At 68.0% G+C, this 40386-nt stretch carries 40 protein-coding genes and 4 pseudogenes; 23 read left to right on the top strand and 21 right to left on the bottom strand.

Annotated elements, in window-relative coordinates:
* Positions 1-173 precede the first annotated feature (173 nt).
* Positions 174-578 carry an Rv3235 family protein gene (locus FXN61_RS18420; protein ID WP_167975292.1) on the bottom strand — a complete coding sequence of 135 codons (405 nt, stop codon included), beginning with the start codon at positions 576-578 and terminating at the stop codon, positions 174-176.
* 67 nt (positions 579-645) lie between these two features.
* Here FXN61_RS18420 and FXN61_RS18415 point away from each other — a divergent pair, with 67 nt between their 5' ends.
* Positions 646-1056 (top strand): HAD-IA family hydrolase, encoded by a 411-nt coding sequence (locus FXN61_RS18415; RefSeq protein ID WP_312877828.1) that lies wholly within the window; start codon positions 646-648, stop codon positions 1054-1056.
* A gap of 84 nt (positions 1057-1140) precedes the next feature.
* Positions 1141-1446 carry a hypothetical protein gene (locus tag FXN61_RS18410; RefSeq protein ID WP_167975290.1) on the top strand — a complete coding sequence of 102 codons (306 nt, stop codon included), beginning with the start codon at positions 1141-1143 and terminating at the stop codon, positions 1444-1446.
* On the opposite strand, the gene FXN61_RS18405 is transcribed toward FXN61_RS18410, so the two are convergent.
* Positions 1428-2186 carry a TrmH family RNA methyltransferase gene (locus FXN61_RS18405; RefSeq protein WP_167975289.1) on the bottom strand — a complete coding sequence of 253 codons (759 nt, stop codon included), beginning with the start codon at positions 2184-2186 and terminating at the stop codon, positions 1428-1430. The genes FXN61_RS18410 and FXN61_RS18405 overlap by 19 nt on opposite strands.
* Before the next feature lie 105 nt (positions 2187-2291).
* Between FXN61_RS18405 and FXN61_RS18400 the strand changes: the two genes are divergently transcribed.
* The 3 genes and pseudogenes from FXN61_RS18400 (at position 2292) to FXN61_RS18390 (ending at position 4849) form a co-directional block, all read left to right on the top strand.
* A complete protein-coding gene (locus tag FXN61_RS18400; RefSeq protein WP_167975288.1) occupies positions 2292-2957 on the top strand; it encodes a phosphotransferase in 666 nt (221 codons plus the stop codon).
* A 10-nt stretch (positions 2958-2967) separates the two neighbouring features.
* A pseudogene (locus tag FXN61_RS18395) lies at positions 2968-4361 on the top strand (WS/DGAT/MGAT family O-acyltransferase).
* On the top strand, positions 4358-4849 hold the full coding sequence (locus FXN61_RS18390; RefSeq protein WP_167975287.1) for a DUF6912 family protein: 492 nt from the start codon (positions 4358-4360) through the stop codon (positions 4847-4849). The pseudogene FXN61_RS18395 and the gene FXN61_RS18390 overlap by 4 nt, the downstream one beginning before the upstream one ends.
* A 590-nt stretch (positions 4850-5439) precedes the next feature.
* Here FXN61_RS18390 and FXN61_RS54365 read toward each other — a convergent pair.
* The gene (locus FXN61_RS54365) at positions 5440-5826 is read right to left on the bottom strand and encodes a VOC family protein (RefSeq protein ID WP_167975286.1); all 387 of its coding nucleotides are present in this window, start codon (positions 5824-5826) and stop codon (positions 5440-5442) included.
* Positions 5827-5862: 36 nt separating this feature from the next.
* Here FXN61_RS54365 and pruA point away from each other — a divergent pair, with 36 nt between their 5' ends.
* Complete coding sequence (pruA, locus tag FXN61_RS18380; RefSeq protein ID WP_167975285.1) at positions 5863-7491, top strand: L-glutamate gamma-semialdehyde dehydrogenase; 1629 nt, start codon at positions 5863-5865, stop codon at positions 7489-7491.
* Here the strand turns inward: pruA and FXN61_RS18375 are convergent.
* From FXN61_RS18375 to aroA, 5 genes and pseudogenes are all read right to left on the bottom strand, one after another.
* Entirely contained in the window at positions 7488-8213 is a 726-nt protein-coding gene (locus tag FXN61_RS18375) for an NAD-dependent epimerase/dehydratase family protein (RefSeq protein WP_167975284.1), read from the bottom strand. The two genes, pruA and FXN61_RS18375, sit on opposite strands and share 4 nt — an antisense overlap.
* Positions 8214-8235: 22 nt before the next feature.
* Positions 8236-8760, bottom strand: a complete 525-nt coding sequence (locus FXN61_RS18370; protein WP_167975283.1) for a DUF3558 domain-containing protein — start codon at positions 8758-8760, stop codon at positions 8236-8238.
* Positions 8757-9242 carry a hypothetical protein gene (locus FXN61_RS18365; protein ID WP_167975282.1) on the bottom strand — a complete coding sequence of 162 codons (486 nt, stop codon included), beginning with the start codon at positions 9240-9242 and terminating at the stop codon, positions 8757-8759. Before FXN61_RS18365 ends, FXN61_RS18370 begins: the two co-directional genes overlap by 4 nt.
* Before the next feature lie 28 nt (positions 9243-9270).
* Positions 9271-10267, bottom strand: a pseudogene (gene rsgA / locus FXN61_RS18360) (ribosome small subunit-dependent GTPase A).
* A pseudogene (gene aroA / locus FXN61_RS18355) lies at positions 10264-11534 on the bottom strand (3-phosphoshikimate 1-carboxyvinyltransferase). The pseudogenes rsgA and aroA overlap by 4 nt, the downstream one beginning before the upstream one ends.
* An 85-nt stretch (positions 11535-11619) precedes the next feature.
* Between aroA and FXN61_RS18350 the strand changes: the two are divergent.
* Positions 11620-12354 carry an SOS response-associated peptidase gene (locus FXN61_RS18350; protein ID WP_167975281.1) on the top strand — a complete coding sequence of 245 codons (735 nt, stop codon included), beginning with the start codon at positions 11620-11622 and terminating at the stop codon, positions 12352-12354.
* A pseudogene (locus FXN61_RS18345) lies at positions 12351-12961 on the top strand (alpha/beta hydrolase family protein). Before FXN61_RS18350 ends, FXN61_RS18345 begins: the two are co-directional and overlap by 4 nt.
* Here the strand turns inward: FXN61_RS18345 and FXN61_RS18340 are convergent.
* Positions 12958-13815, bottom strand: coding sequence for a DUF7916 family protein (locus FXN61_RS18340; RefSeq protein WP_167975280.1), 858 nt, complete (start codon positions 13813-13815; stop codon positions 12958-12960). The pseudogene FXN61_RS18345 and the gene FXN61_RS18340 sit on opposite strands and share 4 nt — an antisense overlap.
* A gap of 64 nt (positions 13816-13879) precedes the next feature.
* Between FXN61_RS18340 and FXN61_RS18335 the strand changes: the two genes are divergently transcribed.
* Entirely contained in the window at positions 13880-14425 is a 546-nt protein-coding gene (locus tag FXN61_RS18335) for a DinB family protein (protein ID WP_167975279.1), read from the top strand.
* A gap of 132 nt (positions 14426-14557) precedes the next feature.
* Positions 14558-15067: a hypothetical protein gene (locus tag FXN61_RS18330; protein WP_167975278.1), complete on the top strand. Its 510-nt coding sequence runs from the start codon at positions 14558-14560 to the stop codon at positions 15065-15067.
* Here the strand turns inward: FXN61_RS18330 and ybaK are convergent.
* Complete coding sequence (gene ybaK / locus FXN61_RS18325; protein ID WP_167975277.1) at positions 15064-15540, bottom strand: Cys-tRNA(Pro) deacylase; 477 nt, start codon at positions 15538-15540, stop codon at positions 15064-15066. The genes FXN61_RS18330 and ybaK overlap by 4 nt on opposite strands.
* 50 nt (positions 15541-15590) lie before the next feature.
* Here ybaK and FXN61_RS18320 point away from each other — a divergent pair, with 50 nt between their 5' ends.
* Positions 15591-16256, top strand: coding sequence for a sigma-70 family RNA polymerase sigma factor (locus tag FXN61_RS18320; protein WP_246291709.1), 666 nt, complete (start codon positions 15591-15593; stop codon positions 16254-16256).
* The gene (gene rsrA, locus FXN61_RS18315; RefSeq protein ID WP_167975276.1) at positions 16253-16513 is read left to right on the top strand and encodes a mycothiol system anti-sigma-R factor; all 261 of its coding nucleotides are present in this window, start codon (positions 16253-16255) and stop codon (positions 16511-16513) included. Before FXN61_RS18320 ends, rsrA begins: the two co-directional genes overlap by 4 nt.
* Positions 16514-16568: 55 nt before the next feature.
* Here the strand turns inward: rsrA and FXN61_RS56395 are convergent, their stop codons facing one another.
* Entirely contained in the window at positions 16569-16643 is a 75-nt protein-coding gene (locus FXN61_RS56395; RefSeq protein WP_096498094.1) for a 50S ribosomal protein bL37, read from the bottom strand.
* Positions 16644-16696: 53 nt separating this feature from the next.
* Here FXN61_RS56395 and FXN61_RS18310 point away from each other — a divergent pair, with 53 nt between their 5' ends.
* Complete coding sequence (locus tag FXN61_RS18310; protein WP_167975296.1) at positions 16697-18175, top strand: PAS domain-containing sensor histidine kinase; 1479 nt, start codon at positions 16697-16699, stop codon at positions 18173-18175.
* 154 nt (positions 18176-18329) lie between these two features.
* Here the strand turns inward: FXN61_RS18310 and FXN61_RS18305 are convergent, their stop codons facing one another.
* Together FXN61_RS18305 and FXN61_RS18300 are read right to left on the bottom strand one after the other, a co-directional pair.
* On the bottom strand, positions 18330-18584 hold the full coding sequence (locus FXN61_RS18305; protein ID WP_015104912.1) for a WhiB family transcriptional regulator: 255 nt from the start codon (positions 18582-18584) through the stop codon (positions 18330-18332).
* A gap of 244 nt (positions 18585-18828) precedes the next feature.
* Complete coding sequence (locus tag FXN61_RS18300) at positions 18829-19764, bottom strand: diacylglycerol/lipid kinase family protein (protein WP_167975275.1); 936 nt, start codon at positions 19762-19764, stop codon at positions 18829-18831.
* A 251-nt stretch (positions 19765-20015) separates the two neighbouring features.
* Between FXN61_RS18300 and FXN61_RS18295 the strand changes: the two genes are divergently transcribed.
* The 3 genes from FXN61_RS18295 to FXN61_RS18285 all read left to right on the top strand — a co-directional run bounded on the left by FXN61_RS18295 (position 20016) and on the right by FXN61_RS18285 (position 22204).
* Entirely contained in the window at positions 20016-20450 is a 435-nt protein-coding gene (locus tag FXN61_RS18295) for a hypothetical protein (RefSeq protein WP_312877827.1), read from the top strand.
* A gap of 82 nt (positions 20451-20532) precedes the next feature.
* A complete protein-coding gene (locus FXN61_RS18290; RefSeq protein WP_167975273.1) occupies positions 20533-21246 on the top strand; it encodes a S1 family peptidase in 714 nt (237 codons plus the stop codon).
* Between the two features lie 112 nt (positions 21247-21358).
* Complete coding sequence (locus FXN61_RS18285; protein WP_312877826.1) at positions 21359-22204, top strand: SAM-dependent methyltransferase; 846 nt, start codon at positions 21359-21361, stop codon at positions 22202-22204.
* Here FXN61_RS18285 and FXN61_RS18280 read toward each other — a convergent pair.
* From FXN61_RS18280 to FXN61_RS18265, 4 genes are all read right to left on the bottom strand, one after another.
* Complete coding sequence (locus FXN61_RS18280; RefSeq protein ID WP_167975272.1) at positions 22201-23673, bottom strand: glycoside hydrolase family 28 protein; 1473 nt, start codon at positions 23671-23673, stop codon at positions 22201-22203. The two genes, FXN61_RS18285 and FXN61_RS18280, sit on opposite strands and share 4 nt — an antisense overlap.
* A gap of 150 nt (positions 23674-23823) precedes the next feature.
* Entirely contained in the window at positions 23824-24240 is a 417-nt protein-coding gene (locus FXN61_RS18275) for a DUF5684 domain-containing protein (RefSeq protein WP_167975271.1), read from the bottom strand.
* 129 nt (positions 24241-24369) lie between these two features.
* Entirely contained in the window at positions 24370-24843 is a 474-nt protein-coding gene (locus tag FXN61_RS18270; RefSeq protein WP_167975270.1) for a GNAT family N-acetyltransferase, read from the bottom strand.
* Entirely contained in the window at positions 24843-25439 is a 597-nt protein-coding gene (locus FXN61_RS18265; RefSeq protein ID WP_167975269.1) for a histidine phosphatase family protein, read from the bottom strand. Before FXN61_RS18265 ends, FXN61_RS18270 begins: the two co-directional genes overlap by 1 nt.
* Positions 25440-25507: 68 nt before the next feature.
* Here FXN61_RS18265 and FXN61_RS52270 point away from each other — a divergent pair, with 68 nt between their 5' ends.
* Positions 25508-25669 (top strand): hypothetical protein, encoded by a 162-nt coding sequence (locus FXN61_RS52270; protein ID WP_167975268.1) that lies wholly within the window; start codon positions 25508-25510, stop codon positions 25667-25669.
* A gap of 165 nt (positions 25670-25834) precedes the next feature.
* Positions 25835-28492 carry an alpha/beta hydrolase family protein gene (locus tag FXN61_RS18255; protein WP_167975267.1) on the top strand — a complete coding sequence of 886 codons (2658 nt, stop codon included), beginning with the start codon at positions 25835-25837 and terminating at the stop codon, positions 28490-28492.
* A 31-nt stretch (positions 28493-28523) separates the two neighbouring features.
* On the opposite strand, the gene fxsT is transcribed toward FXN61_RS18255, so the two are convergent.
* Both fxsT and sodN read right to left on the bottom strand, forming a co-directional pair.
* Complete coding sequence (gene fxsT, locus FXN61_RS55445; protein ID WP_167975266.1) at positions 28524-30926, bottom strand: FxSxx-COOH system tetratricopeptide repeat protein; 2403 nt, start codon at positions 30924-30926, stop codon at positions 28524-28526.
* A gap of 131 nt (positions 30927-31057) precedes the next feature.
* Complete coding sequence (gene sodN / locus FXN61_RS18245) at positions 31058-31465, bottom strand: superoxide dismutase, Ni (RefSeq protein ID WP_030476597.1); 408 nt, start codon at positions 31463-31465, stop codon at positions 31058-31060.
* Between the two features lie 93 nt (positions 31466-31558).
* Between sodN and FXN61_RS18240 the strand changes: the two genes are divergently transcribed.
* Positions 31559-31840 (top strand): S24 family peptidase, encoded by a 282-nt coding sequence (locus FXN61_RS18240; protein ID WP_312877829.1) that lies wholly within the window; start codon positions 31559-31561, stop codon positions 31838-31840.
* On the opposite strand, the gene FXN61_RS18235 is transcribed toward FXN61_RS18240, so the two are convergent.
* Entirely contained in the window at positions 31830-32429 is a 600-nt protein-coding gene (locus FXN61_RS18235; protein ID WP_167975265.1) for a dTDP-4-dehydrorhamnose 3,5-epimerase family protein, read from the bottom strand. The two genes, FXN61_RS18240 and FXN61_RS18235, sit on opposite strands and share 11 nt — an antisense overlap.
* Before the next feature lie 335 nt (positions 32430-32764).
* On the opposite strand from FXN61_RS18235, the gene FXN61_RS18230 reads away from it, so the two are divergent.
* Together FXN61_RS18230 and FXN61_RS18225 are read left to right on the top strand one after the other, a co-directional pair.
* Positions 32765-33961 (top strand): NAD(P)-dependent malic enzyme, encoded by a 1197-nt coding sequence (locus FXN61_RS18230; RefSeq protein WP_376770672.1) that lies wholly within the window; start codon positions 32765-32767, stop codon positions 33959-33961.
* Positions 33962-34251: 290 nt separating this feature from the next.
* The gene (locus FXN61_RS18225; RefSeq protein WP_312877825.1) at positions 34252-37350 is read left to right on the top strand and encodes a bifunctional diguanylate cyclase/phosphodiesterase; all 3099 of its coding nucleotides are present in this window, start codon (positions 34252-34254) and stop codon (positions 37348-37350) included.
* Here the strand turns inward: FXN61_RS18225 and FXN61_RS18220 are convergent.
* Positions 37312-38862 (bottom strand): bis-aminopropyl spermidine synthase family protein, encoded by a 1551-nt coding sequence (locus FXN61_RS18220; RefSeq protein WP_167975263.1) that lies wholly within the window; start codon positions 38860-38862, stop codon positions 37312-37314. The genes FXN61_RS18225 and FXN61_RS18220 overlap by 39 nt on opposite strands.
* Positions 38863-38993: 131 nt before the next feature.
* On the opposite strand from FXN61_RS18220, the gene FXN61_RS18215 reads away from it, so the two are divergent.
* Together FXN61_RS18215 and FXN61_RS18210 are read left to right on the top strand one after the other, a co-directional pair.
* Positions 38994-40076: an ABC transporter ATP-binding protein gene (locus FXN61_RS18215; protein WP_167975262.1), complete on the top strand. Its 1083-nt coding sequence runs from the start codon at positions 38994-38996 to the stop codon at positions 40074-40076.
* On the top strand, positions 40073-40386 hold a 314-nt coding region (locus tag FXN61_RS18210; RefSeq protein WP_512698749.1), incomplete at its 3' end, for an ABC transporter permease family protein. The genes FXN61_RS18215 and FXN61_RS18210, both read left to right, overlap by 4 nt.

Raw genomic sequence — 40386 nt, 5'->3', positions numbered from 1 at the left:
ACCAGCACGGCGAGTCCAACGGCGCCGGCCAGCAGCAGGGCGGCACCCGCAAGGAGCGCCGCGAGGCGGCCCGCCAGGCAGCGAAGAACCAGCGCAAGAGCCGCTGACCCGACCGCACCACCGACGTGGGCCGCGTTCCTTCCTGGAACGCGGCCCACGTGGCGTTTCGGGGCTCACTCCAGCACCGTGAACGCGGTGAACCACCACCGCCCGTTCCGGTGCTCGGCGCGAGCGGCCACCGCCAGCACCCGCTCGTCCCTGCGCACGGTCACCGAAATCTCTGCCACGAACCGTGACGGATGACAAACCCGAGGCACTCGCAACATCCGGGTGGTCCGTGACCGGACCAGCGAACCCAGCCGTGCGGCCAGCCCTGGCACGGCGACGTGCCGCAACAGCCGCCCGGCCCGCCGCCCGTCCAGGACCTCCAGCACGACCGCGACCAACCGGGCGGCGTCGAGAGCAGGCGGCGGTGGTTCCGGCACCGGCACCCAGACAGGCCGTGGCCGGGGCCGTGGAATCACCACCACCCCGGCAGGCGGCTCGTAGGCGGGCAGACGACGAACAACTGGGGGCATGCCGAACAAGGCGCGTCGGCGGGCCGATCAGGACACGTGGCACTCGAAAGTGGGTACCGTCCACAAGGTGCTCAAGGCCCTGGTGCTCGACTACGGCGGCGTCCTGACCGATCCCGGCGAGGACAACGCCGCGGAACCGCCGTTGCTCACCGCCCTCAGAAGGGCCAGGAAACACGGCGTGAAGACCGCCCTGCTGTCCAACGCGGACGGGTGGTGGCAGCCGCCGGCCGCTTGGCAGGGGCTGTTCGACGCCACGGTCATCTCCGGCGAGGTCGGGCTCGCGAAGCCGGAGACCGAGATCTACCTGCTCACCGCCGCCAAGCTGAACCTCCAGCCGCAGGAGTGCGTTTTCGTCGACGACCTCGCGGTCAACGTCAGAGGCGCGGCGGAAGCGGGCATGGTCGGCGTCCACCATCGGTCGACACGGTCCACCCTCGAGGAGCTGGAAATCCTGCTAGCGATCGCGCTCCGCGATTGAGATTTCACTCCGCAGCGTAATTGCCCGCTATTCGGCTGCCCACTACTGTCGATTAAGAACGCAGTCGAATACATAGGGGAGAAAATGCGAAGAATTGTCGCTTGTGTTGCAGTCGCCATTGCAGCCACGGCAATTGCATCACCCGCGCAGGCGCAGGAGCGCGGTTGCTACGACGAGTACCTGCGAGACGGGCGCACGGTCGAGGTCTTCTGCGACGAGGGCAGGCCGGGGCGCTTCCGTGCCGTCGCCCACTGTTCGAACGGCCTGGGATTCTGGGACCAGTACGGCAGCATCGGCCGGGTCAGGGGCGACTCGTCGGTCGCTGTCTGCACGTCACTGCTGGGGTACCCCCGCGTCGACGGCTATCACGTTCACTGGCTGTCGAGCTGAGCCCTGCGCACGAGCTCGAAGCAGAGCACGGCCGCCGCTGAAGCAACGTTGAGCGATTCCACACCCGCCGCCATCGGAATCGAGAGCCACGACGTGATGTGCGGACGCACGTCGTCGGTGATTCCGGACGTTTCGCTGCCCAGCACGAAAGCGGCGCGTTCACCGAAAGAGGCGGAATAAATCGTGTCGGACGCGTGGGAATCCAACGCGTAAAGCGGATAGCCGGACGCGCGCAACAATGCCGAGGCCTCCGCCGCGGTGCCGCAGCGCAGCACGGGCGCTCGGAAAGCCACCCCGGCGGAGGCCTTCACCACCAGCGGGTCGATCGACGCGACGCCGCGGCGCGGCACCACGATGCCGTCGATGCCCGCGGCGGTCGCGGTCCGCAGGATCATGCCGACGTTCGCGGGCGTCGTGATGCCGTCGAGCACCAGGACACTGCGCAGGTCTTCGGTTTCCAGCGCCAGCGCGAGCGGCTTCATCCGCGGCGCCACCACGTCGGCGAGCACGCCCTGGTCCTGCTTGCCGTTGCCGGCCAGCACCTTCACGCGCTGAGCCGTCGCACGCTGCACCTCAACGCCACGAGTCCGCGCCGCGTCGAGAATCTCGCGCGCCGCCGGGCCGCGAGCCGTGTCGGCGAGCACCACCTTGTCCACCGACAGCGCGGGGTCGTCCAGCGCCTCCAGCACTGGCTTGCGGCCGTAGACGGTGACGAAGCGGTCCTTGGGCGAGATCTCCACGGGAAGAGGGTGACAGAGCCCAGCACGGCCGTCTCAAACGGGTGAAGAGCTCCACTAGAGCCATTCGGCCCTTGTGCTTTGGATCATATGCATGATGATCGTCACATGACGGCAGGTATGCGCAGCGTCGCGCAACGTCAACATCTCGCGAGCGGCCAGGACTCGGACGTGTTCATCCGGTCCGACGGGCTGCTCGTCAAACGCACGCGCACCGGCCGTGACCTGCGGCGCGAGGCCGAGATGATGACGTACCTGAGCGGCCATGGCATCCCCGTGCCGCGCGTGCACGACGCCACCGCCGACGAGCTCGTCATGCAGTACGTGCCCGGCCCGCGCATGTCCGAGGAGATCGGCCGCAAGCCGTGGCTCGCCGGTCAGCTCGGCAAGGACCTCGCGGACCTGCACCACCGTCTCGACGTCATCGCGGCGCCCGACTTCCTCTCCGGTGAGGGGAACCTCCTGCACCTCGACCTGCACCCCGGCAACGTCGTGCTCGGCCCGGAAGGCCCCGTGGTGCTCGACTGGGCGTCCGCGACGAAGGGCGACCGCAGGCTCGACATCGCGCTGAGCTGGGTGTCGCTCGCCGTCGCCCGCCTCGCGCCGGTCAAGAAGCTCACGCGGTGGCGGTTCCTCAGGTCGTTCATGGCCAACGTGGACCCGAAGGCGATCGAGGCGATCCCGGAGGCCGCACGCATCCGGCTGGAGCGCCACGACCGCGACCCGGCCGAACGCGCGGCGCTCGAGAAGTTGATGGACCGCAAACGCCACTAGGCTGGGTCGCATGCCGGACCGACTGTCAGCGCTGGACGCCTCGTTCCTGTACCTGGAGGACTCCACGACGCCGATGCACGTCGGCGGCGTGGCGGTGTTCCGACGGCCCAAGGCGGGCTTCGACTACGACAAGCTCGTCGACCTCATCGAGCAACGCCTGAGCCTCGTGCCGCGCTACCGGCAGAAGGTCGTGCACGTCCCGGGACGCATCGCGCGCCCGGTCTGGGTCGACGACCCGGACTTCGACGTCACCTACCACTGCGCCGCAGCGCCCTGCCCAAGCCGGGCAACGACACCCAGCTGCACGACCTGGTCGCGCGCCTGATGTCCCGGCCGCTCGACCACTCCCGCCCGCTGTGGGAGATCTACCTGGTCGAGGGCCTCGCGAAGAACCAGACCGCGGTCATCACCAAGACCCACCAGGCCATGATCGACGGCATCGCGTCACTGGAGATCGGCCAGGTCATGCTGGACGTGTCGCCGTCGCCGCGCACGAACGTCGAGAACCTCTGGATGCCGCAGCCGGAGCCCAGCTCGCTGCAGCTCGTGGCCGACGCGGTGACCGACATCGTGCAGCGCCCCGGTGAACTCGTCGAGAACGTCCGCAGTGCCGCGCTCGACACCGTCGCCACGGTCGAGAAGGTCTTCAACGCCTTCGGAGTGCTCGCGTCCGCGGTGAGGACCGCCGCGACGCCCGCGCCCGGCACGCCCCTGAACGTCCGCATCACCTCGCCGCAGCGCCGGTTCGCGGTCGCCCGCGCCCAGCTCGACGACCTGCGCGCCATCCGCAAGACCCACGGCGGCACCGTCAACGACGTGGTGCTCGCCGCTCTGTCCGGTGCCATGCGGAACTGGCTGCTCAGCCGCGGCGAGAACGTCACCGGCAGCACCACGATCCGTGCGATGGCGCCTCTCTCAGTGCGCGACGCCGACCCCGACTCGGGCAACAACGTGAGCGCCTACCTGGTGGACCTCCCTGTCGGCGAACCGAACCCGGTCGTGCGCCTGCACCACGTCAGCCACGCGATGCGCGCCCACCAGGAGTCCGGCCAGTCCGTCGCCGCCGACGCGCTGGTGAAGGTCTCCGGCTTCGCGCCGCCGACGCTGCACGCACTCGGCGCGCGGGCAGCCAGCTCGTTCAGCCGCCGGCTGTTCAACGTGATCGTCACCAACGTTCCAGGCCCGCAGGTGCCGCTGTACGCGGCAGGCGCGAGAATGACCGAGATCTTCCCGGTCGTCCCGCTCGCCAAGAACCAGGCGCTGGCCATCGGGGTCACGTCGTACGACGGCGGTGTTTACTTCGGGCTGAACGGTGACCGCGACGCCATGTCCGATGTGGACGTTCTCGCGACCATGGTCGAGGAGTCGGTGGAGGAACTGATGGGAACGGCGAGCGCGTCATGAGGGTCTACATCCCCGCCACGGTGCCGATGCTGCGCACCTTCGTCGACAGCGGCGAACTGACTCCGATCGGCGGCACGGCTTTCGCCCTGACGCCCGCACTGCGCGAGTCCTACGCCGCCGGTGACACGGAGGAGCTGGAGTACGCCGCGATGCTGGACGCCGCCCGCGCGTCGTTGCGGTTGCTGGCGGGCGACGAGAAGGCCGAGCCGCGCCGTGCGGTCCTCGCGGTCGACATGGACGACGTGACGCTGCGTCCTGACCTCGACTTCTCGGTCGTGAAGGTTTCCGGGTCGGTGACGTTGAAGGCCGTCGCTTCCGTGCACCTCGACACGTCCGAGGCGGAAGAGGACGTGCGCGCGGCGGCGGAGGTTGTGGACGCCGCGGACCTGGGCGACCCGGATGCGGAGTTCGCGCTGGGCAGTGCGGAAGACCACGAGCTGGCCTGGTACGCGCCGCAGGAGCTCGCGTTCGTGCTGGAGCTGCTCTGAGCGTGGACACGTGATCAGCAGCGACTTGTGGCTGCCGACATGGGACGTGCGTTGCCGTGTACCGGCCGTTGCGCCACGAGTCCTTCGAGTTCGGCGCATCGGGATGCGGGTGGGATCGACGCGGCCATCGGGTGACGGGCTCACCGACGACCGCGTCCCGGTCGTATCCGAGTGAACGGCGTGCGGTTGGACTACCCGGTCGTATTTCTCCCGTTCGTGCTCGGCACGTCGAGCCGATAAGCACGCACCACACACACGACTGCGGCCGGGTTCCCCCAATTTCAAGACTAGTGAGCACCACCGACAGAAGTCTTGTCCGTGACGTCACTGGCGCCTGGGCACAGAGTGCATCTGCAAGTACTACCGACTCTTGATTGAATCACCTTCAACTACACCCAACTTGTTCCGCATCCGTAGGACCGACACCGCGTGCTCGGGGCGCGAAGCGACCTGTTGGTAGTAGAAAGGTGCCTGTTGATGTTGAGTTGGTGGTACTTGCAGACGCCATCAGGGCCAGGCGCCGGGCGCTCGGCGGTTGGTGGACAGGACTTCAGGCAGCCTGCTTAGTTGGCCACCACCGACAGTGGCGCTCACATGCCTTCTGCGGGTTCCCAGAGCTCGATCCGGTTGCCCTCCGGATCAACGCACCACCCGAAGCGCCCGAACTCCGAGTCCTCGGTGTCCGGCAGCACCTCGACCCCGCGTGCCTTGAGCCTCGCCATCAACGACGGCAGGTCGTCGACGCGCAGGTTCAGCATGGTGCGCTGGTGCGGCTCGCCGATGTACTCGGTGTCCTGAGCGAACAACGCCATCGTGGTCGTGCCGGGGCGTTCGTCCGTCGCGGTGTCGAGCCAGTGGAAGGTGACGGTGCCCTTTTCGCTCATCGGTACGCCGAGGTTCTCGCGGTACCAGGCGGCCAGGCGCACAGGATCTCGGGAACGCAGGAAAACCCCGCCGATGCCAGTCACCCGCGCCACCCGACGGACCCTACTACCGCGTGCCACGATGGGGGAATGGACGCCGTAACGTCTGCACCCGAACCGGTCAACGAGCCCGTGCACACCTACGCTCCTGGTAGCGCCGAACGCGCCAGCCTGCAGGCACGCATCGCAGAGCTCGAGAACACCACACACGAGCTGACCATGACCATCGGCGGTCAGCAGCGGATGGGTGGTGGTGAGCGCATCGACGTCGTTCAGCCGCACGATCACCGGCACGTGCTCGGGGTGTCCGCGCAGGCCACGTCCGCTGACGTCGCGGACGCGATGCGAGCGGCCCAGCACGCCGCGCCCGGCTGGCAGGAGCTGCCGTTCGACGAACGTGCCGCGGTTCTGCTGAGGGCGGCCGACCTGCTGAGCGGCCCGTGGCGCGACACCCTCAACGCCGCCACGGTTCTCGGGCAGTCGAAGTCCGTGCAGCAGGCCGAGATCGACTCGGCGTGCGAGCTGATCGACTTCATGCGCTTCAACGTCCACTTCGGCCGCCGGATCCTCGAGGAGCAGCCGGTCTCCAGCCCCGGCGTGTGGAACCGGATGGACCACCGGCCGCTCGACGGGTTCGTCGTGGCGATCACGCCGTTCAACTTCACCGCCATCGCCGGCAACCTGCCGCTGGCGCCCGCGTTGATGGGCAACACCGTGGTGTGGAAGCCGTCGCCGACGCAGCAGCTCGCCGCGCACTTCACCATGCGGCTGCTCGAAGAGGCCGGCCTGCCGCCCGGTGTGATCAACCTCGTCACCGGTGACGGCCAGGCGGTGAGCCAGGTGGCGTTGCGGGACAGGTACTTCGCCGGGCTGCACTTCACCGGCTCCACGCGCACGTTCAAGGCGCTGTGGCAGACCATGGCGAGCAACCTCGACAACTACCGCGCCTACCCGCGCGTCGTCGGTGAGACCGGTGGCAAGGACTTCGTGCTGGCACACGCTTCCGCTGATCCCCGGGCCCTCGTCACCGGGTTGGTGCGCGGCGCTTTCGAGTACCAGGGCCAGAAGTGTTCGGCGGCCTCACGTGCGTACGTCGCGCGTTCGTTGTGGGACGGCGGCGTCCGGGAACAGCTGCTCGACGTCACCAAGTCCTTGTCCTACGGCGATGTCACGGACCTGTCGGCGTTCGGCGGTGCGGTCATCGACCACCGCGCGTTCGCCAAGCACAAGGAAGCGCTGCTGATGGCGTCCGCGTCCACTTCGGTCGAGGTGCTGGCCGGCGGTACGTGCGACGACTCGGTGGGCTACTTCGTCGACCCGACCGTGCTGCTCGGCACCGACCCGCACCACGACATCTTCACGACGGAGTACTTCGGCCCGATCCTCTCGGTGCACGTCTACGAGGACGCGGACTTCCCGAAGATGATGGAGACCATCGACACCTCCACCCCGTACGCGCTGACCGGTGCCGTCTTCGCGCGCGACCGCGTGGCCGTTGAACAAGCGCATCGCGCTTTGCGGTTCGCCGCGGGCAACTTCTACGTCAACGACAAGCCGACCGGCGCTGTCGTCGGGCAGCAGCCGTTCGGTGGCTCGCGCGGCTCCGGCACGAACGACAAGGCGGGCTCGATCTACAACCTGCAGCGCTGGACGAGCCCGCGCGCCATCAAGGAAACCCTGGTGCCGCCGACGGATCACAAGTACCCGCACATGGGTTAGCGAGGTTTCCAGCCCGTGGCCTCGGTGAGCTTCGTGCTCACCACCCGCTGCGACCGCGCGAACACCTCGAGCGACGCCGAGAGCCTGCCCATGAACTTGGGCAGGCGCGTGATCCCCATGTCCCGCTTCAACACCGGCGATCCGACGTTGTAGATGCCAGGGGGCGCCTCGAGCGCGGCGATCGCCGCAGCCGCAGCGTCACCGGGGTGCACGACCGACATCCAGCCATCGCCCACGAGCACCGGCGGTTTCTGCGCCTCGCCGCCGATCAGCATCCCGATGCGCAGGAACACGCCGCCGGGGTGCCTGAGCACGTTCTTCTGCGCCTCCACCGAACTGGCGATGTGCCCGACCGGCTTGAGGGGTGCGTCCTCATCGAGCTCCCGGTCACCGCCGTCCGCGTAGACGAACGAGATGCCCTCCTGCACGATCCGCTCGACGCCGGCCATCCGAGTTGCTTCGACCAGTGCGGCGCTGCCCTCGGTGCGGATGCGGTTGTTCTCCGCCCATGCGCTGGCCAGGACGGCCTTCGCGCTGAGCGGAATGCGGGTGGCGAGGTTGATGACGGCGTCGTGGCCCGTCAGCGCGGTGGCGAGCTGCCCGGCGTCGAACATCGAGGTGGTGCGCCGGTCCAGCACCCCGACCTCGTGTCCCGCCGCTCGCAGCCGCGGCACCGCTTCCCGTCCGAGCACACCCGTCGCACCGATCACGAATACCTTCATGACAGGTGGACGAGACAGCGCCTCAGGACGTGACAGGCAGTCGTTCGAACGCGTCTTTCGCATAGCCCTGCACGATCGAGGCGACCTGGTCGGCGTTGCCGTTCAGCAGGCGCGCGACGACCTTCAGCGACTCGGTCGCGTTGACCGCCACGAGCGTGGTGCACTCCATGCCATCAGGGGTGGTGGCGCACGACGTCGCTGCCGAGTGGCCGTCGCCGACGAGCATCTCCACGGACTTGTCCGGCCGCGCATAAGCACCCGCGAACGCCACCAGGACCATCAGATCCTTCTCGGTGCCGGGACCCACCTGGAACAGACAGGACCGCGGGATGGCCGGATACGGCTGCGGAGGCCCGTTCAGCGGCCCGTCGAAGTCCGCGGCAGTGAGCAGCTGACACGGGTCGCTGGTGAGCTTGCGCGGTGTGTCGATGCGCGGCGAGGTCGTGGCAACCGTCGTCGTCTCGCTCGGAGTGCTCGAAGCCGTGGTCACCACTGGCGTGGCCGTGCAGCCGGTGAGCAGGACCAGGAGTGGCAGGTGGCGCTTCACTTCGGCAACCGTTCCAAGGCCTTCAGCGCCAGTTCCTGGGTGAGCTGGCCGATGACGTTGGGATCGTCGTGCCGCCGGACGACCTTGATCGTGATCAACTGGCCGTCCCGCACCTCGACGACGCCCTCGCAGGTCACCAGCCCCGAAGCGTCCTTGCACGTGCGCGTCATCGGGCGGTCGCCGATCACGGCACCGTAGCCGCCGTTGGCGATGAGCCGGTCCGACTCCTCCGCGAACGGCTTGAGGAGCAGGTTCACGACGACCTCGGTGCGACTGGAGGCCCATGTGCAGTCGCGTTTGGTCTTCCCGATCGTGGTGCTCGCCGACCGGTCGTCCACCTCGAACACCTCCTCCCCGCGCAGCAGCGTGCAGGCATCGGTGTTCTCGAACTTCGGCGGCTCGGGAGCAGCAGGTTGCTCGGTGGTGCACGCGCCGAGCCCGAGCAGTCCGGCGAGCACGGTGGCTCCCAGTCGTGTGATCACGGCGTGAGTGTGACTGACCGGCACAAGTTCATTCCGGGTGTTCGTCCAAACCTGCCTTGGAAGCCAGCAACCGCCGCAACGACGTCAACCGTCCAGGAGCGTCCGGCACGAGCTCGTCCAGCATGCAGCCCGGGTCCTCCGGCGCGCCGAGGTGGCCGCAGCCGGGCGGGCACTCCTCGGCGCCTCGGCGAAGTCCGGGAACGCCTTCACGATGTCGTTCGGCGTGATGTGCGCGAGGCCGAACGAGCGGATGCCGGCGTGTCCACGACCCAGCCGCCGTCGGGCAGGCGCAGCGCCACGGCCTGGGTCGAGGTGTGCCGGCCCTTGCCGACGCCGGACACCACGCCCACCGCGCGGTTCGCGTCCGGCACCAGCTTGTTGACCAACGTGGACTTGCCGACGCCGGAGTGGCCGATCAGGCACGACACCGTGTCCGTCAGCCTGGCGCGCAGGACGGCGGGCTCCTCGTCGAACCGCGTCACGATCACCGGCACGTCGAGCTCGGTGTACAGCGCCAGCAACGATTCGGGAGACGCCAGGTCGGACTTCGTCAGGCACAGCACCGGTTCCAGGCCGCCTGCGTACGCGGCGACCAGGCACCGGTCGATGAAACCCGTGCGCGGTGGGGGATCGATCAGCGCGCACACGATGATGAGCTGGGAGGCGTTCGCGACGACGACGCGTTCGAACGGGTCGGTGTCGTCCGCGGTCCGGCGCAGCACCGAGGTGCGTTCCTCGACGCGCACGATGCGGGCCAGCGTGTCCGGCTGGCCCGACGTGTCACCGACGATGCCGACCTGGTCGCCCACCACCACGGGCGTGCGGCCCAGTTCGCGCGCACGCATCGCCGTGACGACGACACCGGACTCCAACGCGCACGTCCAGCGTCCCCGGTCCACGCCGATCACCATCGCGCTCTCGGCATCGGCGTGTTCGGGCCGTCTCTTGCTACGTGGCCGCGTGCCCTTGCCGGGGCGCACGCGCACGTCGGATTCGTCGAGCTTGCGCCAGTCCCGCTTGCTCACTTCAACGCGCCCCCGGTGAGCATGGCGTCCCACATCCCCGGGAAATCGGGGATCGTCTTGGTGGTGCTGCCGATGTCGTCGACGGAGACGCCCGGCACCACCAGGCCGATGATCGCGCCCGCGGTCGCCATCCGGTGGTCGGCGTAGGCCTTCCACAGGCCACCACGCAACGGCCGAGGCTCGATGATCAGGCCGTCCTCGGTCTCGGACGCTTGCCGCCCAACGCGTTGATCTCGTTCACGAGAGCCGCGATCCGGTCGGTCTCGTGGCCGCGGATGTGCGCGACACCGCGGATCTGCGTGCGTCCCCCGGCCAACGCCGCCAAGGCGGCCACCGTCGGCGTCAGCTCGCTCTCGTCGCGCAGGTCGATGTCCAAACCGGACAGGCGAGACGGGCCGCGCACAGTGAGACCGCGTTCCGACAACTCGACCGTGCAACCCATGCGCTGCAGGATGTCGCGCACCGCGTCACCGGCCTGAGTCGTGACGGCAGGCCAGCCCGGCACCGTCACCTCGCCACCGGTCACCGCGGCCGCCGCCAGAAACACCGTCGCGTTCGACAGGTCAGGCTCCACGTGCCACGTCCGTGCGGCGATTGGACCCGGCTCGACGTGCCACAGGTTCGCGTCGGTCTCCACCCGGACACCGGCCGAACGCAGCGTTTCGACCGTCATGTCGATGTGCGGCAACGAGGGCACGGGCTTGCCGTCGTGCCGCACCGTCACGCCCTTGTCGTACCGCGCACCGGAGAGCAGCAGCCCGGAGACGAACTGCGACGAGCCCGACGCGTCGATCGTCACCTCACCACCGGCCAGCGACCCCGTGCCGCGCAACGTGAACGGCAGCCCGTCGCCGTCGACGTCCGCGCCCAGCGAACGCAACGCACCCAGCACGGTGCTCATCGGCCGCTTGCGGGCGTGCGGGTCGCCGTCGAACCGGATCTCGCCCTCAGCCAGCGCGGCGGCGGGCGGCAGGAACCGCATGACCGTGCCGGCGAGGCCGCAGTCGACGTCCGCCGGTCCGCGCAACGGGGCGGGCGTGACGTCCCAGCCGCCGTCCTCGCGATCGGCGAAGCCGACACCGAGAGAGGAGAGCGCGGCAGCCATCAGCACCGTGTCGCGACTGCGCAACGGCGCGTGCACAGTGGAGGGCCCGTCGGCGAGTGCCGCGAGCACCAGAACGCGGTTCGTGATCGACTTCGAGCCGGGCACCGGCACCGTCGAATGGACTTGGCCGGGCGCGCTGGGGGCTGACCAGTGCTGAGTCATGCCTGAATGATCCCGCATGACGGTTGGGGCAGCTCGCACAGGTGTTCCCGACGTGCGACGATGACGACTTCGGAGGTGATCGGTTTTGTGTGGTAGGTACGCCTCCACCAAGGACCCGGCGCTGCTGGCGGCCGAGTTCGACGCGGTGGACGGAACCGGCGACGAGGCGCCAGGGGCTGACTACAACATCGCTCCCACCAAGCACGTCATGGCGGTGGTCGAGCGCAAACCCGCAGAAGACGCTGACGAGGTGGAACGCAGCATCCGCGTGATGCGCTGGGGACTGGTCCCGCACTGGGCCAAGGACCTCTCCGGCGCGGCGAAGATGATCAACGCCCGTGCGGAGAGCGTGCTGACCAAGCCCGCCTACAAGCAGTCCGCGACCAAGCGCCGCTGCATCCTGCCCGCCGAGGGCTGGTACGAATGGCAGCCGGGCGAGGGGCGCAAACAGCCGTACTTCATCACCCTTGGCGATGGCGCTTCTCTGGCGATGGCCGGCATCTGGTCCGTGTGGTGGAAGGACGACGTTCCCACCGTCACGTGCGCGGTGCTCACCACGGACGCCATCGGCGCGATGACCGAGGTGCACCACCGCATGCCGTTGCTGCTGCCTCAGGACCGCTGGTCGGCGTGGCTCGACCCGACCTCCCTGGATCCGTCCGAGCTGCTGGCTCCGGATCCCTCGATCGTCGAGGCGCTGGAGCTGCGCCCCGTGTCGACGGCGGTGAACAGCGTGAAGAACAACAACGCATCCCTGATGGAACGCGTCTCGCTCACTGAAGACGAGAAGCCCTCACCCACCTTGTTCGAGTTGTCGTGACAACGCTGTTGGTGGACACGCCGCACGGTCCGGCTCGGGCCTCGCTGCACTGTGCCCACGAACCGCGTGCGGCGCTCCTTCTGGGTCACGGCGCCGGTGGCGGCGTGGAGGCCCCGGATCTGGTCGCCGCGTGCCACGCCGCCAACAAGGTCGGCGTGCACGTGGCCCTGATCGAACAGCCCTACCGCGTCGCGGGCCGCCGTGCCCCCGCGCGGCCAACCAGCTCGACACTGCCTGGCTGTCCGTGGTCGACGACCTGGGCGAACGCTGGTTCGACGGCCTGCCCCTGGTGTTCGGGGGCCGGTCGTCCGGCGCTCGCGTGGCCTGCCGCACCTCGGTCGAAGGCCAGGCCGTGGCGGTGCTGTGCCTGGCGTTCCCGGTGCATCCGCCCGGCAAGCCGGAGAAGTCCCGCATGGCGGAGCTCGATGGCGTCGAGGTGGCGACGTTGGTCGTGCAGGGCGAGAACGACCCGTTCGGACAGCCCGAGCGTGGCCACCACCGCGAAGTGGTGCTGCTGAAGGGCGACCACTCGCTGAAGGCGTCCGTTGCGGACGTCGGCCGGTCCGTGGGCGAGTGGCTGGACCGCGTGCTGCGCCCGCTGGACTAACGCGCCATCCGGGTCCACGTGTGGCGCCTGCCCCTGATCGCGACCGAGTAGGCGTAGAGCAGCTCGGGGTCGCCCATGCCCGGCAGGAAGCAGTCGCCGATGTGGTGCGCGTCGACGCCGATCTCCTTGGCGGTGAGGGCCAGCTGCGGCACGACGTTGGTGTGTGAGCCCTCCTGTGACGTGCCGATAGCGCCCATGACGACGGCGCCCTTCTCGTGCACTGCCTGCACCGCTTCGGCGGCGGCCTCTCTCGTGACGCCGGGCAACGTGCCGGGGAGCGGGAGGATGACGCCGTCCGCACCCGCGTCGACCAGGTTCACGAGCTTCTGCGCGGTGATGGGTTCGGGATGGCCGGCGTGGTGCATCTTGCCGACCCACAGCGCGGCGTCCGTCCGGATCTGTTCGGTCGCTTTGGCCATGCCGTCGAGCGAACCGTCCGTGCTCGGGTTGGCGGTCAGCACGATGAGCGCCGCGCCCGCGTCGGCGAGCCTCTGAGCGTTGGCCCGAGTGGCTTTGCGCAGTTCGGGGACGGTGCCCGGCTCCAGGTTGACGCCGATCGGCCTGCCGATCTTCGACGCCAGTTCGCCCAGGCTGCCCAGTTCGCCGAGACCGGGGAAGCGGAACGTGGTGCCGTCCCAGACCCTGTCGATCATGTTCAGCACGATGACGTCGGCACCGAAGGCGGCCATCAGCTCGGCGTTGTGCACGCCGGTCTGCCCGTCGAACGACAGCGCCGCACGATCGGCGAACACCTCGGCGACCATGGTCCGGCCTTCGGACGCCGCCACGGCCCTGGAGAGTTCCTGTCCGCGGAGTGCGGCGAGCCCGGTGCGGTCGAGGTCGAGGATGCGCACGTCTGCCTCCACTGTGGTCTAGACCATGTGGTGGCACTCTACGACTTCGGCTGGGATCACGCCCATGACCGTTCAACTGGACGAACAGGGCCGCCCGGAACCGCCGATGGACGGCGACGAGCTCGCCACCCTGACCGGCTTCCTGGAGTTCCACCGCGCCACCCTCGCGTGGAAGACCGAAGGCCTGACGGCGGAGCAGCTGAACCAGACCACCGCCAAGTCGTCGATGACGCTCGGCGGTCTGATCAAGCACCTCGCGTACGTCGAGCAGCAGTGGTTCCACACGGTCCTGCACGACCGCGAGCCGCTGGAGCCGTGGGCGAGCGTGGACTGGAAGGCCGACAACGACTGGGACTGGCACTCGGCGGCCGCCGACACCCCGGAGCAGCTGAACGCCCTCTGGCAGGACGAGGTCGACCGGGCGCGCAAGGCCGTCGCCGAAGCTCTCGACGAGGGCGATCTGGGCCAACCGGCCAAGCGCGCGCCGTGGCGGGACGGCCGTGTCCCGAACCTGCGCTGGATCCTGACCCACATGATCGAGGAGTACTCGCGGCACAACGGGCACGCCGACCTGCTCAGGGAAGCGATCGACGGCCAGATCGGCGAATAGAGCGAGCTCGTCCAAGTGAGACGGGCATCGACCAAAAGTACGAATACCGTTCTTCGTGACAACCGGGTGGATCTCCGCGGCGTCAACCGATGTGTAAGGCAAACGCCAATCGGGATGAATTCGGGAGAACACGTGAGCCGTTTCCGCACGATCGCGACCGCAGCCGCACTGGCCGGCACTGCCGCATTGGCCGTCGTGGCGACGTCCGCCGCTCAGGCCTCCGACACAAAGGCGGAGACCCGTTGGTGCACCGGCAGCGATCTGGCGATCCGCGTCGACGACATGCACTCTCCGTCGGTCAAGAGCAAGGCGCACATGATCAGGTTTGTCTCCGCGGAGGGCGCCACCTGCAGGATCGGAGGCACCGTGAGCAACGTGCGCTTCCTCGACTTGAACGGCAAGGACATGCACGCCTCCCAGAACGGAGGCCAGCCTCCGTACACCGAGGCGCCGGTCGGCGAGGATCGCTATGCCGTTACCTACGTGGCATCGGACGGTGAGGGTCCTCAGCTGTCCCCCGCGTTCGTCCGCTTCAACCTGCCCGGCCAGGGCAAGCTGGGCGACTTGGTCACCATCGCGTGGCCGAAGTCTGGTATCGGCGCGAACGTCCGGATGGGCGGCATCACGGTGCCGGTCAGTTAAGCACTGATTCGGGCGACCAATGCATTGGTGAGTCGCACTAGGTCGGTAGGCGTGATCTCGACTTCGAGACCACGCCTACCGGCGCTGCAGAAAATCGTTTCGAATTGCAATGCCGACTCGTCCAGTGCGACCGGCAGACGCTTTTTCTGGCCGAGGGGAGAAATGCCGCCCGCGACATAGCCCGTCGCACGTTCGGCATCGGCCACCACGGCCATCTTGGCCTTCTTGCCCTTCAGCGCCGCGGCGAGTCCCTTGAGATCGAGCTGCGCGGTCACCGGCACGACGCCGACCGCGAGTTTGCCGTCCACGTCGGCCACGAGGGTCTTGAAGACGCGTTCCGGCACCAGCCCGAGCGCCTCTGCCGCTTCCAGTCCGTAGGACTCGTGGCGGGGGTCGTGCTCGTACGAGTGCAAGGTGTGCGCCACCCGCTGCTTGTCCAGCAGCGCTGTGGCGGGGGTCCCACGTCCGGCCATGCGGAATTACTACCAGCACGTCCGTTGTTACGAAGGACGTGGTGACGAACATGCTCGAGCGGCCCCGCGTATTGTCGGTCCCGACCCAGAACCTGTGGGAAGGGAGCGCGGTGCCCGCCACCGGCACAACGGAGACGACGGCGGAGCGAGCCGCGCGTTTCGAGCGCGACGCTATGCCGATGCTCGATCAGCTCTACTCGGCTGCCCTGCGCATGACGCGCAACCCGGCTGACGCCGAGGACCTCGTCCAGGAGACGTACCTCAAGGCCTACTCGGCGTTCGCGTCCTTCTCGGAGGGCACGAACCTCAAGGCGTGGCTGTACCGGATCCTGACGAACACCTACATCAACGGCTACCGCAAGAAGCAACGCCAGCCGATTCAGCAGCCGACCGACGAGATCACGGACTGGCAGCTGGCGCAGGCGGAGAGCCACACCTCGTCCGGGCTGCGCAGCGCAGAGGTCGAGGCACTCGACAACCTGCCCGACAGCGACGTCAAGGAAGCATTGCAGCGATTGCCGGAGGAGTTCCGGATCGCGGTCTACCTCGCCGATGTCGAAGGCTTCGCGTACAAGGAGATCGCAGACATCATGGGCACCCCGATCGGCACGGTGATGTCCCGGTTGCACCGGGGCCGTCGCCAGCTCCGCGACATGCTGGCGGGCGTCGCCCGTGAGCGTGGTTTCCTCCGAGGCAACAACGGAGAAGCGTCATGAACTGCGGCGAACCCCATGACACCGACTGCTCAGAGGTGCTGTCCGAGGTCTGGCTCTTCCTGGACCAGGAGTGCGACCAGGCCCGCCGCGCGGCGCTGCAGACGCACCTCGACGAGTGCCACCCCTGCCTGGAGCAGTTCGGGCTGGAGGAGCACCTCAAGGCGTTGCTCGCGCGCAAGTGCGGCGGGGATCTCGCCCCGTCCGACCTGAAGGCGCGCATCCGCGCCACGATCGTGGAGATTCGCACCGAGAGCTGAGCTGGACAACAAAAAGCCCTGGTCACGTGCTCGTGACCAGGGCTTTTCGCAGCACTCAGGCGTTGGGGCGCTTCCCGTGGTTCGCGCCACCCTTCTTGCGGTCGCGGCGCTTGCGGGCACGCTTCGACATCTGTGTCTCCTAGGATCGAACTGCTTCACCCACCAGTTTCGCATGGAGGAGTTCTGAGCACGCTCACGGACCTGCTGGCCGAGCACACGAAGCTCTCCGGCGCCGCCGTCGACCACCTCCAGCTGGTCGTCGCCGAGTGGCAACTCCTCTCCGACCTCTCGTTCGCGGACTTCCTCATGTGGGTGCCGCTGGACGACCAGACGTTCCTCTGCGTCGCCCAGGCCCGTCCCACGACGGCGCCGACGGCTCACCCGGAGGACGTGGTCGGCAGCGCGGTGGACTCCGAGGAGCACCCGCAGCTGCGCAGGGCGATGGACGAGTCCCGCATCTGCCGCGAGGAGGACCCCCGCTGGCACCTGGGCGTGCCCGTGCGGCGCGAGACCATCCCGGTGCGGCTGGGCACCCAGGTCATCGCGGTGCTGAGCCGCAGCACGAACCTGGCGGTGCCGCGCGTGCCCTCGCCGTTGGAGATCTCGTACCTCGGCAGCGCGGCCGACCTGTGCCAGATGATCGCGGACGGCACGTTCCCCGCGCCGGAACCGTCCCCGGACGTGCACACCAGCCCGCGCGTCGGCGACGGTCTGATCAGGCTCGATCCGTCCGGTGCGGTGGTGTTCGCGAGCCCGAACGCGCTCTCGGCCTATCACCGCATGGGCCACGCCTCAGATCTCGTGGGCGTGCACCTGGCCCCGTTGACCCGCAGCCTCATCGGTGATCCGTTCGACGCCACCGAGGTCGCCCAGCGCATAAGGCAGGCACTGGACGGGCAGCCGTCCATGCGCATGGAGGCCGAGTCACGACGCGGTGCCGCCGTTCTGTTCCGATCCTTGCCCTTGCGGCCACGCGGGCAGGCCGCGGGCGCGATCGTGCTGTGCCGGGACGTCACCGAGGTGCGCCGGCGTGACCGTGCGTTGATGTCCAAGGACGCCACGATCCGCGAGATCCACCACCGGGTGAAGAACAACCTGCAGACCGTGGCCGCGCTGCTCAGGTTGCAAAGCCGCAGGCTGACGAACCCGGAGGCGAAGGAGGCGCTGGCCGAGTCGGTTCGGCGTGTGACCTCCATCGCACTGGTTCACGAGACGTTGTCGATGTCCGTGGACGAACGGGTTGACCTTGACGACGTGGTCGACAAGGTCATCCCGATGATGAGCGATGTCGCCGTCACCGAGACCCAGGTGAAGGTGCGCCGCGAGGGTGGTTTCGGGATCGTGCCGGCGGAGATCGCCACCCCGCTGGTCATGGTGCTGACCGAGCTCGTGCAGAACGCCTTCGAGCACGCCTACGCCCCTGGCCAGCGCGGAGAGGTCGTCGTGCACTCCGAGCGGTCCGCCAAGTGGCTCGACGTGTCGATCACCGACGACGGCAAGGGGCTTCCGCCCGGTTTCTCCCTGGAGCGCACGGATCGTCTCGGTTTGCAGATCGTTCGGACCCTTGTTGATTCCGAATTGAGAGGGTCGTTGAGCTTGCGGCGAAGGCCCCGAGGCGGTACAGAGGCGGTCCTGCGCGTACCGCTCAGAGGGCGGCGCTAAACTAACGCCGTGCACACGTGACGACCAGCCTCAGCGGTCTCACGTGGTCATGCGGGAGGGTGTGCAAACAAAGAAGCCCGACACCTGGCACGGTGTCGGGCTTCTTCCAAAATGATCAAACGCTGTGTTGCTTTGTTCGCGGCTAACTGCCTGGTCAGGCGTTGCTGCGGGCCCGCGTGCGGGCGTTGCGGCGCTTGAGTGCGCGGCGCTCGTCTTCGCTCATCCCGCCCCAGACGCCGGCGTCCTGGCCGCTCTCCAGTGCCCACGCGAGGCAGTCGGAGACGACGGGACAACGACGGCAGACGGTCTTCGCCTCGGCGATCTGAAGCAGCGCGGGACCACTGTTCCCAACGGGGAAGAACAGCTCGGGGTCCTCGTCGCGGCAGATCGCGCGGTGGCGCCAGTCCATTGGAACTACTCCTCAGCTAGGCGCGCACAAGGGCACGCCGGTTGTCAGCGGTCGTTTTGGGGTGCTTGTGAATGCTTTCACGAACGGCTGGGATGTCAAGGGGTAAGCACTGACCCGGTGAGTGAACTCACCCAAAAGATCGACACCGTTCACCAGGGGTTTCACGCTCTGCTGTCACTCGACTGCAGTACATCCCGGGTGGGTACCGAGACGGTCACGAACCGGTCACGGACTGTCAAGTCGCTTATACGGCAACAGTCAACGCGTCGGGGACCGCCCTGAACTCCACCGCCGTGGTCTTGCCGAGGAAATCGCCGTCCACCTGGAGGTTCGCGGGCTCCTCGCACTTAACTCTGACATAACCCACGTCGTCACGCCGAACGAGATTTCCGCCCTTGGGATTCCCGGTCGAGAGGACCTGGGCGACGTAGCGCCCGACGGTCGGCACGCGCAGGGTCTTCAGTGCGCTCAGACCAAGGCCGCCGTCGAACGACGTGCTGGGGTTGAGCTGGATCGCCTTGTCGCCGAAGTACGTCCACGGGTCGGTGTTCGACACGAACACCATGCCGACGTCGTTGAACGGCGCCTCTCCAGGAACCTCGACCGTGAAGTGCTGCGGCTTGCGCACGTTCTGCGCATACGCCCTGAAGGCAACGCTCAAATAAAGAGCGGGACTCGCGTTGCGGCCCTTGGCGCGCTTGCGTTCGACCCCCGCCACGACGTCGGCGTCCAGGCCCATGCCCGCGTTGAACGTGAACCAGCGGCCGCCGTGGATGACGTCCGCGAAGACCTGCCCGAGCCCGATGCGGCGCTTGGTGCCGTGCTCGATCGACTGGAGCAGGACGTGCGTGGCCTCGACCGGGTCGCGCGGGATGCCGAGCGCGCCGGCGAAGACGTTCGCCGAACCGCCGGGCACGACGCCCAGCATCGGCTTGTTGGGGCGGGGGCCACCGCGCAGGATGCCGTTGACCACCTCGTTGACCGTGCCGTCGCCGCCGTGGGCGATGACCAGGTCGAACCCGTCTCCCGCTGCCTGGCTGGCGGCGTCCGCCGCGTGGCCGCGGTAGCAGGTTTCGATGATCTCCAGCTTCACGTCGCTGGCCAGTGCGTGCGCCAACACATCTCGCCCCGCCGGCGTAGTTGTAGTCGCCTGCGGGTTCACCACGAGAAGAGCGCGCACTACTTGAGAGTAGGACAGTGCGTGACCGTTCGCGGCGCGCATGTCCTCCCTCAGGGTGGCCCCAGCATCACGAACGTGGCGCAAATCTCCCTTCCGTTAGCTCCGCGTAGGCCCCGCAGACGAGTGCACCCCGGACGACCGCCGGCTCGCTGAAGGCCCCTTGATCTTCCCGCGTGGGGCATGCCAAGTGAGCCCTCCAACCGGGTGGCCTACGATCCGTGACCAGTACAGAACGTGAGGAAAGGTCTCCCGTGACCACTGCGACCCCGGCGCCGCCGCGCGCTGTGCGCATCGCCGCCGCGCTCACCTTTCTGCAGGGCTTGGGCGGTATCGCACTGGCCGTCGCGCTCGTCGTGCGGGTGATTCAGGGCGCTCCGTCGGGCGGCCCGATCCTCGGCGCCGCCGGAGTGCTCGCGATCTGGTTCGGCGGGGCGGTCCTCGCGTCGATCATGTTGTTCCGCGGCCAGCACGGTGCGCGCACGCCCGTGATCGTCACGCAGCTGCTGCTGCTCGGCTGCGCCTGGTACGCGTACGGACCCTCGGAGCAGCAGCTGCTCGGCTCGTTGGGCGGCATCTACTGCGTCGTCGTGCTCGTGCTGCTGTTCACCAACGACGGCCGCCGCTGGGCGATGGGGTACGACTCCGCGGAGTCGGCTGATGTGAACGAAGGCGACAAAGCCGACTAACGGAGGGTGGTCAGACTCACACGACCGAGTGAAGCTGTGCGTGGTTGCTTAACCACTCCCTGCACTCACGAGGTGACCAACCATGCGTGTTCTGACCGCGATCGCGGGCGCCCTCCTGGCGGCGCTCTCCCTCGCACCTGTGACGGCCTCGGCGGCGCCCGAGGACCCCGAAATGTCGCCGATGATCATCGGTGGCAGCTACGCCCAGAACTTCCCCTACGCGGCGCGCCTGTTCGCCAACGGGCGGGAGAACTGCTCGGCCACCAAGATCGCACCTCAGTGGATCCTGACCGCTGAGCACTGCGTGGCCTCGAACACCGCCAGGTACACGTTCCGAGCGGGCAGCCTGGACCAGACGTCCGGTGGACAGCTCGTGACCGGTGACCGGGTCGTCAAGCACCCGTCGGCCGACCTGGCGCTGGTGCACGTGACCACGTCGATGACCTCGCCGTTCTCCCCGCTGGGCTCGCCCGTCTCGGTCGGCGAGACCGTGAAGCTCTACGGCTGGGGCGCCACCTGCACCAACCAGCCGGAGATCAACTGCCAGTCGCGCTACCTGAAGGTCGCGGACACGCGGGTCACGACCACCAACGGGCGTGACTACCGCGGTGGCGTCGCGATCAGCGTCCGTCGCATCGACGGCATCGCCGCCGGTGGAGACTCCGGTGGCCCGATGTTCGCGGACGGCCGTCAGGTCGGCGTCGCGTCCACCTCGGACCGCTCGAGCGTCTCGAACTACACCAGCGTCAACCACGCCCCCTACCGCGACTGGATCCGGCGGACCGCGGGCGTGTGACACACCCTGATTGACCAGCGGTAACCCTGCGATGGCCCTCGGCTTCTGCCGGGGGCCATCACCCTGCGTGTTCACGAATGGTGGATGGACACGAACGGAGTAGCCGGTTACCGTGCCTCCAGCGTTCGCGCCGCTCGGCAGCAGGGTGAGGTGCGCAGTGCAGGACGGCCCGAAGCGGGTGACGACAAACGGCGATTCCGAACGCCCAAATGTGGCTCGCCTGTTCGACTACTACCTCGGCGGAGCGCACAACTTCGCGGTTGACCGCGCGTTGGCCGAGGAGAGCATCAAGAAGTTCCCCGTGGCCGAGATGGTACGGACGATCAGGTCCTTCTCCCGCCGCGTGGTGCGGCTGTGCGTCGAGGAGATGGGCATTCGCCAGTTCCTCGACCTGGGCAGCGGCATCCCGACCGCCGGCAACGTCCACGAGGTGGCCCAGTCGATCGACCCGTCGTGCAACGTGGTCTACGTCGACCACGACCCGGTGGCCGTCGCCCACGCCCGCACGATGCTGCGCGACAACCTGAACGCCGCCATCGTGCAGTCCGACATCCGCGACGTCGGCGCCGTGCTGCGTCACCCTGAGACGCGCCGCCTCATCGACTTCACCCAGCCGACCGCGGTGCTGATGGTCGGCATCCTCCCGTACATCGTGGACGAACCCGCGGGCGTCGTTGCGCGCTATCGGGCCGCTCTGTGCGAAGGCAGCGTTCTCGCGTTGACGCACCTGACGAAGGACGTCGAGCCGGAGCTGGTGGACCACATCGTCGACCTCGCGGACGGCATGGAGTCCGAGCTCATGCCGCGGTCCAAGCAGGACGTGGAGGAGTTCGTCTCCGGTCTGAAGCTGCTGGAGCCGGGGCTGGTGCTCGCCGCCCACTGGAGGGCGGACGGCGAGCTTCCCGGTACCTCTGCCGCGGCCGACGCCTCGACCTACGGCGCGGTCGGCATCATCTAGTTCGTCTTGGCTCGCAACGCCTGACCGTTCGTCGTCGTGCTGTCCGTGACGGACATTCCGCTGCTCTTGCGCCACTGCAGGTCGTTCGCGCCAGTGCTGCGTTCCACCTTCACGCCGTTGAGCGAGATGTTCTGCACGCTGTCGGTGGTGAACGCCGGGCGGCCGTCGTTCTTCTCGAACTCGACCGTGCTGTTGAGGAACTTCACGTCGGTCGCGTTGCGGATCCAGAACCCGAACGCCGGTCGCACGCCGAAGATGCGGGGCGGGTACTCGCCGGACACCTCCGGCGGGCTCTTCGAGGCGTCCGACTCCTTGTGGTTGCCCGGCACGGTCAGCTTCACGTTGTCGAACGTCAGACCGGTGATCTTCGAGTCCGAGCGGCCGGAGATGGTCGACGCGTACTCGGGGTCGCCGGGGATGTCACGCGGCGCGGTCAGGTTCGTGCCGGTGATGTTCCGGTAGGTGATGTTGCGGATCTTGCCCGTGGGCGGGTTGTTCGGGCAGCGGCCGCGCTTGCCGATGTGGATGAAGATCGGCGAGGCGGTCTTGGTGAGCTGGATGTTGTCGTAGACGACGTCCTCGATGACCGCGCCGTCCATCGACACCATGCCCAGGCCCGCCTTCGAGGCACCGGTGACCTTGAGGTTGCGGAACTGGACGTTCTTGAAGCTGCCGCAGGTCTCCGAGCCGAACTGGATGGCGTTGTTCTCCGTCGACTGGATCGTGGAGTCGCGGACGATGTTGTTCTCGCTCAGGAACGTCTTGCCGGTCGCGTAGTCGCTCTTGAACGCCACCGCGTCGTCGCTGGAGATGACCGTGGAGTTCGACAGCTCGATGTTGGAGCTGTTGATGAAGTTGATGCCGTCGCGGTCGTCGGGGGTGTCGACGGTGATGCGGTCGAGCTTCATCCCGTTGCAGCCGTTGACGATGATCGCGAAGTGGCCGGCCTCCCTGAACGTCACGTCGGTGATGTTGACGTTCTTGCAGAACTTGAGCGACAGCATCTTGTCGCCCTTGCCCGCCGGGATGTTCTCCCCGGTCTCCAGCTTGTTGGCGCCGTCGATCACGCCCTTGCCGGTGAAGTTGATGTTCTCGACGTTCTCGCCCCACAGCAGCGCGTTGCGGAAGTGGCTGTGCCCGAAGTCCTGGTACCTGGAGTTCGGGTTGGACTCCGGCGCGTCGATGCCGCTGCCGGACGCCACGATTCGCGCGCCCTGCTGGATGTTGATCGTGATGTTGCTCTTCAGATGGATCGAGCGGGACAGGTACGTGCCGGGCGGAATCTCGACGACACCGCCGTTGGCCGCGCTCGCCGCGGCGATGGCCTTGTCGATGGCGACCGAGTCGATCGCCTTGCCGTCGCCCTTCGCGCCGTAGTCCTTGACGTTGAAGCTGGCCGCCTTCGCCACGCCCACCGGTGCCACGACCACCGCTAGTGCGACGAACGCGCCGGTCAGTCGACGCCTCATCGTTGAGAGGTCCTTCCTCGTCCTGCGTCGAGGGCGGCGGCAGCTCGGCGTCTGAAACGTTCTGAAAACGGTTTCATCACCGACCATAGTGAAGGCCGGGCCTGAAGTACAGGGGTGTCTTCTGGCCCGGCCTTGGTCGTGCTCAGGTGCTCAGCCCTGGTAGGCGCCCTGCTGGCCCGCCAGCGCGGCCGGGCCGCGGTACTGCGCGCCACCGAACGCGAGGATCGCGTAGCCGATGATGCTGAACAGCCACAGGGCGACGACGCCGAACACGGAGTCCTTCGCGAAGGACTTGGCGATGTCCATGGAGACGATCAGCGCCATGACGATGTTGACGATCGGGATCAGGAACAGGATCAGCCACCAGCCGGGACGACCCGCGACCTTCAGCCACACGTAGATGTTGTAGATCGGGATGATCGCCGCCCAGCCCGGCTGCCCGGCCTTGGCGAAGACCTTCCACATCACGACGATCGCGAAGACGGCGAAGGCCAGGTAGATGATCGTGCCGACGATGCCGATGCCTGCAGCGGCGGCCGGGTCGACGGTAGTCGGGTCAGTGCCCACGGTCTTTCCTTCTTTCCACGCTTACTTTTTGGTGCCGGGGGACCGGCGTGCGGGGACGCTGCCAGCACCATGCACCGGTCCTGTGTGGAATTCCCGTTTCGTGAGCCTTTCGAGACCATCCGTCAACCTTCAGAGTGAAGAGGCCAGCTTTTGCAGCGCTTCTTCGGCCACTCGCATCACCGTCCACTCGTCCATTGGGACGGCACCGAGCGATTTGTAGAACTGGATGCTCGGCTCGTTCCAGTTGAGGACCGACCACTGCAGCCGGCTGTAGCCCTTGGCCACGCACTCCTGGGCGAGTGTTTCCAGGAGCTTCTTGCCGAGGCCGTTGCCGCGTTGCTCCGGCGTGACGTAGAGGTCCTCGAGGTAGATGCCGTGCACGCCGTCCCACGTCGAGAAGTTGAGGAACCACAACGCCATCCCGACGACCTGACCGTCCACTTCGGCCACATGTCCGAACAGTGCGGGGTTCTCGCCGAACAGCGCGGTGTGCAGCTGTTCCGCGGTCAGGTGGCACTGCTCGGGTGCCCGTTCGTACAGCGCCAGCTCGTGCACCAGCTTCACGACCGCGTCGACGTCACGCGGTTCCACACGCCGGATCATCACACCTCCCACGCAGGCACGTTGAGCCTGCGCACCTGCGGGTCGCCCCGCTCGTCGCCCAGCTGGCAGATGCCGGCCGGGTCCAGTCCGAAGTGGACACCCTGGTCCGGCGCCAGTCCCAGCCACGCCGCGATCAGCACGCGGCTGAAGTGCCCGTGCCCCACCAGCACCACGTCGCCGCCGGACAGGATCTTGCGCGCCTCGCCGAGCACCTTGCGGGCCCGTTCCTGCACCTCCGCGTGCGTCTCACCGTTGGGCATCGGGTGCGACCACACCGTCCACCCGGGAACGCGCTCGCGAATCTGCGGCGTGGTGATGCCCTCGTAGTCGCCGTAGTCCCACTCGGCCAGGTCTTCGGTCGTCGCCGTGATCTCCAGGCCGGCCAGCTTCGCGGTCCTGGTCGCCCGTTGCCGGGGACTGGTCAACACAAGCGCAGGTGCCTGGTCCGTGCCCCTCAGCCGTGCGAGCGTGGCGCCCGCGCGGCGTGCCTGCTGCTCGCCCTCGGGCGTCAGCTCGATGTCAGTGCGTCCCGTGTGCCTGCCGCTCTCGGACCATTCGGTCTGGCCGTGACGCAGCAGGTAGAGGTGGGTGCTCACCTGTTCGATCCTAGGGAGTGACGGGGAGCACGTTTGGGGGAGTCCACCTTCGAGGTACCCCGCTCGCCATGACCGCCGAGCACCCCGACCACGGCGCACCCGACGAGGTCGACCCCCAGGAGATCCGCGAGGCCTTCGGCGTCCGCGTCGCGCGCATCCGAGCGGAGCTGACCTCGACGTGGAACAAACTGAGCCAGAACGAGCGCGAAACCGACACCAGGGACCAGTGACGTTTCGGTTGTGCATGTAACGCATCCCCCGGCGTTGGGCCGAACGGCGTACTACTGCGGTCGGGTTGTTGTTTTATTTGGCAGATTCCCTGCGCAATGACGTGCCATGTGCTGTGCGGCGTCGATAGAACGGAGTGGCTCGTCCTTTATGAGGGGGACCCACACATGCGCCGCACAGTCGCGCTTTTGATACCTGTTCTGCTCGCCGCGGTCCTACCGGCTCTGCCCGCGTCGGCCGCGCCGGAACCGCCGTCGCCCGGTTGGGCCGTCGCGGGTGACGTGATCCGGTGGACCGCTCCCACGCCGATGCCGTTGTCGGACGCGGGCGTGGAGTTCTGGGAGGGGGACAGGTTCCTCGGTCTGGCCAGAGAGTCGGCCGACCTGCGCACCTTCACTTTGTCGGCCTCGCTGAAGAATCCGGGCGCGCTCCAGGTGCGTTCGGCCGGGCGCCGGCTGGACGTCACCGAGCCCGCGGCTGCTTCGCTCGCCGCGCCCCAACTGCCCGCCTTGCAGCCGGAGGCGGCGGTGGATCCCGGCAAGCCGGGGCCGTACGCCACGAGCACCGGGGAGTACTCGCTCGACCCGGTCAAGCTGCCCGAGTACGCGGCGCCGATCGAGATGGAGGCCGTCGTCGTCGCGCCCAAGGGTGCTTCCGGCAAGCGGCCGCTGGTGCTGTTCCTGCACGGCAGGCACTTCACCTGTTACAGCAAGACCAACCCGAACCAGATCCTGATGGCCTGGCCGTGCCCGGCCGGATCCACCGCCGTGCCGAGCCACCGCGGGTACCTGAAGGCGCAGCAACTGCTGGCCTCGCAGGGATATCTGACGGTGTCGATCTCCGCGAACGGCGTCAACGCCCAGGATGCGATGACCGCCGACGCGGGCGCACAGGCGCGTTCGTCGTTGGTCCGCCACCACCTGGCGAAGTGGGCCGACTGGTCGGCAGGCCGTGGCTCGGTGCCCGCCGCGGTGAAGGCGGCGCCCGCCGCCGACATGTCGAAGGTGTTGCTGGTCGGCCACTCCCGCGGTGGTGAGGGCGTCAACCGTGCCGCGACCGACAGCCTGACCCCGCCGCCCGGTGACACGGGGTTCAGCGGACCGGTGCGGTGGAACATCCGCGGCGATGTGCTGATCGGCCCGACGATCTTCGGTCACAACCCGGCGCCGGACGTGCCGTCGGTGACGTTCCTGCCCGGCTGCGACGGCGACGTCTCCGACCTGCAGGGGCAGATGTTCCTGGACCAGACGCGCGGCCTCAGTCGTGGCGCCGCGTTGCACAGCGCGCTGTACATGGTCGGCGCGAACCACAACTTCTTCAACAGCGAGTGGACGCCGGGCCAGGCGGAAGCGCCGGCGAGTGACGACTTCTGGCCTGGCCAGGAACCCGACGCGGTGTGCTCACCGGGAATGGCGACCCGCCTGACCGCGGACCAGCAGCAGACCATGGGCGCCACCTACATCGCGGCGTCCGCGCGTCTCTTCCTGGCCCGTGACGAGTCGGTGTTGCCGCTGCTCGACGGCTCCGGCGTCCGCGCGCCGTCCGCTGACCCGGCGCGCGTTCTCTCGCACGCCATCGGTGGCGACCGCAAGTCATTCGTCGTCCCGGACGGTGCGATCTCTGCTTCCGGCAGCGCAAAGCTGTGCCAGCAGATTTCACGTGACGCCGCGGTGGCGTGTGGTGGTTCCCGTTCGCCGCACTTCGTCGGCTTCCGCTACGGCGCTTCGCAGCCCGAACGTCTCTCGGTCGCGCTGAAGTGGTCGGCCGCGGGCCAGGCCGGCGAGGTTCGCCCCGCCAAGCCCGTTTCGTTGAACGGGTCGAAGGAACTTGCGCTGCGCCTGGCCGTGCCGCCCAACTCGCCTGCTTCTCGTTTCGGGGTCGCCGTAACTGACCAAAGTGGACAGAAGCGCTCGCTGGGTTCGGTCTCGGTGACCGGTCTGCCGGCCACCGAGCGCCTGAGTGCTCTGTGGGCACAGGAGGTCCGCGTCCAGCTGCCAGCGGGCATCGGTCATGTGACCGCGCTGGAACTGGTCCCCGAGTCCGCTTCCGGCGAGGCGTGGCTCATCGACGCCTACGGCTGGAACAAAGGTCTCGTCCCGGTGGTGCCAACGCGTCTGGCCCGCGTCGACGCCACTGTCACGTCGGTCGACGAGGGCAACTCCGGCACCCAGACCCGCAACATCACCGTCACCGCCACCGGCAACGGCACTCGCGTCGTCCGGCTCTTCTACAACGACTCCGCGAACCAGCCCGTGACCAAGCTCGTGACGCTGAAGCCGGGCGAGCACCGCACCGAGGTGCCGGTCTCCTTCACCGGCAACACCAGGTGGAGCGCCGACACCCGCCACCCCGTCGGGGTGCTGGCGATCTCCAACGCTGTTGTCGGTTCTGCCGTTGGTGGCCTGCTCGTGCGCAACGACGACCCGGCGCCGACCGTGACGGTCACGCCGGTCGCCGACAGCGTGAAGGAGGGCGGCACGCTGACCTGGAAGCTGACCCTGTCGGAGGCCGCCGACTCCGGCGTCATCGTGGTGGGCAAGCCGGTGGCACCTTCGGGTGCGCCGGAACTGTCCACAACGGACGTCGATGCCCAGTGGTTCTTCGGCAACTCGGGCGAAGAGGCCACGCCGTCGCGACCGCTTTCCTCGACGGGGCTTGAGCTGTGGGTGTACGTCCCGCCGGGCCAGACGACGTACGAGATCAAGGTGCCCTCCTCGGCCGACTCCGAGACCGAGGCGGAGGAGCAGGTGCGGTTCAAGTTCGAGGGCGAGTCGCCCACGGGCATCGGGTTCGAGGTGACCGGCAAGGTGGCGGACGCCGCGTAATCCTTGTGTTGCAAGCGAACGGTGCCGCTTCCTACTCGGGGGCGGCACCATTGCGTTTCCGGATCATCTTTGCTCGCTCGAACAGCGGTTCGGCCTCGTCACGTCGTCCCAGATCGACTAAGGCATTTCCGAGGTGGACCAGGCTGGAAGCGACCGCGGCATGGTCGGGCCCGTAGATGGCTTCGCGAATGGTGACGGCTCGTTCGTGCAGGGGTCGGGCCTCCGCCGATCTGCCGACTCTGCGGAGGACGTCGCCCAGGTTGTTCAGAGTCACCGCGACGTAGGGGTGGTTGGGGCCGTAGGTGGCTTCGTAGATGGCGAGGGCTCGTTCGTGGAGGTCCATTGCTTCGGCCGGGCGGCCCAACCCGCTGATCGCGTTGCCGAGGTTGCTCAGGCAGGCTGCCAGATCGACGTTATTAGGGCCGTAGGTGGCTTCGAAGATGGCGAGGGCTCGTTCGTGGAGGTCCATCGCCTCGGTCGGGCGGCCCAGCAAGTTGATCGCGTAGCCGAGGTTGTTGAGATTGACGGCGACCCTAGGGTGGTCGGGCCCGTGAGCGGCTTCGTTGATGCTGACGGCACGTTCGAGCAAGGGCTTGGCTTCGCCGGCGCGGCCCAGGTCGTTGAGTGCAGTGCCGAAGTTGTTCAGAGTGGTGGCCACGCTGACGTGGTCGGGGCCGTAGGTGGCTTCGAAGATGGCGAGGGCTCGTTCGAACAAAGGGAGGGCGTTGACGGCACGGGCTGTGACCTGCAGAAAGGTGGCCGTGCGCTCGTGCAGCCACAGGCTGGGTGCGGTGGTGTGCTCTGGGGCGCTGCTCTCCATGCCATCGAGGACCGCGAGGACATGAGGTAGCAACGCGCGCCATCGCGCCCAGTTCTCCGGTGCGTCCTCGATCTGGGTAGGCAGATCGGCATCGAGGAGCTCCTGCGCGGTCGCGCGTCCTGGCCGCGGGGTCTCCGCGCTGGGCCGGCGGAGGTGATGTGCTCGCAGCGACTGCTGCAGGAGCCGGTGGGCGATCGTGATCTCGGTGCTGGTGCGCCGCACGAAGAACCCGTCGGCCAGGGCGCCGACGGTCTCCGCCCAGTCGAGCGGATCTCGTGCCGCCGCAGCCAGTGGAACCGGAAGCTCATCGGGATTGTCGACGAACAGGTCGAGCGGCACCGGCTCAGGCGCCATCCACGCCAGCAGGTCCAGCAGCTGGCTCGCAGCGGGATTCCGCTCGCTCAGCGCGGTCAGCGACAGGTCCCACAGCGTGGTCAGGGTCTCGTGCCGGTTGATGACCCGTCCGCGACCGATCATGTCCGCCGCTCGCTCGCGGAACAGCCGCACGTAGTCGTCCACGGACAACCCTGTGCTCTCGGCGTAGGCGCAAGCCTGCTCGATCGCCAGCGGCAAGTCTCCGAGCAGCTGTGCCAGCGTCTCGGCCTGCTCGCGGGACGCGGTGCGCAGCCGGCGCTGCACCAGGGCAACGCTTTCGGCCCGATCCAGCACGTCGAGGTCCAGCACGGTGCCGAGCGCGGCGAATCCACCGCGCCGCGTTGTGATCACCACCTGGCCATGGCCCGATGGCAGATAGGGCCACAGGTCGGACGGCTCTTCCGCGTTGTCGAACACCAGCAGCCACCGAGCCCGGCCGCGCAAGTAGTCCAGAACCCGTTTGGTGGTGGACGGGTCGACGTCGATGCCCAGGGCGATGCCGAGCTCGGTGAGGTGGTCGGGGATCACGGCCGGTTGTTCGGCGGGGATCCACCACACCACGTCGAAGTCGCTTGCGAAGAGGTGCGCGTACTCGATCGCGAGTTGTGTCTTGCCCACGCCTCCCATGCCGTACAACGAGTGCACGGCGATCGTCTTGCTGGAACGCAGGGCCTCACGCATCCGCTCCAACGACTCGGCTCGGCCGGTGAAGTTGGGGTTGCGCGGTGGCACGTTCCACACAGCGGGCAGCGTGCCGGGAAAACTCGGTTTCGTGGCGGCGGCCCGCCCAGGAAACGCAGGAGGCTCTGGCGGCTTCAGCCGGCCCGTCAACGCACCTCGAACGACACGATGCAGTCGTGTGCGCGCGGCGACCTCGTCCAAGCCGAACAGGTCCTCCGAGACCACAGAGCCCAGCAGGCTCGGCCGCTCGCAGTCCTCCACCCGCAGCACCAGCAGCTTCCGGTCGCCTCCAGCCGGATCGTCGCGCCACGCGGCCTGCCACTCGGCGGCTCCGTACACGGACTCCAGATAGGCGGAGGACAACACGGCGATCGTGCGTTCGGAGACCTGCACGCCTTGGTGCATCGCACTGACCCAGTTGCTACCGGGCACGATGTCCCACGCCTGGATCAACACCCGGTGACCCTGCGCCTCCAGCTCCCAGGCGATCCACTCGGCCCACGATCTGTCGGCCTGGGTGTACGACACGAAGAAGTCCCGCTCGTAGTCACCGGCCACCCGAAACCCCCACCCTCACAGCGTGTGCATCAGGTCACATCGCACGCCACCAACCCGGGGTTACCCCCGAACGACGAATGGCGCCGCACCCTGCCCAGGGATGCGGCGCCGTTCAGAAAGACAGCGAGGGCTCAGCCCTGCTTGGTCTCCCAGAAAATCTTGTCGATCTGCGCGATCAGGTCCAGCAGGGCCTGACCCGACGCGGGGTCCATCGAACCCTTGGTGCCCGACGCACCCGCGGCCTTGGTGGCGCGGTTGAACAGGTCGTGCAGCTCGGGGTACTTCTCGAAGTGCGGCGGCTTGAAGTAGTCCGTCCACAGCACCCACAGGTGGTGCTTGACGAGCTCGCTGCGCTGCTCCTTGATCAGGACGGCGCGCTCCCGGAACTCCGGGTCCTCGTTCGCCTGGTACTTCTCCTGGACCGCCTTGACCGACTCGGCCTCGATGCGGGCCTGCGCGGGGTCGTAGACGCCGCAGGGCAGGTCGCAATGCGCGGTGGCTTCGACGCGCGGGCGGAGAATGCGCGACACGAGTCGCATCGTTCCTCCCAGAATGAAAACAGTGGATGCTCCGACAAGAAGACCCTACTCCGGCTGACCGAAGGGTGATCGTTGAGACCGCGCCTCTCTACCGTGCTCGTGACAGGGCCGTCGATGGTGCCGGCACTCCGCCACGAGGACATCGTGCTGGTCAGGTGGGGTGCGAAGCCCAAGCCGGGCCAGGTGGTCCTCGTCAGGTGGGCCGGCAGACCCGATCAACTGTCCATCAAGCGCGCCTCTCACCCAGTGGACGGTGGGTGGCACGTAGTAGGAGACAACCCCTACGCGAGCACGGACTCCGAACATCTCGGGCCGGCCGAGGTGCTCGGAGTCGTCAGGGCTCGACTGTGGCCGAGGCCCAGGCTCAGGCTTTGAGGGACGCGTACAGGGCCACGCAGTCCTCGTAGCGCGGCAGCACACCGGCTTCGTACGCCTCGGCCAGCGTGGGCGCCGACGTGTCCTTCTCCGACAGCAGGAACGCCAGCTCGCGCGGCCAGGGCAGGTCCAACGCGGGGTCGAGCGGGGTCAGGCCGTGTTCGCCGGTCGGGTTGTAGACCGTGGAGCAGAGGTAGTTCATGGTCGTGTCGTCTTCCAGCGCGATCATCGCGTGGCCGAGTCCCTCGGACAGGTAGACCGCGTTGCACTTCGTCGAGTCGACGAGCACCGCGTCCCACTGGCCGAACGTGGGGGAGCCGACCCGGATGTCGACGATCATGTCGATGAACGAGCCGCGCGGGCAGAAGACGTACTTGGCCTGGGACGGCGGGACGTCGGCGTAGTGGATGCCGCGGATGGTCCCCGCTCGGGAGACGCTGTGGTTGGTCTGGGCGACCCGGAGGGGGTGTCCGACCGCCTCGACGAAGGCGGCCTCCTGGTACGGCGAGACGAACACGCCGCGGTCGTCGGGGAATGTCCGAGGGGTGAACTCGAACGCGCCGTCAATTTTCAGCGAACTCGCCTGCATGCCGTCACTCTAAGGCGTCAAAGTTTCTTGACCGATCGGGTGCTTCCTGCCTGCATAAACCGACCGGTCGGTGCAGAAAACCGGACGGACGTCTTGCTACATGCCCTCTGACCTGCGGAAAAAGTGTGATCCCCGCCGCAGACAGCGGAGCGCGACCCTGCCACACTTCCGTCACCCGCAGCACTCGGGCGGCTCTCCGACGCAAAACTCGTGGGAGATGTCGACCGACTTTCAAGGCCCCGTGTACCTGGCGTGACAACGCTGGGCCGGTGCGCCGTTTGGTGATGAGCCCACGTCCGGGGCTACTACGCCGCCCGCACCGCAGGAGGGACGCCGTGACAGCAGTGAACGAAGCCCGTACCGAGAACTCCGATCCGACGAAGCTGACGGACGAGGAGATCTTCAACGCGCACCTGGGCGGGAAGCTCGAGGTCGGCGCGACCGCCTCGCTCGCTGACCCGAAAGCGCTGTCCATCGCGTACACCCCCGGTGTCGCACGAGTGAGCAAGGCCATCGCGGAGGACGCCGCCCTCGCCGCGAAGTACACGTGGGCGCACCGCCTGGTCGTCGTCGTCAGCGACGGCACCGCCGTGCTCGGTCTCGGCGACATCGGCCCCAGCGCGTCGCTGCCCGTCATGGAGGGCAAGTCCGCGCTGTTCAAGACGTTCGGCGGCCTCGACTCCATCCCGCTCGTGCTCAACACGACGGACGTGGACGAGATCGTCGAGACGCTGGTCAGGCTGCGCCCGTCGTTCGGCGCCGTCAACCTCGAGGACGTCTCGGCGCCGCGCTGCTTCGAGCTCGAGCAGAAGCTGATCGAGGCGCTCGACTGCCCGGTCATGCACGACGACCAGCACGGCACGGCCGTCGTGTCGCTCGCCGCGCTCAACGGTGCGAACACGGTGCTCGGCAAGAACATCGGTGACCAGCGGGTGGTCATCTCCGGTGCGGGCGCCGCGGGCATCGCGATCGCCAAGATCCTGATCGCCGCCGGCGCGGGCGACATCACGCTGCTCGACTCGCGCGGCATCGTCCGCACCGGTCGCGCCGGCCTCAACCCGGTCAAGGAAGAGATCGCGGCGGTCACCAACTCCAGCAACCTCGACGGCGGCATCGACGTGGCCCTGCGCGGCGCGGACGTCTTCATCGGCGTGTCGTCGTCGAAGGTGTCCGAGGAACTGATCGCGAGCATGGCGGACGACTCGATCGTGTTCGCACTGTCCAACCCGGACCCCGAGGTGCATCCGGAGGTCGCCGCCAGGCACGCCGCGATCGTGGCGACCGGCCGCAGTGACTTCCCGAACCAGATCAACAACGTGCTCGCGTTCCCCGGCATTTTCCGCGGGGCGCTCGACGCGGGTGCGCGGCGGATCACAGAGGGCATGAAACTCGCGGCCGCGGACGCCATTCTCGCCGTTGCCAAAGATGATTTGGGTCCAGATCGAATTGTTCCGTCCGCACTGGACCCGCGCGTCGGACCCGAGGTCGCCGCAGCTGTGGCGGTTGCCGCGAAGGCCGACGGCGTCGCCTGATCCCGCTGTTCATTCGCCACCCTTTTGCAAGTTCACGGGGACCGAAACCACGAACGTGGCTTTTCGTTAACCCGTGCAGGGCTGGGCGATGACGCTCCGAAGCGCTACCGTCCCTCTCCTCGGGTGTTCACCCGAGGAGAGGGTTCGTGTTTGCCGCCGTTCGGGTGCCGTTGTCGTGCCCACCCGAATTGCCGCGGGCGGCGGATACGGGAGAGGGTGGGCCGGTGCCCAAATGGGTGGGACGCGCGACGGTGGTGAACGGCCGTGCACGGACGGCTACGAAGCCTCCGGTGACGCTTGACGGGCTGACCCTGCCCGATGCGCCGTCGTTGCTCGTCGACATCAAGGGTGTCGTCATGCAGGCGAACCCGGCCGCCGTGGAGCTGGCCGCTGCCCAGGGAGCCGACGACCTCGTCGGGCACCCGCTCGGCGAACTTCTCCTCGGCAACCAGTCCGATCTGCGCCTGTTGCGCGCCGACGGCACCGAGCTGCCGGTGCGCGTGGCCCGCCACGCCGTTCCGGGAACAGGCCTGCAGGCCGTCCTGCTGATCGACGTCTCCGATCTCGCCGCCGCCGCGGAAGCGTTGCGCGACGAACAGCGCCGCCTGCGCAAGGTGCAGCGGGTCGCGGAGCTGGGTTCGTGGGAGTACGACCCGGAGACCGGCCTGACCGTCTGGTCGGACACGCACTACGAACTTCTCGGCGTCGAACGCGGCGCGGTCGTGCCGGGAGCGCAGGCCGTTCTGGACGTCGTGCACCCCGACGACTACGCCATGGTCGAGTCGTACTGGCAGGGCCGTGAGATGACCGGCGACCCGATCGACATCGAGTACCGGATCGTGCGCCCGGACGGACAGCTGCGGTGGATCAGGGGCGTCGCCGAGGCGAGGCTGACCGATCAAGGCCAGCTGGACAAGATCACCGGCTACATCCGCGACATCACCGAGTCCAAGCGCGCGGCCTCCGAGCTCGCGCAGGAACGGGCGCGCCTGCTGGAAGCGCAGCGCATCGCCCGCATCGGCAGCTGGGCCTACGAGACCGGCACGCGCGCCGTGCACCGCAGCGAAGTGCTGATGGAGATGTACGCCGAGCTGGGCATGAGCCCGGACGACGACCTCCTCAGCGGCGTGCACCCCGACGACAGGGAGGCCGTCAAGGACCTGCGGCACCGGCTGCTGCACACCCGTGACGACGCTCCGGTCGAAGTCGAGGTCCGCAGCGAGATCGGCGACCGCGTCTACATGTGCCGGGCCCGCGCGGAGATCGCGCCGTCCGGCCGCATCGAGCGCTACCACGGCACCATTCAGGACGTCACCGAGGCACGCGCGCTGGAACGCCAGATGCGCGAAGACCGCCGAAGACTGGCGGACGCGCAGCAGGCCGCCCGCCTCGGCATGTGGGAGTGGAACCCGGCGACCGGCCAGGTCGTGTGGTCCGACATGCTGCGTGAGCTCGTCGGCCTGCCGGCGGAAGTTGATGGCAGCTACCAGGCGTACCTCGATCTGGTGCACCCCGAGGATCGCGGCTGGGTCGACGACCTGTGCCGTCAGCTCGTGGTGGACGAGGTCGCCATGCAGTTCGAACATCGCATGGTGCGCCCCGACGGCTCAATGCGCATCTTCCGCTGCCACGGCATGATCGTCCACGACCCGCACGGCAAGCAGCTCGCCGTCGGCACCGCGCAGGACGTCACGGAGCAGCGCGCCGCCGAGGCCCGCATGAAGCGTTCCTCGCAGCGCTTCACCGACCTCGTGTCGGTCACTCCCGTCGGCATCGGCCTGTTCGACGAGGGCGAGCGCCTGGTTGACGCCAACGACGCGTTGTGCGATCTCCTCGGCATGGAACTGGAGCAGCTCCGCGGCATGACCGCCGAGCAGCTCACCCACCCCGAGGACACCTCGCCGGGCCTGCAGTGGGCCGCCGAACGCACGCAGAAGATCCCGCAGCGCATCCTCGTCCGTCCCGACGGCGAGAAGGTCTACTGCGAGCTGCACATCGCGTTGTCCGTTCAGGACGACGGCCGCCGCTTCTGGCTGATCGTGTTCCTCGACATCACCGAACGCCGCCGCGCCGCAGAGGCCCTGCGTCACCAGGCCACCCACGACGAGCTGACCGGCCTCCCGAACCGCGCGCTGGTGAAGGAGATCCTCGGCAAGCTGCTGGAAGGTCCCGGCCGTTCCAAGGTCGCCGTCTTCTTCTGCGACATCGACAACTTCAAGCGCGTCAACGACTCCCTCGGCCACGACGCGGGCGACGAGCTCCTCGTGGCACTGGCGAGGCGGCTGGAAGGCGGCCTGCCCGACGGCTGCACGGCCGCCCGTCTGTCCGGCGACGAGTACGTGATCATCTGCGAGGACATCGACTCAGTGGGCGGCGTGGACGCGCTGGCCACCCGTGTCGCTTCGCTTCTGAGGACCGCCGTTCCGGTGCACGGCCAGCTGGTCCGGGTCTCTGCCTCGATCGGCGCCGCCGTGCCGAACGGCTCGCGAGCCAACGGCGCGGACCTGCTGCGGTTCGCCGATGCCGCGATGTTCGAGGCGAAGCGCAACGGCGCCGGGCGCGTGTCCCTGGCTTCGGCCGCGTTGATCGCTTCCGCGGACCGTCAGGTGCACCTCGAAGGCCAGTTGCGGGACGCCTTGCAGCACGACGGCCTTGCCCTGCACTTCCAGCCTGTTGTCGGCGTCGACGGTGCCGTGCTGACGGCCGAGGCCCTGGTGCGCTGGCCGCATCCCGATCGAGGGCTGCTGCCGCCGGACGTGTTCCTGCCGGTGGCCGAGCAGGGCGACCTGATGCGCGAGCTCGACCGCTGGGTGCTGCGGACGGCGTTGAAGGAGGCCGCGACCTGGCCCGCGCCGGACGGTCGTCCGGTGTCGGTGGCGGTGAACCTGGCCGGGTTGGTGCCGGGCGATCCGGAGTTCGTCGACATCGTGTCGAACGCGATCATGGAGTCCGGCGTGCCGTGGGACCGGGTGGTTCTGGAGCTCGTCGAGACCGCCTTGGTCGATCTGCCCTCGCGGGTGCGTCAGTCGATGGACGAGCTGGTGCAGCGCGGTGTGCAGTTCGCCGTGGACGACTTCGGGACCGGGTACTCGTCGCTGGCCAGGCTGAAGGACCTGCCGGCGCAGATCATCAAGGTGGACCGGCGGTTCGTTTCCGGTGTGGGCAACGACTCCTCGGACTTCGCGGTGGCACGCGCGGTGGTGGACATGGCTCGGGCCATGGGACGCAAGTGCGTGGCTGAGGGCGTTGAGACCGCCACTCAGTTCCACGTTCTGCGCGGCGTCGGCGTGGACGCGTATCAGGGGTGGTTGTTCTCGCGTCCGGTGCCGCCCAAGGAGTTCCGCGCGATCCTAGCCCTCGGGCCGCTCCACATACCGCGCGCTGGCTGAGATCTGCGGCAGCAGCGCCGCGATCCGGTGCTTCGGCAGATCGATCAACCGCAGTTCGAGATCGTCGGCCGCCACGGAGGCGTTGTCGACGATCTCCGCGGCCTGCCGCTTGGTCAACACGCCCTGCGACGCGGTGATCAACGCTTCGCGCCAGACGTTGCGCAGCTTTCCGTGTGCCTTCATGAGCACTTCGCGGACAGTGCGGTCGCCCAGTGACAGGGTTCCGGTCAGCACCTGATCGGCGACAACGATCGTGGTCTTGCCATCTGGGTTGTTGCGCAGGAATTTCAGCGTGAACCGCGTCGCCACCAGTTCCTGAAGTTCCTTCTGTCCCGCCTCCGACGACACGGCCGGGTGGTTGTTCGGCACCAGGCAGGCCAGCCGGGCCGGTGAAGAAGCCAGAAGCGTTCGCAGCAACCACGGTCCCGGATCCGCGGACAGGTCGACGGCCAGCGAAGCGGCACCCTTGCCGACCGGCTCCGCCCACCCCGCGGAACGCGGCTTGGGCGGCGGTGAGGACTCGGGCCGCGGCGCCAGTTCCGACAACGCGGACAACGCTTCCTTCGAAGGCCCGGAGGACTCCACGGACTGCGCGCCGTGCGTGTAGATCCGCGTCCCGCCGGACACCGCGCGCCGACCGGTCGGCCGGCAGACGTACAGATCGGCGGCGGAACCGATGGCCTGGGCACCGTCGAAGCGGTGGAACGCGGGCAGGATCGCCTCGAACACCAGCCCGAGCTTCTGCAGTTCCTGCTGCACCTTCAACCCCAGCGCGGGCGTTCGGTCGGAGAACCCGTATGCCAGCAGCACACGTCCGGCGGAGATGTCCGCGAGCGCCTCGACGGCACGTCCGGCGAACAGCCCCATGCCCTCCGGCGAGTAGGGCGGGTCGCTGAAGACCAGGTCGAAGGACTCGAGAACCGAGGCGGGCAGCCCGAAACGCATGTCGCAGTGCAACGTCCGGACGTCGAAGCCGCGAGAGGCCGCCCGCGAGTCGATGAACTCCAGCAGTCGCTCGTCGAGGTCCACGACCGTGATCGACACGTGAGGATTGACCGCCGCCACGGCGAGCGAGGTCAGGTCGTGATCGCCCAGACACAGCAAACGCTTGCCTGCCAGGTCGTAGGTGGAATTCAGCCACACGGCGCGGTTGAGAGCGGTTTCCGCGGTCGCCTGCACGTGATCCAACGAGGACAACGGCGGTGGGACGTCGGCGATGTCCACGAGGATCTGGCGCAGCACGTCCGTGTGGTCGCGAACTCCCGAAACGTCGAACGCCTCACGGTAGGAGGCCACCCGACCAGGCGCGATGCGGTAACGATCGTCTGAAGATTCGATGTCGTCACCAGCCGCCTTGAGCAGCTCCTGGACGGTGCGGCGGGGCACGGCGGGCAGGCGTACGAGCTCGGCCAGCGGGTGCCAGTCCTCGCTGAGCAGGGACAACACCTCGCGGAGCTTGCGGGCGTGCACGCCGCGCTCCGACACCAACTGGCGAACCTGGTCGATCGTCACAAGCGGTAAACCATACGGCCCGTCACATCCTGGAACGTTGCGCCGGGGTACGCCGAACGAGTTAAGGTCACACAGATCTGCATCCAGGGCGACCCAAACCGGGAGGTCGTCACGACCGGAGGGATCTTCGGGTGATCGAGTTCCGGGCCGTCACCAAGCGGTTCGAGGACGGGACCATCGCTGTCGACGAGCTCGACCTCACGGTCGAGGCGGGCACCATCACGGTGTTCGTCGGCCCTTCCGGCTGCGGCAAGACGACGTCGCTGCGCATGGTGAACCGCATGATCGACCTCACGTCGGGCACGATCCTGGTGGACGGCAAGGACGTCCTGACCGTCGACCCGCCGACCCTGCGGCGCGGTATCGGCTACGTGATCCAGCAGGCGGGTCTCTTCCCGCACCGCACCGTGCTGGACAACGTCGCGACCGTGCCGCTGCTGTCCGGTTGGGACAGACGAAAGGCACGCACCCGTGCCGCGGAGCTGCTGGAGATCGTCGGGCTCGACCCGGCGTTCGGCAAGCGCTATCCGGCGCAGCTTTCCGGCGGTCAGCAGCAACGTGTCGGCGTCGCGCGTGCGCTCGCGGCCGACCCGCCGGTGCTGCTGATGGACGAGCCGTTCAGCGCGGTGGACCCGGTCGTCCGGGAGGACCTGCAGAACGAACTCCTTCGCCTGCAAGCGGAACTCGACAAGACGATCGTCTTCGTCACACACGACATCGACGAGGCCCTCAAACTCGGTGAGCGCGTCGCGGTGTTCCAGACCGGCGGGCACCTCGCGCAGTACGCGCGGCCGACGGAGCTGCTGGCCGCGCCCGCCAACGACTTCGTGGCGTCGTTCGTCGGCAGGGACCGCGGCTACCGCACGCTCACGTTCCTGCACGCCGACGTGCCCGTGCACCCGATCAACACGGCGAAGCTCGGTGAGCGCATCGCCGTCGCGGACTGGACGCTCGTCGTCGACGACGAGAACCGGCCGAAGGGCTGGCTGTCCGGTGTGGACGGTGAGGTCGAGGTGGTCGAGAAGGACCTGATCTCCGGCGGCTCGCTGTACGACGGCACCACGTTGCGCGGCGCGCTCGACGCGGCGCTCAGCTCGCCGTCGGCTCTCGGCGTGGCGGTCGACGAGACCGGCGCGGTGGTCGGCGTCGTGCAGGCAGACGACGTGATCAAAGCGCTCGCGAAGGCCCGCGCGGCGGGTGAGGTCCCGAAGTGACCTGGATTTTCGAGAACTGGGAGAGGTTCTGGGAAGTCACCGAGGTGCACCTCCGGCTCTCGATCGTGCCGGTGCTGATCGGGTTCGCGCTGTCGATTCCGCTCGGGTGGTTCGCGAGCCGATCCGCGACGGCGCGCGCGATCCTCTTCCCGCTGGCCAACATCCTCTTCACGATCCCGTCCATCGCGCTGATCGTGATCACCCCGGTGCTGATCGGCGTGAAGATCCTCGACGAGATCAACGTCATCGTGCCGCTGGTGATCTACACGGTCGCGCTGATGGTCCGCTCGGTCGCCGACGCGCTGGCCGC

Source organism: Lentzea indica (assembly GCF_012184385.1).
Classification (GTDB): Bacteria; Actinomycetota; Actinomycetes; order Mycobacteriales; family Pseudonocardiaceae; genus Lentzea; species Lentzea indica.
This window is presented reverse-complemented; position numbering and strand designations above follow the sequence as displayed.

Bases quoted from the DNA above. Each gene is read 5' to 3' on its own strand.
- FXN61_RS18420 (WP_167975292.1), bottom strand. From the start codon at position 578: ATGCCCCCAGTTGTTCGTCGTCTGCCCGCCTACGAGCCGCCTGCCGGG.
- FXN61_RS18410 (WP_167975290.1), top strand. From the start codon at position 1,141: ATGCGAAGAATTGTCGCTTGTGTTGCAGTCGCCATTGCAGCCACGGCA.
- FXN61_RS18400 (WP_167975288.1), top strand. From the start codon at position 2,292: ATGACGGCAGGTATGCGCAGCGTCGCGCAACGTCAACATCTCGCGAGC.
- FXN61_RS18390 (WP_167975287.1), top strand. From the start codon at position 4,358: ATGAGGGTCTACATCCCCGCCACGGTGCCGATGCTGCGCACCTTCGTC.
- pruA (WP_167975285.1), top strand. From the start codon at position 5,863: ATGGACGCCGTAACGTCTGCACCCGAACCGGTCAACGAGCCCGTGCAC.
- FXN61_RS18375 (WP_167975284.1), bottom strand. From the start codon at position 8,213: ATGAAGGTATTCGTGATCGGTGCGACGGGTGTGCTCGGACGGGAAGCG.
- FXN61_RS18335 (WP_167975279.1), top strand. From the start codon at position 13,880: ATGACCGTTCAACTGGACGAACAGGGCCGCCCGGAACCGCCGATGGAC.
- ybaK (WP_167975277.1), bottom strand. From the start codon at position 15,540: ATGGCCGGACGTGGGACCCCCGCCACAGCGCTGCTGGACAAGCAGCGG.
- FXN61_RS18320 (WP_246291709.1), top strand. From the start codon at position 15,591: ATGCTCGAGCGGCCCCGCGTATTGTCGGTCCCGACCCAGAACCTGTGG.
- rsrA (WP_167975276.1), top strand. From the start codon at position 16,253: ATGAACTGCGGCGAACCCCATGACACCGACTGCTCAGAGGTGCTGTCC.
- FXN61_RS18305 (WP_015104912.1), bottom strand. From the start codon at position 18,584: ATGGACTGGCGCCACCGCGCGATCTGCCGCGACGAGGACCCCGAGCTG.
- FXN61_RS18290 (WP_167975273.1), top strand. From the start codon at position 20,533: ATGCGTGTTCTGACCGCGATCGCGGGCGCCCTCCTGGCGGCGCTCTCC.
- FXN61_RS18280 (WP_167975272.1), bottom strand. From the start codon at position 23,673: ATGAGGCGTCGACTGACCGGCGCGTTCGTCGCACTAGCGGTGGTCGTG.
- FXN61_RS18270 (WP_167975270.1), bottom strand. From the start codon at position 24,843: ATGATCCGGCGTGTGGAACCGCGTGACGTCGACGCGGTCGTGAAGCTG.
- FXN61_RS52270 (WP_167975268.1), top strand. From the start codon at position 25,508: ATGACCGCCGAGCACCCCGACCACGGCGCACCCGACGAGGTCGACCCC.
- FXN61_RS18255 (WP_167975267.1), top strand. From the start codon at position 25,835: ATGCGCCGCACAGTCGCGCTTTTGATACCTGTTCTGCTCGCCGCGGTC.
- sodN (WP_030476597.1), bottom strand. From the start codon at position 31,465: ATGCGACTCGTGTCGCGCATTCTCCGCCCGCGCGTCGAAGCCACCGCG.
- FXN61_RS18235 (WP_167975265.1), bottom strand. From the start codon at position 32,429: ATGCAGGCGAGTTCGCTGAAAATTGACGGCGCGTTCGAGTTCACCCCT.